General features: G+C 67.5%; 45 protein-coding genes and 1 pseudogene (1 of these 46 running past the window's edge). 27 read left to right on the top strand and 19 right to left on the bottom strand.

The window, feature by feature from the left end:
- The 7 genes from ACV22W_RS27215 to ACV22W_RS27245 form a co-directional block, all read left to right on the top strand.
- Nucleotides 1-2,192 (top strand): YadA family autotransporter adhesin (locus tag ACV22W_RS27215; RefSeq protein ID WP_448022610.1); only part of this gene is annotated, 2,192 nt, incomplete at its 5' end.
- A 123-nt stretch (nucleotides 2,193-2,315) separates the two neighbouring features.
- The gene (locus ACV22W_RS27220) at nucleotides 2,316-2,990 is read left to right on the top strand and encodes an OmpA family protein (RefSeq protein ID WP_448022611.1); all 675 of its coding nucleotides are present in this window, start codon (nucleotides 2,316-2,318) and stop codon (nucleotides 2,988-2,990) included.
- Between the two features lie 398 nt (nucleotides 2,991-3,388).
- Nucleotides 3,389-4,534, top strand: a complete 1,146-nt coding sequence (locus tag ACV22W_RS27225; protein WP_448022612.1) for a DUF2827 domain-containing protein — start codon at nucleotides 3,389-3,391, stop codon at nucleotides 4,532-4,534.
- Between the two features lie 14 nt (nucleotides 4,535-4,548).
- Nucleotides 4,549-5,703 carry a DUF2827 domain-containing protein gene (locus ACV22W_RS27230; RefSeq protein ID WP_448022613.1) on the top strand — a complete coding sequence of 385 codons (1,155 nt, stop codon included), beginning with the start codon at nucleotides 4,549-4,551 and terminating at the stop codon, nucleotides 5,701-5,703.
- Nucleotides 5,704-5,728: 25 nt separating this feature from the next.
- Entirely contained in the window at nucleotides 5,729-6,196 is a 468-nt protein-coding gene (locus ACV22W_RS27235) for a DUF4019 domain-containing protein (protein ID WP_448022614.1), read from the top strand.
- Between the two features lie 28 nt (nucleotides 6,197-6,224).
- Nucleotides 6,225-7,361, top strand: a complete 1,137-nt coding sequence (locus ACV22W_RS27240) for a DUF2827 family protein (protein ID WP_448022615.1) — start codon at nucleotides 6,225-6,227, stop codon at nucleotides 7,359-7,361.
- 162 nt (nucleotides 7,362-7,523) lie between these two features.
- Nucleotides 7,524-7,910, top strand: a complete 387-nt coding sequence (locus ACV22W_RS27245) for a hypothetical protein (protein ID WP_448022616.1) — start codon at nucleotides 7,524-7,526, stop codon at nucleotides 7,908-7,910.
- Nucleotides 7,911-7,952: 42 nt separating this feature from the next.
- Here the strand turns inward: ACV22W_RS27245 and ACV22W_RS27250 are convergent, their stop codons facing one another.
- The 8 genes from ACV22W_RS27250 to ACV22W_RS27285 form a co-directional block, all read right to left on the bottom strand.
- Entirely contained in the window at nucleotides 7,953-8,393 is a 441-nt protein-coding gene (locus ACV22W_RS27250; RefSeq protein ID WP_448022617.1) for a hypothetical protein, read from the bottom strand.
- A 62-nt stretch (nucleotides 8,394-8,455) separates the two neighbouring features.
- The gene (locus tag ACV22W_RS27255; RefSeq protein WP_448022618.1) at nucleotides 8,456-9,259 is read right to left on the bottom strand and encodes an EAL domain-containing protein; all 804 of its coding nucleotides are present in this window, start codon (nucleotides 9,257-9,259) and stop codon (nucleotides 8,456-8,458) included.
- A 751-nt stretch (nucleotides 9,260-10,010) separates the two neighbouring features.
- The gene (locus ACV22W_RS27260) at nucleotides 10,011-11,153 is read right to left on the bottom strand and encodes a DUF2827 domain-containing protein (RefSeq protein WP_448022619.1); all 1,143 of its coding nucleotides are present in this window, start codon (nucleotides 11,151-11,153) and stop codon (nucleotides 10,011-10,013) included.
- Nucleotides 11,154-11,303: 150 nt separating this feature from the next.
- The gene (locus tag ACV22W_RS27265) at nucleotides 11,304-12,428 is read right to left on the bottom strand and encodes an ISAs1 family transposase (protein WP_448022620.1); all 1,125 of its coding nucleotides are present in this window, start codon (nucleotides 12,426-12,428) and stop codon (nucleotides 11,304-11,306) included.
- A 232-nt stretch (nucleotides 12,429-12,660) separates the two neighbouring features.
- A complete protein-coding gene (locus ACV22W_RS27270; protein WP_448022621.1) occupies nucleotides 12,661-14,661 on the bottom strand; it encodes an acetyl/propionyl/methylcrotonyl-CoA carboxylase subunit alpha in 2,001 nt (666 codons plus the stop codon).
- 36 nt (nucleotides 14,662-14,697) lie between these two features.
- Entirely contained in the window at nucleotides 14,698-15,483 is a 786-nt protein-coding gene (locus tag ACV22W_RS27275; protein WP_448022622.1) for an enoyl-CoA hydratase/isomerase family protein, read from the bottom strand.
- Nucleotides 15,484-15,502: 19 nt separating this feature from the next.
- A complete protein-coding gene (locus tag ACV22W_RS27280) occupies nucleotides 15,503-17,110 on the bottom strand; it encodes a carboxyl transferase domain-containing protein (RefSeq protein WP_059532490.1) in 1,608 nt (535 codons plus the stop codon).
- A gap of 31 nt (nucleotides 17,111-17,141) precedes the next feature.
- On the bottom strand, nucleotides 17,142-18,323 hold the full coding sequence (locus tag ACV22W_RS27285) for an isovaleryl-CoA dehydrogenase (RefSeq protein WP_448022623.1): 1,182 nt from the start codon (nucleotides 18,321-18,323) through the stop codon (nucleotides 17,142-17,144).
- Between the two features lie 171 nt (nucleotides 18,324-18,494).
- Between ACV22W_RS27285 and ACV22W_RS27290 the strand changes: the two genes are divergently transcribed.
- On the top strand, nucleotides 18,495-19,241 hold the full coding sequence (locus tag ACV22W_RS27290) for a TetR/AcrR family transcriptional regulator (protein ID WP_448022624.1): 747 nt from the start codon (nucleotides 18,495-18,497) through the stop codon (nucleotides 19,239-19,241).
- Nucleotides 19,242-19,308: 67 nt separating this feature from the next.
- Here the strand turns inward: ACV22W_RS27290 and ACV22W_RS27295 are convergent, their stop codons facing one another.
- Nucleotides 19,309-19,797: a MarR family winged helix-turn-helix transcriptional regulator gene (locus ACV22W_RS27295; RefSeq protein ID WP_448022625.1), complete on the bottom strand. Its 489-nt coding sequence runs from the start codon at nucleotides 19,795-19,797 to the stop codon at nucleotides 19,309-19,311.
- Between the two features lie 198 nt (nucleotides 19,798-19,995).
- Here ACV22W_RS27295 and ACV22W_RS27300 point away from each other — a divergent pair, with 198 nt between their 5' ends.
- The 3 genes and pseudogenes from ACV22W_RS27300 to ACV22W_RS27310 all read left to right on the top strand — a co-directional run.
- A complete protein-coding gene (locus ACV22W_RS27300; protein ID WP_448022626.1) occupies nucleotides 19,996-21,075 on the top strand; it encodes a Rieske 2Fe-2S domain-containing protein in 1,080 nt (359 codons plus the stop codon).
- Nucleotides 21,072-22,037: a PDR/VanB family oxidoreductase gene (locus ACV22W_RS27305; protein ID WP_448022627.1), complete on the top strand. Its 966-nt coding sequence runs from the start codon at nucleotides 21,072-21,074 to the stop codon at nucleotides 22,035-22,037. Before ACV22W_RS27300 ends, ACV22W_RS27305 begins: the two co-directional genes overlap by 4 nt.
- Before the next feature lie 8 nt (nucleotides 22,038-22,045).
- Nucleotides 22,046-22,381: pseudogene (locus ACV22W_RS27310) on the top strand (porin); the annotation flags it as partial.
- Nucleotides 22,382-22,407: 26 nt separating this feature from the next.
- Here the strand turns inward: ACV22W_RS27310 and ACV22W_RS27315 are convergent.
- Complete coding sequence (locus ACV22W_RS27315) at nucleotides 22,408-22,854, bottom strand: hypothetical protein (RefSeq protein WP_448022628.1); 447 nt, start codon at nucleotides 22,852-22,854, stop codon at nucleotides 22,408-22,410.
- A gap of 422 nt (nucleotides 22,855-23,276) precedes the next feature.
- Between ACV22W_RS27315 and ACV22W_RS27320 the strand changes: the two genes are divergently transcribed.
- The 5 genes from ACV22W_RS27320 (at nucleotide 23,277) to ACV22W_RS27340 (ending at nucleotide 29,218) form a co-directional block, all read left to right on the top strand.
- A complete protein-coding gene (locus ACV22W_RS27320) occupies nucleotides 23,277-25,463 on the top strand; it encodes a TonB-dependent siderophore receptor (RefSeq protein WP_448022629.1) in 2,187 nt (728 codons plus the stop codon).
- Nucleotides 25,464-25,684: 221 nt separating this feature from the next.
- Nucleotides 25,685-26,476, top strand: a complete 792-nt coding sequence (gene tetH / locus ACV22W_RS27325) for a thiosulfate dehydrogenase (protein ID WP_448022630.1) — start codon at nucleotides 25,685-25,687, stop codon at nucleotides 26,474-26,476.
- A gap of 8 nt (nucleotides 26,477-26,484) precedes the next feature.
- A complete protein-coding gene (locus ACV22W_RS27330) occupies nucleotides 26,485-27,537 on the top strand; it encodes a molybdate ABC transporter substrate-binding protein (protein WP_448022631.1) in 1,053 nt (350 codons plus the stop codon).
- A 56-nt stretch (nucleotides 27,538-27,593) separates the two neighbouring features.
- On the top strand, nucleotides 27,594-28,280 hold the full coding sequence (locus tag ACV22W_RS27335) for a c-type cytochrome (RefSeq protein ID WP_448022632.1): 687 nt from the start codon (nucleotides 27,594-27,596) through the stop codon (nucleotides 28,278-28,280).
- Entirely contained in the window at nucleotides 28,277-29,218 is a 942-nt protein-coding gene (locus tag ACV22W_RS27340) for a c-type cytochrome (RefSeq protein WP_448022633.1), read from the top strand. The genes ACV22W_RS27335 and ACV22W_RS27340 overlap by 4 nt, the downstream gene beginning before the upstream one ends.
- A 34-nt stretch (nucleotides 29,219-29,252) precedes the next feature.
- Here ACV22W_RS27340 and ACV22W_RS27345 read toward each other — a convergent pair whose 3' ends face one another.
- Nucleotides 29,253-31,175: an SMP-30/gluconolactonase/LRE family protein gene (locus ACV22W_RS27345; protein WP_448022634.1), complete on the bottom strand. Its 1,923-nt coding sequence runs from the start codon at nucleotides 31,173-31,175 to the stop codon at nucleotides 29,253-29,255.
- 571 nt (nucleotides 31,176-31,746) lie between these two features.
- The gene (locus ACV22W_RS27350; RefSeq protein WP_059691620.1) at nucleotides 31,747-32,940 is read right to left on the bottom strand and encodes a porin; all 1,194 of its coding nucleotides are present in this window, start codon (nucleotides 32,938-32,940) and stop codon (nucleotides 31,747-31,749) included.
- A 314-nt stretch (nucleotides 32,941-33,254) separates the two neighbouring features.
- Between ACV22W_RS27350 and ACV22W_RS27355 the strand changes: the two genes are divergently transcribed.
- The 4 genes from ACV22W_RS27355 (at nucleotide 33,255) to ACV22W_RS27370 (ending at nucleotide 35,963) form a co-directional block, all read left to right on the top strand.
- Nucleotides 33,255-33,887 carry a LysE family translocator gene (locus ACV22W_RS27355; protein ID WP_448022635.1) on the top strand — a complete coding sequence of 211 codons (633 nt, stop codon included), beginning with the start codon at nucleotides 33,255-33,257 and terminating at the stop codon, nucleotides 33,885-33,887.
- Nucleotides 33,888-33,929: 42 nt separating this feature from the next.
- Complete coding sequence (locus tag ACV22W_RS27360) at nucleotides 33,930-34,466, top strand: GNAT family N-acetyltransferase (protein WP_448022636.1); 537 nt, start codon at nucleotides 33,930-33,932, stop codon at nucleotides 34,464-34,466.
- A 97-nt stretch (nucleotides 34,467-34,563) separates the two neighbouring features.
- Nucleotides 34,564-35,298, top strand: a complete 735-nt coding sequence (locus ACV22W_RS27365) for a metallophosphoesterase family protein (protein WP_448022637.1) — start codon at nucleotides 34,564-34,566, stop codon at nucleotides 35,296-35,298.
- A 53-nt stretch (nucleotides 35,299-35,351) separates the two neighbouring features.
- The gene (locus ACV22W_RS27370) at nucleotides 35,352-35,963 is read left to right on the top strand and encodes an alpha/beta fold hydrolase (RefSeq protein ID WP_448022638.1); all 612 of its coding nucleotides are present in this window, start codon (nucleotides 35,352-35,354) and stop codon (nucleotides 35,961-35,963) included.
- 60 nt (nucleotides 35,964-36,023) lie between these two features.
- On the opposite strand, the gene ACV22W_RS27375 is transcribed toward ACV22W_RS27370, so the two are convergent.
- A complete protein-coding gene (locus ACV22W_RS27375) occupies nucleotides 36,024-37,346 on the bottom strand; it encodes an ATP-binding protein (RefSeq protein ID WP_448022639.1) in 1,323 nt (440 codons plus the stop codon).
- Entirely contained in the window at nucleotides 37,343-38,083 is a 741-nt protein-coding gene (locus ACV22W_RS27380; RefSeq protein WP_448022640.1) for a response regulator, read from the bottom strand. Before ACV22W_RS27380 ends, ACV22W_RS27375 begins: the two co-directional genes overlap by 4 nt.
- A 228-nt stretch (nucleotides 38,084-38,311) precedes the next feature.
- Between ACV22W_RS27380 and ACV22W_RS27385 the strand changes: the two genes are divergently transcribed.
- Nucleotides 38,312-38,893 carry a thioredoxin family protein gene (locus tag ACV22W_RS27385; RefSeq protein ID WP_448022641.1) on the top strand — a complete coding sequence of 194 codons (582 nt, stop codon included), beginning with the start codon at nucleotides 38,312-38,314 and terminating at the stop codon, nucleotides 38,891-38,893.
- Nucleotides 38,894-38,942: 49 nt separating this feature from the next.
- On the opposite strand, the gene ACV22W_RS27390 is transcribed toward ACV22W_RS27385, so the two are convergent.
- The gene (locus ACV22W_RS27390; protein WP_448022642.1) at nucleotides 38,943-39,581 is read right to left on the bottom strand and encodes an FMN-binding negative transcriptional regulator; all 639 of its coding nucleotides are present in this window, start codon (nucleotides 39,579-39,581) and stop codon (nucleotides 38,943-38,945) included.
- Between the two features lie 125 nt (nucleotides 39,582-39,706).
- Here ACV22W_RS27390 and pdxR point away from each other — a divergent pair, with 125 nt between their 5' ends.
- Both pdxR and ACV22W_RS27400 read left to right on the top strand, forming a co-directional pair.
- Nucleotides 39,707-41,260, top strand: a complete 1,554-nt coding sequence (gene pdxR, locus ACV22W_RS27395; RefSeq protein ID WP_448022643.1) for a MocR-like pyridoxine biosynthesis transcription factor PdxR — start codon at nucleotides 39,707-39,709, stop codon at nucleotides 41,258-41,260.
- A 97-nt stretch (nucleotides 41,261-41,357) separates the two neighbouring features.
- Entirely contained in the window at nucleotides 41,358-43,556 is a 2,199-nt protein-coding gene (locus ACV22W_RS27400; RefSeq protein WP_448022644.1) for a penicillin-binding protein 1A, read from the top strand.
- A 265-nt stretch (nucleotides 43,557-43,821) separates the two neighbouring features.
- On the opposite strand, the gene ACV22W_RS27405 is transcribed toward ACV22W_RS27400, so the two are convergent.
- Both ACV22W_RS27405 and ACV22W_RS27410 read right to left on the bottom strand, forming a co-directional pair.
- Nucleotides 43,822-45,048: a hypothetical protein gene (locus ACV22W_RS27405; RefSeq protein ID WP_448022645.1), complete on the bottom strand. Its 1,227-nt coding sequence runs from the start codon at nucleotides 45,046-45,048 to the stop codon at nucleotides 43,822-43,824.
- 327 nt (nucleotides 45,049-45,375) lie between these two features.
- Entirely contained in the window at nucleotides 45,376-46,791 is a 1,416-nt protein-coding gene (locus ACV22W_RS27410; RefSeq protein ID WP_448022646.1) for an MFS transporter, read from the bottom strand.
- 420 nt (nucleotides 46,792-47,211) lie between these two features.
- On the opposite strand from ACV22W_RS27410, the gene ACV22W_RS27415 reads away from it, so the two are divergent.
- Nucleotides 47,212-49,671: a DUF3772 domain-containing protein gene (locus ACV22W_RS27415; RefSeq protein ID WP_448022647.1), complete on the top strand. Its 2,460-nt coding sequence runs from the start codon at nucleotides 47,212-47,214 to the stop codon at nucleotides 49,669-49,671.
- A 131-nt stretch (nucleotides 49,672-49,802) separates the two neighbouring features.
- Here the strand turns inward: ACV22W_RS27415 and amaB are convergent, their stop codons facing one another.
- A complete protein-coding gene (gene amaB / locus ACV22W_RS27420; RefSeq protein WP_448022648.1) occupies nucleotides 49,803-51,314 on the bottom strand; it encodes an L-piperidine-6-carboxylate dehydrogenase in 1,512 nt (503 codons plus the stop codon).
- 650 nt (nucleotides 51,315-51,964) lie between these two features.
- Here amaB and ACV22W_RS27425 point away from each other — a divergent pair.
- The 3 genes from ACV22W_RS27425 to ACV22W_RS27435 all read left to right on the top strand — a co-directional run bounded on the left by ACV22W_RS27425 (nucleotide 51,965) and on the right by ACV22W_RS27435 (nucleotide 55,739).
- Nucleotides 51,965-53,545, top strand: a complete 1,581-nt coding sequence (locus ACV22W_RS27425; protein WP_448022649.1) for an amino acid permease — start codon at nucleotides 51,965-51,967, stop codon at nucleotides 53,543-53,545.
- Between the two features lie 135 nt (nucleotides 53,546-53,680).
- A complete protein-coding gene (locus tag ACV22W_RS27430; protein ID WP_448022650.1) occupies nucleotides 53,681-54,949 on the top strand; it encodes an NAD(P)/FAD-dependent oxidoreductase in 1,269 nt (422 codons plus the stop codon).
- 115 nt (nucleotides 54,950-55,064) lie between these two features.
- On the top strand, nucleotides 55,065-55,739 hold the full coding sequence (locus ACV22W_RS27435) for a TetR family transcriptional regulator (RefSeq protein WP_059464545.1): 675 nt from the start codon (nucleotides 55,065-55,067) through the stop codon (nucleotides 55,737-55,739).
- Nucleotides 55,740-55,862: 123 nt separating this feature from the next.
- Here ACV22W_RS27435 and ACV22W_RS27440 read toward each other — a convergent pair whose 3' ends face one another.
- Nucleotides 55,863-57,671, bottom strand: partial view of a phospholipase D-like domain-containing protein gene (locus ACV22W_RS27440; RefSeq protein WP_448022651.1) — the 3' portion only. 18 nt of this gene lie beyond the right edge of the window; only the last 1,809 of its 1,827 coding nucleotides appear in the window; the start codon falls outside the window, past its right edge — the gene reads right to left on this strand; its stop codon occupies nucleotides 55,863-55,865.

Below are 57,671 nucleotides of genomic sequence, written 5' to 3' on the forward strand. Positions count from 1 at the left end.
CCACGTCGACGGGCCTCTCGTCGGCAACCAGCTCGATCGGCTCGTTGTCCACGTCGACCTCGACGGGCATCAATTCGCTGTCCACGGGCCTCAGCTCAACCGACAGCACGGTCGCTTCGCTCTCGACCTCCACGTCGACCGGCCTCTCGTCGGCAACCAGCTCGATCAGCTCGCTCTCGACGTCGACCTCGACCGGCATCAACTCGCTGTCCACGGGCCTCAGCTCGACCAACAGCACAATCTCGTCGCTGTCCACGTCGACCTCGACCGGCATCAGCTCGCTGTCCACCGGCCTCAGCTCGACCAACAGCACGATCACGTCGCTGTCCACGTCGACTTCGACCGGCATCAGCTCGCTGTCCACGGGCCTCAGCTCGACAGACAGCACGGTCACGTCACTGTCGACGTCGACCTCGACCGGCCTCAGCTCGCTGTCGACCAGCCTGAGCTCGACCGACAGCACGGTGCTGTCGCTGTCGACCTCGACGTCGACCGGCCTCAGCTCGGCAACCAGCTCGATCACGTCGCTGTCGACCTCGACGTCGACCGCGATCGAAGCCGCGAAGACGCACTACTACAGCGTCAACGACAACGGCACGCAGCAAGGCAACTACGCCAACGATGGCGCGACGGGCGTCAACTCGCTCGCAGCCGGCGTGAACGCCAGCGCGGCAGGCGCCAGCAGCGTGGCAGTCGGCGACGGCTCGAACGCACAGTCGACCGGCGCGGTCGCCATCGGCCAGAACGCATCGGCCACGGGCGGCAAGGCAGTGTCGATCGGCTCCGGCAACACGGCAAGCGGCGACGGCGCGGTCGCGATCGGCGACCCGAGCATCGCAACGGGCACCGGCGCGGTGGCGATGGGCGCGAACGACACGGCGACCGGCACCGGCGCGGTGGCGCTCGGCAACGCGAACACGGCAACCGGCAACAGCGCGCTCGCCCTCGGCAGCTCGAACCAGGCCACCGCTGACAACACGATCGCGCTCGGCAACAAGGCTGTCGCGAGCGCGACCGGCGCCCAGGCCTACGGCTCGGGTGCGTCGGCCACGGCCGCGGATGCACTCGCCTTCGGCACGAACGCCCAGGCCAACGTCGCCAACTCGATCGCAATGGGCGCCAACTCGACTACGGGCAACGCTGTCGGCGTGTCCAGCGTCACGATCGGCGGTGTGACGTACCCGTTCTACGGTACCTCGCCGGTGGGCGTCTTCAGCGTCGGCGCACCCGGTGCGGAACGCCAGATCACGAACGTCGCGGCAGGCCAGGTATCGGCCACCAGCACGGACGCGATCAACGGCAGCCAGCTCAACGCGACGAACCAGGCGGTCAACAGCCTGTCGACGTCGACCGCGTCGAACATCTCGTCGCTGTCGACCGGCATCGGTTCGCTGTCCACGGGCCTGAGCTCGACCAACAGCAACCTCACGTCGCTGTCCACGTCGACCTCGACTGCGATCAACTCGCTGTCGACGGGCCTCAGCTCGACGAACAGCAACCTCACGTCGCTGTCCACGTCGACGTCGACCGGCATCGGCTCTCTGTCGACCGGCCTGAGCACGACGAACAGCACGGTGGCGTCGCTGTCGACCGGCGTGACGAATCTCGGCGATCAGGTGTACCAGTTGTCGACCACGATCAACAACAACACGACGCGCTCGGCGAACAGCACCGCCGTCGCGGCCGACATGAACGGCACCGGCTCCGACCGCCCCACGGTCACCGCCGGCTCGAATTCGGTGGCGATCGGCGCAAATTCGAACGACGGCGGCCGTTCGAACGTGGTGTCGGTCGGTAGCGACACGCAGCAGCGCCAGATCACGAACGTCGCGCCGGGTACGCAAGGCACCGACGCGGTGAACGTGAACCAGCTGACGCAGGTTCAGACGACACTGTCGACGGCACTGTCGGGCCAGCAGGCGCAGATCAACTCGCTGGGTTCGCAACTGCAGCAGACCGACCAGATGGCGAAGCAGGGTATCGCGGCCGTCGGCGCGATGGCGTCGATCCCGCAGCTCGACCGCGACGCCAACTTCGGGATGGGTGTCGGCACCGCGTCGTTCCTGGGTCAGAAGGCGATGGCGGTCAACATGCAGGCGCGCATCACGGAGAACCTGAAGGCGTCGATCAACGGCGGCTTCAGTGGCGGTCAGAAGGTGATCGGCGCCGGCATGCTGTACCAGTGGAAGTAACGCGTCGCGCCGCCACGCCGCCGGCTCACGAGCCGGACGGCGGCGGGCGGCCCCGACGGCAGGACGAGCCCGCCGCGCAACGCGTGGCGGGCTTCAGTCAACCCAAGCATTGAGGACGTAATCGTGAACAAACTCGCTCTTGCGCTCGCACTTTCCGCAACGGCCCTCGCCGCGTGCTCGACCGCATCCGGCCCGACCTTCAGCGCATCCGAACTGCAGCCGCGCGACGGCGTGCGTACCTTCCAGGTGGATTGCCACGGCCTGCTGTCGGGCCCGCAGACCTGCATGAAGGCCGCCCGCAAGATCTGCGGCGACCAGCCGGTGCGCACCGTCGACGCGGCCCGCGCGCTGCGCGACGGCTCGGATCCCGCGACGCTCGTATTCCAGTGCGGTGCCGCGCCGGCCGCGGCAGCGTCGGCCGCCGAGCCGGCGCCGGCCCCCGCACCCGCGGCGGTCGAACATGTGAACCTCGCGGGCGACGCGCTGTTCGCGACGGGCCTGGCCACGCTCCCGCCGGCCGCGCGCGCATCGCTCGACAAGCTGCTGAGCGAACGCGAAGACCGCACGTACACGCAGGTGACGGTCACCGGCCATACGGATTCGGTCGGCAGCAACGCCGCCAATCTCGCGCTGTCGAAGCGCCGCGCGGAAACCGTCGCAAGCTACCTGAAGGCGCACGGGCTGAAAGCGCAGTCCGTGTCGGTCACGGGCCGCGGCAGCGCCGATCCGGTCGCGTCCAACGCGACGGCCGAAGGCCGCGCGAGCAACCGCCGCGTCGAGATCTCGCTGCAGCGCTGAGCAGCCGGCCGTCGCGGCCCGGGCGCCCTCGCGCCTGCGCACGACGGCCCTCACCGGCAGGGCGTTGTTGCCCCGCGGCACCCTGCTGCCCCCGTCGACCCCGCTTCGCCGGGGCCCCGGCTCCCGTGCCGGCGGCTATGTCAAAGTTCGTCAGGCCCCTCCACAAAACGGCGCCTTCCGTGCCACAATCGCCGCAGACAGCTGCCGGAGCGTTCCGACCGCGTCGCGCGCCGTGCCAGACCCGCCCGACGACACCCCGGAATCCTGCGGCCGCCTCGCGATCCGCGCCGCTCGACGCACATTCCAGTGCGCGCCGGCGCGAACGCGACCACGACAATCCGCGGCGCGCCGTTTCGCGGCCACGGCCGAACGCACGACGCCGCAGAGGAAACCAACCGGTGACGGACATCAATCAAGCCGCCTCGGGCGGCACCCGCAAGCAACGGCCGGCCGTCGGCATCTCACTGTTTGCGCGGGACGGCCAGGCGATCTGGGAAAACGGGATTCACCAGAACATCGCGTACCTCGCGATGATGCTCAAGCGCTCCGATCGCGTCGGCCCCGTCTATTTCCTGAACGGCGGCGACGCCAACGCACTGCCGACCGGCCTCGAACTCGACGGCCTCGACGTGCCGCTCGTGAAGCCTTCCGACGTCACGCACGAACTCGACGTCGTGATCGAAATGGGCGCGCAGTTGCCGGCCGAATGGATGCGGCACGTAAAGGCGCTCGGCACGAAGCTCGTCGCGTGCTACGTCGGCCATACCTACAGCGGTCTCGCCGAAACGCCGATCTTCGGCAAACCGTCGGGACACATCTTCAATGGCACGCAGTTCGACGAAGTGTGGGTGCTCGAGAAGTCGCAGAAGATCGACGTGCCGCTGTTGCGCACGCTCACGCGCGCGCCGGTCTTCACGATTCCGCATCTGTGGTCGCCGTACTTCCTCGATCGCCGCATCGCCGCGCTGGCGAGCGAGGGCCTGACGTTCGGCTATCGGCCGGGCCGGCGTCCCTGGAATCTCGCCACGCTCGAGCCGAACATCTCGGTCGTGAAGTCCTGCCACTATCCGATGCTCGCGTGCGACGAGTTCTACCGCGCACAACCGGACGCGGTGCGGCATCTGTTCGTCGTCAACTCGATGCAGATGAAGGCGCATCCGACGTTCGTGCACTTCGCGAACAGCCTCGACCTCGTGCGCCAGCAAAAGGCGACGTTCGAGCCGCGCATCGACCTGCCGGGCTTCATGGCGCGCCACGCGGACGCCGTCGTGTCCCACCACTGGGAAAACGCGCAGAACTATCTGTACTACGACGTGCTGTACGGCGGCTATCCGCTGATCCACAACTCGACGCTGCTCGGCGACGCCGGCTACTACTACCCGGATTTCGATTCCGCCGGCGGTGGTCAGGCGCTGCGCGATGCATGGCTGCATCACGACGAGCGGCTCGACGACTATCGTGCGAAAGCCGGCCGGCTGCTGCAGTCGGTCTCGATCGACAACCCCGCGAACCTGGACGCGTTCGTCGCGCGCCTGGTCGCCTGAACCGGAGCATACGCATGTCGGACTCCAAAGCCCGTCAAGCGCCCGGCGAGGGCAAGCGTCTCGTCGTCGGCGTGTCGCTGTTCGTGCGCGGCGCCGGCCAGTCGCTGTGGGAAAACGGCATCTTCCAGAACTGCCTGCTGCTGATCCTGCTGCTGCGCCAGTCGCCGCTCGTCGCCGAAGCCGTGATGGTGAACGGCGGCGAACAGGTCGCCGATCCGCAGATGATGCTCGGCGAATGGGACGTGCCGCTCCTGTCCATGGATGAAGCGCTGGAGCGCTGCGACGTGCTGATCGAAATGAGCGCGCAGTTCGGCGCCGACTACCTGCGCGCGTTCCGCGACCGCGGCGGAAAGGTCGTCACGATGCGGGTCGGCAACGACTACGTGATCGACATCGAGCGCGCGATGTTCGACAAGCCGTCGGGCTTCCTGTTCTCGGGCGCGCCGTACGACGCGGTGTGGACGATTCCGGAATTCGAGCGCTCGTGCCTGCACTATTACCAGACGGGCCTGCGCGCGCCGGTGACGATCGTCCCGCACATCTGGCATCCGATGCTGTTCGACAAGGCGCGTGCAACGCTCGGCGCCGGTTTGTCGTTCGGCTATCAGCCCGGCAAGCCGCGCTGGCGCGTGACGATGTTCGAGCCGAACATCTGCATGGTGAAGACGAGCATCATCCCGATGCTGGTCACGGAAGAGGCGTACCGCGCGAATCCGAAGTTCCTCGAGTTCGTACGCGTGTGCAATACGCTGCACCTGAAGGAACATGCGACCTTCGTTCACTTCGCGAAGAGCCTGGACATCGTCAACCACGGGATCACGACGTTCGAAAGCCGCTATGCGGTGTACGAATTCATGGCCGCCTACGGCGACGCGGTGGTGTCGCACACGTGGGAAAACGCGCAGAACTACCTGTACTACGAACTGCTGTACGGCGACTATCCGCTGATCCACAACTCGCCGTTCCTCGGCAAGGCCGGGTATTTCTATCCGGACTTCGATTGCCAGGCCGGCGGACGTGCGCTGCTGCAGGCGTTCGCCGGGCACGATGCGAACCTCGACGCGTACCGCGAGCAATCGAAGCACGTGCTCGATTCGGTCAGCATCTACAACCCCGACAACGTCGCCGCATATTCCGACGCGATTGCGTCGCTCTATCGCGACGCATGACGCGCCGCCTCCTCCGCACGCCGGCATGAACACACACCCGCCCCTCTCCCGCACGAAATGGCTGATCGGCTGCGCCATCGCGTCGATCGCGATCGGTGCGCACGCGCAACCCGGCGGCGAATCGGCCGACGCGCTACTGCGCGATGCCGATGCGGTCTTCAAACAGCTCGACGCAGGCCAGTACGGCGCGGTGTGGAACGACTCCGCCGCGTTCGTGAAGGCCCGCCTCAAGCAGGACCAGTTCGCCCAGGACATGCAGCGCGCGCGCCAGTCGGTCGGCATGGTCAGTCATCGCGGCTGGGCGCAGATCACGCGAATTCGCTACACGAATTCATCGTCGACGCCCGACGGGCTTTATGCGAATGTCGACTATGCGACGACACTCACGACCGGAACGACCGTGTACGAAAAGCTGAGCTTTCGCCTCGACGACGACGGCCGCTGGCACCTGACCGGCTACGTGCCGCGTCAGTCTCAGAACTACACGCCTTGAACTGCGCACCGTCCACCCGGAGCCGCCGATGAAAATCAATGTCGCGATTACGATGAACGTGCAGCGCGACGCGGCGCAGTCGATCTGGTACAACGGCGCGAACCAGCATTGCGTGTACCTGTACATGCTGCTGAAACGCTCGCCGCTGATCGGCGAAGTGTGGCTCGCGCACGACGACGGCATCACCGATTACCCGCAGGCGCTGATGATGGACGCGTTCGGCGACGCGCTGCGGCCGCTGTCGGAGATCGTCCACCAGACCGACCTGCTGATCGAGATGAACGCGTTCATCGATCCGTCGCACACGGACGCGGTGCGCCAGTGCGGCGGCAAGTGCGTGTCGTACCGCTTCGGCAACGACTACGTGATCGCGGTCGAGACGATCAACTTCGAGAAGAACAACTGGCGGCCGAACCCGAACCGCGTGCAGTTCGACGAGATCTGGACCAACCCGCAACACATGCACACGTGCGCGGCCTACTTCCAGGCCGTGTATCGCGCGCCGGTGATCGAGCTGCCGCACATCTGGTCGCCGTACTTCATCGAACGCAGCCTCGACACCGATCCCGAACTGAAGGCGCGCTTCGGCTATCGCAATCACGGCCCGGCCAAGCGCATCGCATTCTTCGAACCGAACCTGAACGTCGTGAAGAGTTCGATCGTGCCGATGCTGGCCGCGAATGCGTGCTACGTCGAGCGCCCGGAGCTGATCGAGCACGTGTACATGACCAACACGTTCGACAAGAAGGAAAACGTCGCCTTCAAGCATCTCGCGCTCGGGCTCGAGATGGTGCGCGACGGCAAGGCGACGGCCGACGTGCGCGCGCCGTTCGTCGCGTGGGCCGCGCATCACGCCGACATCGTCGTGTCGCACCACTGGGAAAACGGGCTGAACTACCTGCTGTACGACGCGCTGTACGGCAACTACCCGCTCGTGCACAACTCGCCGTTCCTGCGCGACGTCGGCTATTACTACCCGGACTTCGAGATCTTCGACGCGGCGCGCGCGATCGCGACCGCCGCGCAAACGCACGACGCGCGGCTCGACGATTACGCCGCGGCGGCCCGCCGCTGTCTGCAGCAGGTCGACACGCTCGCCGACCACAACGTTCGCGCGTATTCCGAGCAGATCCAGCGCCTGTTCGCCGGGCGCGCGCTCGGCTGAGCGCATCCGTCCGCCATCCGTTCATGAGGCAGGCCGTCCGCAACTTCGTCGTGGTCGATTCGATCCACGGCCCGTTCGTCATCGACCGGCACAGCACGCGGCAGGCCGACGCGCTGATCAAGACCCGACGCGCTGCGCGGTCGTATCGAACTCGCGCGCTCGGTGCTGCTGCGTGCGGGCCGGCGCGACGAAGCCGCGCGCGCGACCCTCGCCAGCGAGAACGTGCTGACCGCCGCGCAGTCCGAGCCGTCGGATCTGCCGGTCACGTTCCCGCATCACGCGATCGGCGATTTCAGCGATCTGGCCGCGCTGATGCTCGCGATGGATGCCGTGGTCACCACCTGCACCGCGCACATCCATCTGGCCGGAGCGTTGGGCGTGCCGGCGGTCCTGCTGCTGAGCCCGAAAGCCGATGCGCGCTGGGAAACCAGCTCGCGTACCGCGCTGTATCCGGGCATCCGGATCGTGCGGGCCGCGCATCCGGGCCAATGGGACGATGCGGTCGATCGCGCGCTGGCGCTCGTGCTCGGGGGATTCGGGAAAGACTGACGGAGCGCTTGCCAGGCGCCGCACGCCCGCGATCGGCGCACGTCAGGCGCGACGCGCGAGCGAGCGCCAGGGCGGCACGCGATCGCCGCCGTGCGTCGCGAACAGGCGGCCATGCCGGCGTCCGATCCGCGCAAGCCCCGCGAAACAGCGGAGCGCGGCACGGCTGACCTGGCCTGCGTGCCGCGCGAGGCTGCCGGATACGCCGCGCGCAATCGCCGAATCGTCGCCGCAGGCGCCCGCAAACACGCCGGCATAGTAGTGCCGCGCCGCGAGTTCGCGGCCGTCGGCGTCGAGCGGCTTCATCCGGCGAATACGGTGCGCAACGGCCTTGAGGCCATCGAGATACGGTGCGACGTCGAGTGGCGCATCGATCGATTCGGCGCCGAGCTGCCACAGCATGTCGGCCAGTTCGGCGATCGCGACGAGTTCGCGCGCATCGACCGCCTGCGTGCCCGTTCCGTGCCCGGCCTTCTTCGTCGCCATACCCACGCCCCTTTGCAATCCTTCGTTGCCCGATGCCGGCGCGCCGCGCCCGCACCGCGGCGTCATGCGGCGGCCGGTGACCGCCATGTAAAGCGGATGCCCTGCGCCCAGGCGACGCCGGAATCCAGGATGATCTGCCGGTCGATCTCGTTCTCCACGCCTTCGACGACGACGTGCCTCGCGCTTTCGTGCGCAAACGCGATCAGCCGGCGAAACTGGTAACGCCCGATCGCGTTGCGCTTGATCAGCGACAGGACGGACCTGTCGAGCTTCACGATATCGGGGTTGCCGACCACCAGATTGTTCAGCGCGCTGAAGCCGACGCCGAAGTCGTCGATCGCGACGCGGCACCCGGCCTGGCGAAACCGGTTCACGAACGACCGGCCCGCGACGGGATTCAGCGGCCCGGTCTCGGTAATCTCGACGACCAGCCGCGCCGCGACCGACGGCTCGCGCTCGAGCCGCCTGAAAATGGCCAGCCACGCGTCGTCCACCACCGCACTCATCGCCGCGACGTTGCAGCCATACACGGCCTTCGGATCGGCGCGCAGCGCGTCGATCGTCCGGCCCACCACGAGCCGGTCGAACCAGCGCATCAGCCCGAGCGATTCGAGGCGCGGCAGGAACGCGAGCGGCGGCAATGCATCGCGCGATCCCCAGCGCAGCCGCGCGAGGCATTCGTGATACAGCACGCCGCCCGACAGGTCGGCGCGGCAGACCGGCTCGCGCGCGAATCCGAGCCGGCTTTCGACGAAACTGCGTACCGACGCGAGGTCGGGGTGATCGTCATGCGCGGCGAATACGAGATCGATCTCGTCCTGATTCGCTACGCTGTTCGCCTCCAGGCGAGGTTCGACCGCATTCATCCGGCGCTCCGGCAAATGTCGGACCGCCGATGACGGCCCGCGCTCTCGATACATATGGCGCGAGCCGACTACGACACGCGCCACCGCCTACCCGGCCCATCCTCTTGTTTCGATCTTTTCCGGGAGCGTACTTTTTATTTAGTCGCGCCGTCAAACCAGATATTGTCAACGATATTCAAACACGGAAAATACACCACGCATGCACGTCGGCCACAGTGCGGCAGATTACACAAAATCATCCGCGGAGCATCGCTCGATATCGTTTATTTTTATCCACCGACCATTTCCCGAAAAATGCGATTTACCGCAAGGCTCCGTTTAATTATCGGATTTCCTGTGTTTGGTATGATGAATGGCCTATTGACGAAATCCTGTCCGAACGCGCCGCCCGAATGCGCCACAACGAACGGGATCGCATCGACATTGGCGTATCGCAGCACATTCGATCTCCGCGGAGTTCAATTCTGCCGTTTCAAACGACATTGATAATGCCTGAATATTAATTAGACAAGTCAAACGCAACAATATCGAGGCGAATTACAAAACGATCACGGATTGAAAGATCTTTAACAATCCTTTCGGCTTGTTAACCTCTAAAATAATTTCTGACGGACTTCCCTCGGAGCCGTCAGATTCGTGCCTTCAAAACCGTCGAATCTTCCCCGGTTCGACGGTTTCTTTTTTAATGGGCACTATTTCTTCAGACATTAACCGGAGACGATCCGGACGACGGCTTGCGGCACGCGCAACCTCACGCCGCCGTCGCGCCGATCAGGTTCGCGAGCAGCACGTCGTATTCGGCGACGAGCGCGGGGTTCGCCGACGTATAGCGGCCAAGGATCTCGCGCTGGCGCCGCGTGTACCCTTCCCAGTCGTCGTCGTGCGTGTGCAGCGCGTGCAGCAGCGCCTCCGCGCCCTTCTGCACGTCATTGTCCGGGTAGTAGTAGCCGAGGTCGGGCGCGAGGCTCGCGTTGTGCACGAGCGGATAGCCCTGCCAGCACACGTCGAAATAGAAGTAGTTGAGCGGGTTCGACCATTGATGCGACACCACGATGTCGGTCAGGTCGGCCAGGAACAGCGGCGTGTCGAAGCGACCGACGAAGCTCGCCTTGCCGGCGCGCACGATGTCCAGGTAGTTCATCAGCATCACGAACTCCGGGCTGTCGTGCGCGAGACGATCGGCGTTCGTCACGTGCGCGAAGCAGATCGCATCGGGGTCGCGGCGATACGCTTCGTCGATGATCAGCATCGGGTACACGCAGAACTTCACGACGTTGTGGTTCGGCTCCATCACCGTGAGCCGCTTGCCCGGCTCGCTGCGCGGGCGGTACTCGCCGTGCTCGGGCAGCGATGCGGCACGCGCGTCGAGGAACATCGGATCCCACACGAACGGCACGACGCGCCCCGGGCAGCGGCGCAGCGACTGCAGGAACGGCAGCGACGACGGCGCGATCTGCGGAATCGCCCACACTTCGTCGTAGCCGCGGTTGATGAACAGGGAATCCCACAGCCGGCGGCCGAACAGCATCGATTCCATCGCGTTGATGTACTCGACGCCGCAGCAGTAGCTGACGATCTTCGCGCCGCGCGCTTTCAGATAAGCCGTCTGCGCGGCGTCGATCTGGCCGCCGAGTTCGATCACCACGTCGAGCGCATCCTTCATGTCCGCGAACGCACGCGTGTCGTACACGGTGCGATCCCACGGCAGCGCGTCGGTGAGCGGCACGTCGGTCGTGTTGACCAGCGTCACGCGGTAGCCGTGCGGCGACGCCATCAGCAGCTTCGCGAGAAACAGCGCGTTCTGCTTGATGCCGTTGATCCACAGGCTTTCGTCGGGGGTGCGCAGACCGATCGTGATACCGATGCGCAGGCCGTTCAGGACAGGAGACGTCATCGTCGGCGGGATGGGAGGTTGAATGGTCGCAGTGTAGCGCGCGGCACGCGGCCGCGCGAACAATCCTCCAGTCTAGCGGAGTACCGGCCGCCAGACTGTCATGCATGGTCATACGCGGTGCCAAAAGCCAGGGCAATCGCATGAAGGGGCTTACCAGCCAAGGAGTTGAGCGCGATAGTTGTCGCTGGTGGCGGCCTTGAGCCGGCGGATTTTGAGACCCGCCTTGGTTTGCGTGTCCTTGCGCAGCAGGTTCATCGTGATGCGGCGCAGAATTGCAAAGTTCTGCGCCGCATGTTCGACCCGCACCCTGCATTGATCTTCGCCGAACGCCACGTCGAGCACCCAGTGCATCGAGTTCTCGATCCGCCAGTGCGAGCGTACGGCGTGTGCAATGCGCGTTGCATCGGCGGGCAGGCTGCTCACGTAATATCGGCGCTCGACCGACACCGTCTCGCCGATCTCGCGCGTGGCCTCGACCATAGCGATCGAGCGCATGCCCGGCCAGAGCGCGGCCGCGCGCCATGTGTTCATCACATCACTGACCAGGCAACGACGTGTTTCGATCCGGCCGTGGTCCTTCTCGACCTCCCGATATTCACTCGAACAGTCCCATCGATCTTCGGACCGGAGTCGGTCGATGGCTTCGAGCGTCGAGCGAATTTCCACCAGCAGCGTCGGTTGGTTCTCCTTGACCGCCAACACATAATCGGCACCGCTCGTGACGAGCTGCCGGGCAATCGCTTGCTGGCAGCCCATCGCGTCGATCGTCACGATTGCGCCCTTGAGCACTAGTGCATCGAGCAGTTCCGGAATCGCCGTGATCTCGTTACTCTTGTCGGCCGTGCGCACCTGCCCCAGTACAACGCCCAGGCCGCTTCCAAAGGCCGAAACAAGGTGGATGGCACGCTCCCCATTGCGATGCGAGCCACGGACCGTCTTGCCGTCGATCGCGATGACCTCGCCGGACAAGGTTGGAAACGCACCGCTCATCCAGCGCGTGAAGCACGCCTCGAACTGACGTGGGTTCAGGGCCGCGAACACCCGTCCAAACGTGTCGTGGGACGGGATGCCGTTGCGCAGCGGCACGTAGCCGCGTAGCCACTCCAGTTTCTCTTCACCCCAGATCTGAATGGCTACCCACCTATCCGCTCCCGAGAGAATCGCGCACAGCGCCACCACCAGCATCTCTGACAGGTCGTGCGCAGGCGTTCGGCTGCGCGGATCGCGTAACTCGCCGAACGCGTCTTCGATGCTCAAGGCTTGCGTTTCCTCCATCCGATGCCTCCGCAAAAGATAGTAGTAAACGCTTGATTCGCCTCGGTTTACAACCCCGCGCGTAACTCCTTGATTGTTAACGCCCCTTCATGCGATTGCCCTGCGCCAACGGTGCCGGTTGGCGACCGGGCGCACCGCAAGGCATGCCATGCACACCGCCGGCGCCAGATGCGACAAGGCCGGCGTCGCGCCGCGAGGCGCCACGCCGGCCCGTGCGCGACGCACGCCCCGGTCAGCCTTCCGCCATCATCAGCAGCTGCGCGCCATCCGCGACCTGGTCGCCGACGCCGTACAGCACTTCGGCGACGACGCCCGCGCCCGGCGCGCCGATCGTGTGCTCCATCTTCATCGCTTCCATCACGATCAGCGGCGTGCCGGCCTCGACCTTCTGGCCCGGCTCGACCAGCACCGCGATCACCTTGCCGGGCATCGGCGCGGTCAGGCGGCCGCCGCCATGCTCGGCATCGCCGGCGTGCGCGAGCACGTTGCGCCATTCGAACGTCTCGGCGACACCCTGCGTGAACACGTGGAAACTGTCGCCGTCCGCATACACGCGGCCGCTGCTGCGCACGCCGTCGAGCGTTACGTCGAAGTCGAGCGGCGTGACGCCGCGTGCCCATGCGAACGGCTGCGCGGCCGCGTCGCCGGTGGCGATGCGCGTGCTGCCGCCGTCGTCCAGGTAGGTGACCGTCACGTCCGCTTCGCGTTCGGGCGCGTGCCATTCGAGCGTGCGGCGATAGCCGCCGTTCAGCCGCCAGTCCGGCAGCGCGCGCCACGGCGACGCGCCGTCCCGTGCGGCCGCATCGTGCTCGCGCGCGAGCAGCGCCGCGCAGGCCAGCGCGAGCGTCGCGCGCGGCGGCCGTTGCGGCGCGAACAGCGCAGCGTGGTTGCGCTCGATCAGGCCCGTGTCGAGATCGGCGATCGCGAACGGCGCGCAGGTGACGATCCGCTGCAGGAACGCGGCGTTCGTGTGCAGGCCGACCACCTCGCATGCCCGCAGCGCGCGCAGCATCCGGCCAAGCGCTTCCGCGCGGTCCGCGCCGTGCACGATCAGCTTCGCGATCATCGGATCGTAGAACGGCGTGATCGCATCGCCTTCGCGCACGCCGCTGTCGACGCGCACCGGCGCGCCGATCGCGAACTCGACGCCGTCCGGCAGCCGCAGGTGCTTCAGCGTGCCGGTGGACGGCAGGAAGCCGCGCGCGGGATTCTCCGCATAGAGACGCGCCTCGATCGCGTGGCCCTGCACGCGCAGTTCCTCCTGCCGCAGCGGCAGCGGTTCACCCGCTGCGACGCGCAGTTGCCACTCGACGAGATCGAGCCCCGTGACCATCTCGGTGACCGGATGCTCGACCTGCAGGCGCGTGTTCATTTCCATGAAGTAGAACGCTTCGCCCGTCATGATGAATTCGACGGTGCCCGCGCCGACGTAATTCACCGCACGCGCGGCCGCGACAGCCGCTTCGCCCATCGCCTCGCGCACGTCTTCGTGCAGCCCCGGCGCCGGCGCTTCCTCGAGCACCTTCTGGTGACGGCGCTGCACCGAGCAGTCGCGGTCGAACAGGTAGACGGTGTTGCCGTGCGAGTCGCCGAACACCTGCACTTCGACGTGACGCGGGCGCGTCAGGTATTTCTCGATCAGCACGCGATCGTTGCCGAAGCTGCTCGCGGCCTCGCGCTGGCACGACGCGAGCGCGGCGGGGAAATCATCGGAACGCTCGACCACGCGCATGCCCTTGCCGCCGCCGCCCGCGCTCGCCTTCAGTAGCACCGGGTAGCCGATTTCGTCGGCTTCGCGATGCAGGTGGGCCGCGTCCTGGTCGTCGCCGTGATAGCCGGGGACGAGCGGCACCGCGGCCGCGTGCATCAGCGCCTTCGCGGCGGCCTTCGAGCCCATCGCCGCGATCGCGTCGACCGGCGGCCCGATGAACGCGATGCCGGCCGCTTCGCACGCGTGCGCGAAATCCTCGTTCTCGGACAGGAAACCGTAGCCCGGATGGATGGCCTGCGCGCCGGTCGCGCGCGCGGCCTCGATGATGCGCTCGATGCGCAGGTAGCTGTCCGCGGCCGCGGAGCCGCCGATGTGCACGGCCTCGTCGCATGCGGCGACGTGCTTCGCGTTCGCGTCCGCGTCGGAATAGACGGCGACGCTCGCGATCCCGAGACGTTTGCACGTCGCGGCGACGCGGCAGGCGATCTCGCCGCGGTTGGCGATCAGAATCTTGTCGAACATGGCTTCGGTGTCGTCCGGAAAGTTAGGGGCACGCCGTCATTCACGCCACGAAGGCGTGCGTTTCTCGAGGAAGGACGCGATCCCTTCACGCGCTTCCGCGCCGGCGCGGGTCCGCGCGATCCACTCGGCGGTCTGCTCGATCAGCGTTGCGTCGAGCGGCCGGCCGGCCACGTCGGCGACGAGCCGCTTGCATGCCCGCACCGCGTCGGGGCCGTTCGCGACGAGCGTCGCGGCCAGCTTCGCGACCGTTTCGTCGAGCGCCTCGGCCGGCACGGCATCGTGAATGAAGCCGAGGGACGCGGCGCGCGCGCTGTCGAACACTTCGGCCGTCGTGAAGTAGCGACGCGCCGCGCGCTCGCCCATCGCACGCACGACGTACGGTGCGATCGTTGCCGGAATCAGCCCGAGCCGCGCTTCGGACAGGCAGAACTTCGCGCCGTCGGCGGCGATCGCGATGTCGGCCGCCGCGACGAGGCCCACGCCGCCCGCATACGCATCGCCGTGCACGCGCGCGATCACCGGCTTGCCGCAGCGATGGATCGCCTCGAGCATCCGCGCGAGCTTGCGCGCGTCGGCGCGGTTCTCGTCGTCCGAGTAACCGGCCATCTTCTTCATCCAGTTCAGGTCCGCGCCCGCGCAGAACGCGGCGCCTTCCGCCGCGAGCACGACCGCGCGCACGCCGGCGTGCGCATCGAGCCACTCGAACGCGGTGGTGAGCTCGGCGATCGTCGTCTCGTTGAACGCGTTGCGCACGTCGGGCCGCGCGAGCGTGACGGTCGCCACGCGGCCGGCCTCGCTTACCTTGATCGTTTCGTATCGCATCGGTCAGTCCTCCCGGCCGTTACATGCGGAACACGCCGAAGCGCGTGTCGTCGATCGGCGCGTTCATCGACGCGGCGAGGCCGAGACCCAGCACGTCGCGCGTCTGCGCGGGGTCGATCACGCCGTCGTCCCACAGCCGCGCGCTCGCGTAATACGGATGCCCCTGGCGCTCGTATTGGTCGCGGATCGGCTGCTTGAAGGCATCCTCGTCCTCGGCCGACCACGTGCCGCCCTTCGCCTCGATGCCGTCGCGGCGCACGGTCGCGAGCACCGATGCGGCCTGCTCGCCGCCCATCACCGAGATCCGCGCATTCGGCCACATCCACAGAAAGCGCGGGCCGAACGCGCGGCCGCACATCCCGTAGTTGCCCGCGCCGAACGAGCCGCCGATGATCACCGTGAACTTCGGCACCTTCGCGTTCGACACGGCCGTCACCATCTTCGCGCCATGGCGCGCGATGCCTTCGTTCTCGTACTTGCGGCCGACCATGAAGCCCGTGATGTTCTGCAGGAACACGAGCGGAATCTTGCGCTGGCAGCACAGCTCGATGAAATGCGCGCCCTTCACAGCCGATTCGGAGAACAGGATGCCGTTGTTCGCGACGATCCCGACCGGATGGCCCCAGATGTGCGCGAAGCCCGTGACGAGCGTCGTGCCGAAGCGTGCCTTGAATTCATCGAACTCCGAATCGTCGACGATGCGCGCGATCACTTCGCGCACGTCGAACGGCTTGCGCGTGTCGACCGGAATTACGCCGTACAGGCTCTTCGCGTCGTAGCGCGGCGGCTTCGGCTCGCGCACCGCCACCGGTGACGCGATCTTCGGCGCGAGATGACCGACGATGCTGCGCGCAATCGACAGCGCATGTGCGTCGTTCTGCGCGAGATGGTCGGCCACGCCCGACAGTCGCGTGTGCACGTCGCCGCCGCCGAGATCCTCCGCGCTCACTTCCTCGCCGGTCGCGGCCTTCACGAGCGGCGGGCCGCCGAGGAAAATCGTGCCCTGGTTCTTCACGATGATCGACTCGTCGCTCATCGCCGGCACATACGCGCCGCCCGCCGTGCACGAGCCCATCACGACCGCGATCTGCGCGATACCCGCGGCGGACATCGTTGCCTGGTTGAAAAAGATGCGGCCGAAGTGGTCGCGATCGGGAAACACGTCGTCCTGGTTCGGCAGGTTCGCGCCGCCCGAATCGACGAGGTACACGCACGGCAGCCGGTTTTCGGCGGCGATTTCCTGCGCGCGCACGTGCTTCTTCACGGTCATCGGGTAGTAGGTGCCGCCCTTGACCGTCGCGTCGTTGCATACGATCACGCACTCGCGGCCAGCGATCCGGCCGATCCCGGTGATCACGCCCGCGCCTGGCGCGTCGTCGTTGTACATGCCGTTCGCCGCGAGCTGCGACAGCTCGAGGAACGGCGCACCCGGATCGAGCAGCTGCGCGATGCGGTCGCGCGGCAGCAGCTTGCCGCGCGACAGGTGCTTGTCGCGCGCGGCCTGGCCGCCGCCTTGCGCGAGCTGTTCGATCTTCGCGCGCAGGTCGGCGACGACCGCCTCCAGCGCCGCGGCGTTGGCGCGGAAATCTTCCGAACGCGGATTCAGTTTCGATTCGATGATCGGCATCGCCGGGGCTCCGTTCGCGTGACGTGGGGCGTTACATCGTTTCCGCGAACAGCTCGCGGCCGATCAGCATGCGGCGGATCTCGCTCGTGCCGGCGCCGATCTCATACAGCTTCGCATCGCGCCACAGACGGCCGACCGGGTATTCATTGATGTAGCCGTTGCCGCCGAGGATCTGGATCGCCTCGCCCGCCATCCACGTCGCCTTCTCGGCCGTATAGAGGATCACGCCCGCGCAGTCCTTGCGCACCTGGCGAATGTGGTCGCTGCCGGCCGAATCGAGGTGGCGGCCGACCGCGTACAAATACGCGCGGCATGCCTGGAACGTGGTGTACATGTCGGCGACCTTGCCCTGGATCAGCTGGAATTCGCCGATCGACTGGCCGAACTGCTTGCGGTCGTGGATATACGGCACCACCGCGTCGAGACACGCGGCCATGATGCCCGTCGGGCCGCCCGACAGCACCGCGCGTTCGTAGTCGAGGCCGCTCATCAGCACCTTCACGCCGCCGTTGAGCTGGCCGAGGATGTTCTCTTCCGGCACCTCGACGTCCTGGAACACGAGTTCGCCCGTGTGCGATCCCCGCATGCCGAGCTTGTCGAGCTTCTGCGCGACCGAGAAGCCCTTCATCCCCTTCTCGACGATGAACGCAGTGATGCCGCGCGGGCCGGCGTCGATGTCCGTCTTCGCGTAGACGACGAGCGTGTCGCAGTCGGGGCCGTTGGTGATCCACATCTTCGTGCCGTTGAGCACGTAGCGGTCGCCGCGCTTGTCCGCGCGCAGCTTCATGCTGACGACGTCGGAGCCGGCGTTCGGCTCGCTCATCGCGAGCGCGCCGATGTGTTCGCCCGACACGAGCTTCGGCAGATATTTCTGCTTCTGCGCGTCGGTGCCGTTGCGGTGGATCTGGTTCACGCACAGGTTCGAGTGCGCGCCGTACGACAGGCCGATCGACGCCGATGCGCGCGAGATCTCTTCCATCGCAACCATGTGCGCGGTGTAGCCCATGTTCGCGCCGCCGTATTCCTCGGACACCGTCATGCCGAGCACGCCGAGATCGCCGAACTTCTTCCACAGATCCATCGGAAACTGGTCGGTGCGGTCGACTTCCGCCGCCCGCGGCGTGATTTCCTTGGCCGCGAACGTCGCGACGGCGTCGCGCAGCATCTCGATGTCTTCACCGAGCATGAATTGCACACCGGGCAGGTTGATCATGTCTCCTCCGTCTCCAGAAAATGGGTCGCACGCGCCGATTTCTGAGTTTCGCTCAAATCGGATCAATGCGTCGATTCATTAAGCCAATGCAGCGTAAATTTCGCACAGTTTCGCGCCTCGCCCGGCTTGTCGTCAATAGTTTTTTGAGTGACACTCAGATATCATTGCGGCATGACAGCCGCCACCGCCGACACCATGACCGCCACCGCCAAAGCAGACCGCCCCGAGCCGTCGCGCGCACCCGCCGGGCGCAAGTCCCAGCAGCGCGTGCAGGACATCCTGCGCGCCGGTCGTGAAGTGTTCGCCGAAAAGGGTTACGAGCATGCGACGGCCGCCGAGATCGCGCAGCGCGTCGGCGTATCGGAGGCGACGGTGTTCAGCTACTTCCGCGGCAAGCGTGAGCTGTGCGCGCGCGTGATTGCCGACTGGTATGACGAAATCATTGCCGCGTTCGAACTCGGGATGCCGCAGGAAGCGTCCGTGCAGCAGCAGTTCGCATTCATCGTGCGCACGCACCTGCGGCTGATGCTGGTGAACGGCACGGGGCTGTGCGCGCTGGTGCTGTCGGAGGGGCGAGCGAAGCAGCATGCGTTGAGCGACGAGCTCACCGCGCTGCAGCGCCGCTACACGGCGCCGCTGATGGACGTGCTCGCGCGCGGCCAGGCGGCCGGGCAGGTGCGCAACGACATGCCGTTGAGCCTGCTGCGCTCGATGGTGTTCGGGCCGATCGAGCACGTGCTGTGGGATGCGATCCTGGGGCACCGCAAGCTCGATACGGAAACGACGGCCACGCAGCTCATCGACATGCTGTGGGCGGCCGTGCAGCCGCCCGCACCGGAGCAGGCGGCACTGGTGCGCTTCAGGAACGAAGTCGCGGAAGCGGTCCGGCGGCTGGAAGGGGAAGCGTCACGCCCGTGACGCCTGCGGGTGGCACGGCGCCTCTGCCGCGTTGCCGCCTCCCCCGCCAACGCGGGGCATTCAATTGCTACGACTCCTCGCCGACCCGCAGCGGCGCACGGCTCTGCTCGTTGTTCAAGTGAACGAACTTGCGCAACAGGCGCATCAGTTCCCGCGAATCGTCCTCCCCCATGCCGTCGAACAGGCCGGCGCGCAGCTCCTTCACCGACGGAATCAGGTGCGTGAGCAGTTCGACGCCCGCCGGCGTCAGCAGCAAGCGCCGCTGACGCCGCGGCAACACTTCGCGGACGATCAATCCTTTCGCTTCGAGCCGGACCGCGAGGTCCGCGGTCGTCGAAGTGTCGAGCGCCACTCGCTGCGCGAGCGTCACCTGATCGAGCCCCGGGCACTCGTAGAGCATCCGCAGGACCGCGTACTGCACCGGCGTCACGTCCCGGCCCAGCTTCTCGTAGAACATCGCAACCGCAATCTGGTGCGCGCGCCGGATCAGATGCCCGGGTTCGTCGTACAGGTCGAACGGGAAAGCCGGCGCGTCGGCGGGATTCGTTTTTTCCATGAATGAGTCGATGACATAGGCAGCGCACGCCGTTGCGTGCGCCGACGGCATGGCGCTGCGTCGCGCCATTTCCCGGGAAAACCAGTATACCGCTCGCCTTGCCCTGGCCAATCTCGATAAGTACACTGAATCTCATTCAGTACACGGAATCAAGAATTGCCGCGCACCGGCGGCACCGCCCTGTAGGAGACGAAGAACGTGTTTCTCAAGAACGCTTGGTATGTCGCGTGCACGCCCGATGAAATCGACGGCAAGCCGCTCGGCCGCAAGATTTGCAACGAGTCGATGGTGTTCTACCGCGCGGCGGACGGCCGCGTCGCCGCGCTCGAGGACTTCTGCCCGCACCGCGGCGCGCCGCTGTCGCTGGGATTCGTGCGCGACGGCGTGCTCGTGTGCGGCTATCACGGGCTGGAAATGGGCTGCAACGGCAAGACGGCAGGCATGCCGGGCCAGCGCGTCGGCGGCTTTCCGCCGATCCGCAGCTTTCCGGCGGTCGAGCGGTATGGATTCGTCTGGGTGTGGCCCGGCGATGCGTCCGCAGCCGATCCCGACAAGTTGCCCGCGCTCCAGTGGGCCGAAGATCCGGCCTGGGCACACGGCGGCGGCCTGTATCACATCCGTTGCGACTACCGGCTGATGATCGACAACCTGATGGACCTCACGCACGAGACCTACGTGCATGCGACGAGTATCGGCCAGAAGGAAATCGACGAAGCGCCGCCCAAGACGACCGCCAACGGCGATGAAGTCGTCACGAGCCGCTTCATGGAGAACGTGATGCCGCCGCCGTTCTGGCGGATGGCGCTGCGCGGCAACGGGCTGGCCGACGACGTGCCGGTCGACCGCTGGCAGATCTGCCGCTTCACGCCGCCGAGCCACGTGATGATCGAAGTGGGCGTCGCGCATGCGGGCCACGGCGGCTACGACGCGCCGGCCGAGTTGAAGGCGTCGTCAATCGTGGTCGACTTCATCACGCCGGAGACGGACACCTCGATCTGGTATTTCTGGGGGATGGCGCGCAACTTCCGGCCCGACGATCACGCGTTGACCGCCGAGATCCGCGACGGCCAGGGCAAGATCTTCGCCGAGGATCTCGACATGCTCGAGCGCCAGCAACTCAACCTCGAGCAGTGGCCGGACCGCAAGCTGCTCAAGCTCAACATCGACGCCGGCGGCGTGCTGTCGCGCAAGGTGATCGAGCGGCTGCTCGCCGACGAAAACGCGTCGAGCCCGCAGCAGCCAGTGATTCCGGTCGCGCAGATCAGGGAGGCGTCATGAGCGCCTCGACGCTGACGGTCCGGGTGGCCCGCAAGTGGCAGGAAGCGCGCGACATTTGCGGCTTCGAATTCGTCAGCGATGACGGGTCGCCCTTGCCGCGCTTCGACGCCGGCGCGCATATCGACGTGTATTTGCCGGGCGGGCTCGTGCGCCAGTACTCGCTGTGCAACCACCCCGAACACGGCGATCGCTACCAGATCGCGGTGCTGCGCGATGCCGAGGGCCGCGGCGGGTCGCGCGCGATTCACGACGAAGTCCGGCAAGGCGATACCGTACGGATCGGCATGCCGCGCAATCAATTTCCGCTCGCGCCCGGCGCCCCGCACCACCTGTTGCTCGCGGGCGGGATCGGCGTCACGCCGATTCTCTGCATGGCGGAACGGCTGTTCTCGTCCGGCGCGACCTTCGACATGCACTACTGCGCGCGTTCGGCCGATCGCATCGCCTTCGTCGAGCGGATCGACGCAGCCGGGTTCCGCGAGCGCGCCCGCTTCCACGTCGACGACGGCGACCCCGCGCAACGCCTCGACCTGCCCGCCGTGCTCGCCGCGGCGCCTGACGGCACCCACCTCTACGTATGCGGCCCGCGCGGCTTCATGGACGCGGTGCTGAACGCCGCGCGCGAGCGCAACTGGGCCGACGAGCGGCTGCATTACGAGTTCTTCGGCGGCGCGGTTGCGTCGTCCGGAGCGGATCGCGCGTTCCAGGTCCGCATCGCGAGCAGCGGCAAGGTGATCGACGTGCCGGCCGAATGCACGGTCGTCGCCGCGCTGGCGGCCAACGGCATCGACGTGCTTACGTCGTGCGAGCAAGGCGTCTGCGGCACCTGCGTGACGCGCGTGCTCGAAGGCGAGCCCGATCATCGCGATTCGTATCTGACGGAAGCGGAACAGGCGGCCGGCGACCAGTTCATGCCGTGCTGCTCGCGATCGCGAAGCGATCTGCTGGTACTCGATCTGTAGAGTAGAGCTGGATCCGTCGCAAGCTCGCGGCGGCCACACACCTGCAGGCCGACATCGTGTTCGCCGGCGACACGTACTACGCGACACCCGACCTCGCACTCGACCTGCAGGGCGTGCGCTACCTGCAACGCCGCGAAAACGGTGAAGGCGGCACGAACGCCACGCTCTTCGTCGGACGAGCGAACTATTTCCTGTCGAAGCGGACGACCGTCCATACGTCGGCGGGCTACATGTTCAACAGCACGCTGGCCGCGAACGCGGTCGCCGCGGGCGGAGCGGTCGGAGCGGTCGGCACCGCAATGAATCAGCTCGGCGTGATGGCCGGCATCCGGCAGAAGTTCTGAACGCCGGACCTCGCACGTCGATCAAGTCAATCGGCGAGCCGGCAATGCGAGAGCTTCAGCCCGGGCAGCACCGGCGCGTCGATATAGCCTTCGTTCTCGCAACTGAATCGGAAATTCGCGGACGCCGTGAACGGCGTGATCTCGCCGCCGGGAAATTTCGGTTTCAACGCGGCCTGATCGGCCACGTCGAAATGCGTATCGAACTGCTCGCCATCGGTCGTCAACGCGCCGAAGTATGTGCCGCCCGGATCGGTGCCCATCCGGATGACCGCGCCGACGAACGCGAGACGCTTACCGTCGTATGTCGTCTTCGCGGCGGCCGTGTTCTGCGTATAGGCCTCGATCACGGTGCCATAGTGCACGTCGATCGCGGGCTCGGCGGCCGGTGCGGCGCAGGCGCCTTGGTACACGCCCGCCAGCAGCGCGCATGCTGCGAGCGCGGCCGCCGCGAACGGTGCGGAAATCTTCTTCATGGGTGGTCTCCCGTCAAGCGTGGTGGTTGAGGTCGTGGATCGCGGGGCCGGTTGCCCGGCGTCACGCGAGACGATCGTGCAGCCGTTGCTTTATTCGTTCGAATCGTGGAACACGGCTGCGATCACTTCACCACCCGCATGGTCGGCTGCGGTGCACGACGTCGCACTGCACGCGACGCGACGCGACAGGAAGATGGCATGGTGCGGCCCCCGGCTCTCTCATTGAATTTCACTGCGTCTGAATTTGGCCGCTACGGTAGCAGACGGCCGAAGGCCCGGCAATCACGATGCACGGTCCATATCCGCCCCACCACAATTGCAAACGATTCTCATTACGTATATCATGCGCATCCTGCCGCGGCGAATCAGTGAAGCGCCGCGGCCCGCGCGTTCATCCTTAGCAGCCGTCCATTCATCGATTCATGCCATCCCGTCGACCGCCCCGACGCGCACGGACCTTGCGTCCCTGGCGCGCGAGCCTGCCTGCCCTGATCACACTTTGCGTCGCAAGCGGCGCGCATGCGGATGCCGAACCCGCCGCCACGGCTTCGGCGGCCACGTCCTCGCCGTCGCCGACGCCCGCGCCGCCCGAACGCGAACTGCCGACGATCAGCGTCAGCGCATCGGCGACCGCCGATCCGACCGTCGGCTACCAGCCGCGCACCAGCAGCGTCGCCGGCGGCGACGATCGTCCGCTCAAGGAAATTCCGCAATCGGTCGCCGTGGTCAGCAGCAGCGTGATGCAGGATCAGCAGGCGCGCTCGCTCGACGACGTGCTCGGCAACATCAGCGGCGTGACGCAAACCAACACGCTCGGCGGCACGCGCGACGCGTTCATCAAGCGCGGCTTCGGCTCGAACAACGACGGCTCCGTGCTCGTCGACGGCGTGCGCACACCGGTGCTGCACAGCTATCTCGCGACGATCGACCGCGTCGAAGTGCTGAAGGGCCCCGCTTCGCTGCTGTACGGGATGCAAGACCCGGGCGGCGTCATCAACCTCGTCACGCGCAAGCCGGAAGAAACGTTCGGCGGCTCGATCTCGGCCTCGCGCACGAGCCACGGCGGCAGCAGCGCACAGTTCGACCTGACCGGTCCGCTCGGCAAGCCGGGCCAGGTCGCGGGCGGCACGCTCGCGTTCCGGCTCACCGGCGAATACGACACGAGCCGCTACTGGCGCAGCTTCGGCCGCGAACGCAACGCGCTGATTGCGCCCGCGCTTTCATGGCACGACGCGCGTACGTCGATCGACGTCAGCTACCAGTACGTTGACTACACGATGCCGTTCGATCGCGGCACCGTGCTCGTGAACGGCCGCCCCGACGATGCGCTGCGCTATCGCCGCTACGAGGAAGCGTGGGCGCAAAGCGGCGGGATCCAGGAAACGCTGCGCGCGCGCATCGAGCACCGCCTCTCCGACGCATGGCGCGTGCGCGCGACCTACGGCTGGGGCCGCGACCGCTACGATCAATACATCACCCGTGCGACCGCCTTCAACAGCACGACCGGCGCGCTGTCGCGCACGTCCGACGCGAACCTCGGGCGCAACGACTCCGACCAGATCGCGACGCTCGGCCTGCTCGGCAACCTGACGCTCGCGGGGATGAACCACGCGCTTTACATCGGCGGCGAATACGAGCGCCAGCGCAGCTTCCGCGGCGACACGATCCGCGGCGCCGCGACCAAGGGCTTCAATCTCTACGATCCCGTCTACGGCCTGCTCGCGCCCGGCGGCACGGTCAGCACGAAGCAGAGCGATTCGCTTTCGAAGGTGCACACGTACTCGATGATCGTGCAGGACTCCATAAAGATCACCGACCGGCTCACCGCGGTCGGCGGGCTGCGCTGGGAGGACTGGCAGCAGGAATCGGGGATGGGGCGGCCGTTCGTGTTCGCCGACCGCTCGCACGGCAACGTGTGGCTGCCGCAGTTCGGGCTCGCCTATGCGCTCACGCCGTCGCTGACCGCCTATGCGAACGTGAGCCGCTCGTTCAAGCCGAACGTCGCGTCGAACGTGACTGCGCCGCTCGCGCCGGAATTCGGCCGCGTGCTGGAAGCCGGCCTGAAGTTCAGCCTGAAACCCGGCATCACCGGCACGCTCGCGGCCTACCAGATCGACAAGCGCAACGTCGCGGTCACGGTCGGCGACATCACGTCGACAATTGGCACCGCGCGCTCGCGCGGGATCGAACTCGACGTCGCGGGGCAGCTCACGCGCCACCTGAGCCTGATCGGCAGCTACGCTTACACGAACGCGAACGACCGCGACAGCAACACGCCGCTCGTCAACGTCGCGCGCCACACCGGCAGCCTGTTCGCGGTGTACGACACGGCGATCGCGAACCTGCCCGGACGCTGGCGCTTCGGCGGCGGCGCGCGCCTCGTCGGCGCACGGCCCGGCGACACCGCGAACAGCTTCACGCTGCCCGGCTACGTGACCGTCGACGCATTCGCGGCCTATGAAACGACGATCGGCAAGTTCCCGACACGCTTCCAGCTCAACGTGAAGAACCTGCTCGACAAGACCTACTATCCGTCGAGCAACAGCAATCTTATCGTCGCCGTCGGCGAGCCGCGGCTCGTCACGCTGACGACGACGGTGTCGTTCTGACGCACCTTCGCAGCAGGCGGCCGAAGGCCGCGCGATGCCGCACGCGGCGGCGCCGCGCGGCGTTGTCGTTTCCGCCAATCATCGGACCCTCGAATATCTCCCATCCGATATCGCGATTTCCGCTGTCGAACGCGCGCCTCTAGACTGGCTACGCGATGGCGATGCATCGCCGCGACACGGCGATGCGCCACGCCCCCACAAAAACGATATGGGAGAGTTCGATGTCCGACCGGGATGCGCGCCGCGGCGCGCTCAAGACACTCGGCCTCGCGGCCGGCACCGCGTTGCTCGGCGCCTCGCGCGTCGCACAGGCGGCGACACCCGAATCCGGCGCGCTGCTGGCCGGCGGCGCGACGCGCCTCGCCGACCTCACCCGCCGTCTCGCGGCCATACCGAGACGACGCGACTTCAAGACGGTGCCGATGATCGTCGAGCGCCCCGATCAATGGGATCATGCGGCGCTCATGGAAGTGATCGGCTATCGCGGCGGCCCGAAGCAGGTGTGGGACAACACCGAGCTCGGCGGCCCATGGCTGAACCTGATGCGCAACGCGCTGAACGCGCAGATCTGGGCGTTCGGTCATCCGGACTTCCTCGTCGTATCGGCCACGCATGGCGCCGCGCATCTCGCGCTGTTCGACCAGACCGCGTGGGACAAATACGGCCTCGCGAAATTCGCTGGTGCCGCGTTCGCGACCAACACGCTGCTTGCCGCGAAGCCCGCGCAATCGAAAGACGCCACCGACCATGAACTGGCCGACGGCGCATTCTCGTCGCACGACAACAGCATCGCCGCGCTGCAGCAGCGCGGCGTCGTGTTCCTGTCATGCCACAACGCGATCTGGGAACTCGCGGAACGGCTCGACGGCGCGAACGCGAATCCCGACAAACTGCCGCTCGACGCCCTCGCCGCCGATCTCACCAACCACGTGATTCCGTCGGCGATCGTCACGCCGGGCGCGGTCGGCACGCTGCCCGAACTGCAGCACGCCGGTTTCACTTACGCGAAGTGAGGCGCCCGATGACATCGCTCCGCACGCGTTCCCCGTTGCGACGCCGGTGGCACCCGGCGCTGCATGCCGCGCTGGCCGCGCTTTGTTGCACATCGATGCTCTCGCTCGCCGCACCGGCCGACACGTCGCGCAGCGTCTTTCCGCCGTGGCAGGACGGCCGCAACAACGACGCGACGAACCGCGGCCTCGAATTCACGGTGCCGCAGGTCGATGTGCTCGCCGATTTCCACGGCGACCTCACCGCGCCGAAGCTGGTGCTGTACGTCGGCGGCAACTACTTCTTCGCGATGGCACCGCTCGTCGCGAAGTTCGAGACCGACCATCCCGAATACCGCGGCCGCATCTACTGGGAAACCATCCCGCCCGGTCTGCTCGTGAAGCAGATTCACGCGGGCGGCACGATCACCGTCGGCAACATGACGTGGACGGTCAAGCCCGATGCGTATTTCGCGGGGCTCGGCAAGATCCGCGAGCTGATCGCGAACGGCACGCTCGAAGGCCCGGCCGTGCCCTACGTGACGAACCAGCTGACGATCATGGTGCGCGCCGGCAACCCGAAGCGCATTACGTCGCTGAACGATCTTGCGCGGCCCGACGTGACGCTCGCGATGCCGAACCCGGCATTCGAAGGCGTCGCGCGGCAGATCCGCGCATCGCTCGTGAAGGCCGGCGGCGACGCGCTCGCGCGCACCGTCTACGACGACAAGGTGCGCACCGGCACGACCGAGCTCACGCATATCCATCATCGGGAAACCGCGCTGTTCCTGATGCAGGGGCGTGCCGACGCCGGCGTGCTGTGGCAATCGGAAGCGGCGTTTCAGGAGCAGGTCGGGCATCCGCTGATGCACATCGACATTCCGGCCGCGCACAATACGACGGCGATCTATGCGGGCGCGATGGTGAAGCACGCACCGCATCCGGAAGCCGCGCGCGCGTGGCTCGCGTTCATCCGGTCGCCGGAAGCGTTCCGGATATTCGCGCGCTACGGCTTCGGGCAATACGACGCGACGGCACCGACGCCGAATCTCGCGCCACGGCAAGACGGGCCCGACGCCGGCTGACCGCGCGGGTGTGCACGCCGGGCCACGCCATAAGACAGACATCAAGGAGGGGACACGTGAACGATTCGGTCGACATACCGCAGCGCCGGTCCGCGCGGCTGCTGCTCGCCGCGGCGGCACTGCTCGCCGGCAACGCCCACGCGGACGACATCGCACTCGGCAAGACCATCGCCACCCAGGGCACGACGACGGGCGCGGCCGCATGCATCGGCTGCCACGGCGCGCAGGGCGAAGGCAACGCGGCCGCCGGCTTTCCGCGTCTCGCGGGCACGAACGCCGCCTATCTTTCCGCGCAACTCGCCGCGTTCGCGGACGGCAGCCGCCAGAACCCGGTCATGCAGCCGCTCGCGAAACTGCTGTCGGCGCACGATCGCGAGGCGGTCTCCGCGTACTTTGCGAGCCTGCCCGCGCCGCCCGCGATTGCCGCTTCCGACGCCACGTCGATCGACCCGGCGAACACCGGCGCATGGCTCGCGACGCGCGGACGCTGGTCGCAGGGTCTGCCCGCGTGCGCGCAATGCCACGGCGCGGGCGGCCTCGGCGTCGGCGCCGCGTTTCCGCCGCTCGCCGGCCAGCCGGCCGCATACATCGCGGGCCAGTTGAATGGCTGGAAGCACGGCACGCGAGCGCCCGGCCCGATGGCGCTGATGCCGACGATCGCCGGCAAGCTGTCCGACGCCGATGTCGACGCGGTGGCTGCGTACTATGCGCGCGGCGGTGCCGCGAACGGAGAAAAACAATGATCGACCGCACGACGTTGATCCGCGCCGCGCGCGCCGCGCTGCTCGGCGCGGCCTGGATGTCCGCGCTCGCTTGCGCGGCCGCGCCGCAGGACGCACCGGCCACCGCTTCCGCTCCTGCGGCGGCCGCTCTCCCCGCCGCGACGACGGCGAAGCCGTTCACGCCACCGCCCGAATCCGCGATCCCCGCCGACGACTTCGGCAAGACCGTGAAGCTCGGCGAGCAGATCTTCCTGCACACGCCCGAATACGCGGGCAAGTACGTCGGCAACAAGCTGACCTGCGCGAGCTGCCACCTCGACGCGGGCCGCCGTCCGGATTCGAGCCCGATGTGGGCCGCCTACCTGCTGTACCCGGCCTACCGGATCAAGAACGGCCATGTGAACACGTTCGCCGAACGCCTGCAGGGATGCTTTCGCTACAGCATGAACGGCAAGGCGCCGCCCGCCGGCGACCCGATCCTCGTTGCGCTCGAAACCTATTCGTACTGGCTCGCGAAGGGTGCGCCGGTCGGCGCGAAGCTGCCGGGGCAAGGCTTTCCGAAACTGCCTCCGCCCGCGCGGAAAGCCGACTACGCGCGTGGCGCCGCCGTCTACACGCAGCACTGCGCGCTGTGTCACGGCGCGGACGGCCAGGGGCAATCGAGCGGCGGCAAGCCGGTCTTTCCGGCGCTCTGGGGCGCGCGCTCGTTCAACTGGGGCGCGGGGATGGGCGACATCCGCAACGCGGCCGGCTTCGTGAAGACCAACATGCCGCTCGGGCTCGGCGGCACGCTGACCGATCAGGAAGCGTGGGACGTCGCGACCTTCATGGACAGTCACGAGCGCCCTCAGGACCCGCGTTTCACCGGCTCGGTCCAGGACACCCGCGCGAAATTCCACGATACGCCCGACTCGATGTACGGGCGCGAGGTGAACGGCCGCGTGCTTGGCGCGCCGTGAGACCTGGCTGGTCCGAACGGCGCGGCGTGCGCGATCACGGATGCCAGCGATACACGACGAGGCTCGACCCGTTGTAGTTGTCCTTCGTGATCACGTATTCGCCGGTCGAGCGCAAGTACGCACGGATGCCGTACATCGAGTCGACGTCGTTGCCGACGTCCATCGCCGACGTGTTCGAGTTCGTCAGCGTGGTCACGAGGCTGCCGGTGTTGAGGTCGAATACGTCGACGTTCGGCACCGTGTGCACGTAGCCGACGAACAGGTAGTGGCCGGCCGCCGCCATCGATTTCGGATTCGCGCTCGTCAGGTTGATCGCGACGTTCGGCGTGCTCGTGTTTCCGGCCTTCCAGCCGCGATAGACCTCGATGTGCCCGTTCATCGCGGTCCAGTCCCAGCTGCCCGAGATGCCCTGCGCGAGGATCATCGTGTCGCTGTCGGCCTGGTAGATGATTCGCGTGAGCGGCAGCACGGTGCGCGGAATCGGGATCTGCACAGGCTTGCCCCATGTCGGTTTTCCGGTCGCGTCGAAGCCCGTCATCGGATAGTGCGAAATGTTGTTGGTGCGATCGAGCCCGGCCCACACGTCTCCGTTGTCGTCGAGCGCGAAACCGGCCGTGACCTGCAGGGACGTGTTGAACGGCTTGCCGGGAATCGAGCCGTCTGGAATCGCGATATACCCGTTCGCGCCGTTGAAGTGATAGATGTTGTAGTTGCCCGGGTTCTGCCCGGTCGCGACGAGCATTCGGGTGCCGTTCACCAGCGCGAGCTGGCCGAAATGCTGGCCGCGCTGGTAGTCGTTCATGTCGAGGCGCGGGTCCTTCGGATAGCTGAACGGATCGATCGTGTTCGCGACGAACGTGCCGCCCGCGGTGCCGGTATACACGTTGTTGCCGCTATAGAAAAACGCGCCGTCGGTCGCCGGATCGGGCGCAGCGGCGCCCTCGAAGTTCAGCGCCTGCAGTTTCCATTGCAGCGCGCCCGTCGGGCCGTACGAATGAAGGTCGGTGCTGCCGTTGCGCCCGAGATCCCAGCCGCCGCCCCACGCGTTGTTCAGCACGTACAGGTTGCCGGCCGCATCCTTGCCGATGCCGGCGACGCGCGTGAAGCGCTTGTCGCCGACCTGCCCCTTGATGCCCGAGGTCGTGTCGAGATACCCGCCCTGCACGCCGAACGTGCCGAGCTGCACCGGCTGGCCCGCGAGCGCGTAGATCTTGATGTTCATGTCGGGGCCTTCGTCCCCGACCAGCAATTGCCCGCGTGGCGCATCGAAATACAGCGACGCCGGCCGCGCGCGGGCCGCCATCTGGAGCGTGTTCATCGCCGTGCCCGTCGGGCTGAACTGCGCGACGACGCCCGCGCTCTTGCGCGCGACCCACAGGTTGCCGGCCGCATCGAGCGCCAGCGCGCCTGGGCCCGATACGCCGATGTCGCGCTGCCACACGCCGTCTGTCGTATAGACGCGCACGCGATTGCCGTAGAAGTCGCTCACGTAAAGCAGGTTGCCGGTCGTCGCGAGGCCGGTGATCACGTCCGCGTACTGGATGCCCGTCCACGTGCTGACGGGAATGCGCAGGTCGCGCTGGTTCGTGCTGCGGTTGTAGCGGCCGACCGAGCCGCTGCCGAACGTGCGGTTGTAGCCGAGCGCGACGAACAGCGAGTTCGCGTTGCCGGTGATCGCGCCGCCCTGGAATTCGTCGTGGATGCCGATCGTGCCGAGCGTCTGCCCGTTCTGGTAGATCGCGACGCCGCCCGCGTTCTCGTCCCAGCGTGACGCCGTATAGATCATGCCCTCGGGCGCGACCCACAGCGAGCGCGCACCGTTGCCGACGTGCGCGGCAAGCGTGCCGAACGTGTTCGCGAGCCAGTCCGTCGTGTATTGCGCTTGTGCGTGACCGACCGGCGCCAGCATTGCCATGCACAGGCCAAGCAATGCCGCGCGAATTTGTTTCGATAACATGAATGATGCTCCCGGACGATCGTTTTTCGACACTCTAAATCGCTGCGTATGAAATATTGGTGATTTTTTCAAAAACCGGTTCAATTGCGCCGCGAATGATTCATTGCGTTCCTTGACCGCCGCACACCGATTGACCGACGACGCACCGCATCGGGCGTCGTAGCGCATCCCTGCCCGACAGCGCGCGCTCGCGATTCGTGTTTTCCGGCACTTAATTCCGAATCGCCCGACAAGAACGCGTCATTTTTTCTGATTTACATGCATTGAATTCCCATTGCCGGCAAAGGAATCCAATGATTACAAATCGAAATTAAGATGAAAGAGAAAAAATATTATCCGGCGCGCGCCGCATTACTCGACTGGATGCGCAGTCCGCGTACCGCATCGCCTTGAAAATCGCGAAGAAGTGAAATAGGACGATGAGCGGCGCAATGCCGTTGCCGACGCACACGGCATGGAAGATGTGCCGCGAATGCGGCGGACGAAGAGACGACTCCGGTAACTGGGAAGGCCGCACGCCACGCGACCGGCGGCCCGCATCGAACGCGAGCCGCCGGTCATGCGCGTGACGTCAGAACTTCTGGCGCAGGCCGAGGCTGACGATCGCCTGCGACCGCGAGTCGGACGAGTGGCCGTTCGCCTTGTCCGACACCGAAGCGGTCGCGGCCACCGGCCGGCCGAGCGCGTCGAGCGTCGTGCCGGACGCATGCTGGTAGGCGCCGAGCAGGTACACGCTGGTGCGCTTCGACAGGTCGTAGACCGCGCCGAGCGTGACGTTGTGATACTGCGCACGGTTGTCGATGCCGTCGACGTCGCTGCCGCGCGTGTAGCTGTAGCCCGCGAACAGTTGCGTCTGCGGCTGCACGTTCCAGCGCGTGAACACGCCCGCGACGTTGAAGGTCGCGTGGCCGTTGAACAGCGACTGAGCACCGCTGCGGTACTGCACGTTGCTGTAGTTCACGCCGACCACGGCCGGCCCGAAGTCGTACGTCGCGCCGGTCGCGATGATCTGCTGCGACTGCGCGCTCGCATAGCCTTCGTTGATCGACGAGTTGAACAGGCCGTCGTCGGTGCTTCGCCACTTGCCGGCCGTCGGGTCGGTCGCGCCCGTCTTGCTGTTGTCCGAACGCTCGTAGCCGACGCCCACGCGCAGCGGCCCCGCCGCGTATGCCGCGCCGACGCTCCACGTGTTGCGCTGCTTCATGCTGCCCGGCTGGCTGCCGAAGCCGTACAGCGCGCCGAACGTGAAGCCCGAGTAGTTCGCGCTCGTGTACTTGATCGAACTGTCGACGCGCGCGGTCTGGTCGAGATCGTCGATGTCGCCCGGGTGCGCGCCGAAGCCGCCGATGAACGACGACGGGCCGACCGGGCTCACGAAGTCGTCGAGCGACGTGTACTGGCGGCCGAGCGTGACCGTGCCGTAACGGGTGCTGCCGACGCCGACGAACGCCTGCCGGCCGAACTGGCGACCGCCCTGGCCCGACGTGCCGTTGGTGATGTCGAAGCCGTTCTCGAGCACGAACAGCGCGCGCATCCCGCCGCCGAGATCCTCGGAACCCTTGATGCCCCAGCGGCTGCCGGACAGGTTGCCGGTGGTCAGGCCGACGTTCGAATGTCCGGTATAGGCGCCCGGCGAGCCGACCCGGTCGTTGCTGCGATAGGTGACGCCCGCGTCGACGATGCCGTACAGCGTGACGGAGCTTTGCGCGGATGCGATGCCCGCGAGCGAGAGCAGCAGCGGGGCTGCGATCAGTTGCTTGTTCATGGTTGTTAGCGTCTCCGGGCGGTGAACCCGTTGTTCTATGCGAGTAGCGTGTGCGGCAGGGAGATCCGCCGGCATGCGAGGCCGGCCGCGGCCGCATACGGGAACGCGCGCGTGCGATACGCGCGCGCGACGTCGCGGCGAGCATGCCCGCCACGGCCGCCATGGTAGTTGGAACCGGTTCCCGTCGACAGCGCAATGATGAAAACAATTTCTTGCGAGAATCGAGATAATCGGTCGAGCATCGAACGCCGCTGTACAGCGCGACGACGCGCGCCCGATAATCGAGCACCCGCCTTCCACAGGGAGCCTTCGGCATGCATCAGACGACCCTGCTGATCTTCACCGCCGTTGCGTTCGTCGGAATCGCGACGCCCGGCCCGACCGTGCTGCTCGCACTGACCAACGGCTCGCGCTACGGCGTGCGCCGAGCGGCCTACGGTTTCGCCGGCGCGATGCTGTCCGACTTCGCGCTGATCGTCGCGGTCGCGCTCGGCCTCGGCGCGCTGCTGATGGCGTCGGCATTCTGGTTCTCGGTGGTGAAATGGCTGGGCGCCGCCTATCTCGCGTATGTCGGCATCCGGCTGCTCACGTCGAAGGGCTCGCTCGACGTCGCCGTCGCGCATGGCGGCGCGGCGCACGGCCGCAACGCGTCGATCTTCGCGAAGAGCTTCCTGACCGCGGTGACCAATCCCAAGGGCTATCTGTTCTTCTCCGCATTCCTGCCGCAGTTCCTCGATCCGTCCGCGCCGCTCGCGCCGCAATACGTCGCGCTCGCGGTCACGTTCGCGCTGCTCGACGGGGCGGTGATGTTCGGCTACGCGCTGCTCGGCGCTCGCGCGGTGCGGCTGCTGAAGCGCTCGGGCGCGCTGTGGCTCGAACGCACGTGCGGCGCGATGCTGCTCGCCCTGGCCGGTTCGCTCGCGCTGTACCGGCGTCATGCCGCGTAGGCGCGTCGGCATGCGCGCCGTATCGTGCGTGGCGGGTGCGCGGTGAGGATCGTCGCGCCGCCCCGCTCCGATTTCCCCGACCTGTCGCTCCGGCAGCTCGACCGCGCGGATCTCGACGCGTGGTATGCGTACCTGTCGAATCACGACGTCGTCCGCCACACGAGCTGGAACCTGCATGCGCGCGACGATCTGCTGCCGCTGTTCGACGGCATCGAGTCGACTCATCCGGATTCGATCCGCCGTCTCGCGATCGTCGACGACGCGTCGGGCGCGCTCATCGGGACGATCGGACTGCATACGGTGTCCACCGCGAACCGCTCGGCCGAGATCGCGTATGACCTCGCGCCGTCGCACTGGGGGCGCGGCATCGCGAGCGCGCTGTGCGCGAGCGTCACCGCGTGGGCGTTCGCCGAAGGTGGCTTCATGCGCATCCAGGGCGTCGTGCTGACCAGCAACGCCGGCTCCGCGCGCGTCCTGCAGAAATGTGGCTACCGCTACGAAGGGTTGTTGCGCGCGTTCCGGATGGTGCGTGGCGTGCCGGGCGATTTCGCGATGTACGCGCGCATCGCGACCGACTGACACTCGCCGCGCGTCGCGCGTGTCCCGCCATCGATGCGATTGGACGATCCGCGCCGAATTCGCGACAATCGCCGTTCCTCGCCTCGACTTGCTCAACATGAAAATCGCCGCGCTGTCCGACATCCACGGCAACCTCGCCGCGCTCGACGCGGTGCTCGACGACGTGCGCCGCCGTGGCGCCGACGTGATCGTCAACCTCGGCGACATCGTGTCGGGCGCACTCCATCCGGCCGACACGGCCGACCGCCTGATCGCGCTCGACCTGCCGACCATCAAGGGCAATCACGAACGGCAACTGCTGACCGGCGATCGCGACGCGATGCGGCTGTCCGATCGCTGGGCGCACGACACGCTGCGCGACGACCATCGCACGTGGCTCGCCGCACTGCCCGAGCGCCTGACGCTCGATGACGACGTGCTGATGGTTCACGGTACGCCCGCCAGCGACCTGGTCTATTTCCTCGAAACGGTGACGCCCGACGGCTGCCGCGCGGCGACGCCCGATGAAGTCGCGCAGCGCGCGGGCGACACGCCGGCGTCGCTGATCCTGTGCGGCCATACGCATGTGCCGCGCATCGCGAAGCTCGACGACGGCCGTGTGATCGTCAACCCGGGCAGCGTCGGGCTGCAGGCTTACATGGACGATCTTCCGCATCCGCACCGGATCGAAACCGGTTCGCCACATGCGCGCTATGCGATGGTGTCGCGCACGCCGGCCGGCTGGCACGCCGAGTTCCATGCGGTCGAATACGACTGGCATGCGGCCGCCGCCACCGCGGCATCGCACGGCCGCGACAACTGGACCGTCGCGCTGCGCACCGGCCGGTGCTGATGCAGCGTCACGCCTCGTTCAACCCGCTTCACCCCCCGGAAAATCAACCCGTCATGCCCGTTCCATCGCAACTGCTTTTCCTGCCCGGTGCGTCGGGCAGCACCGCGTTCTGGCAACCGCTCGCGAGCCGCCTCGCGCATCCGGCCGCGCGACGGATCGTCGGCTATCCGGGCTTCGGCGACACGCCGCGCGATCCGGCCGTCGACGACTTCGACGGCCTCGTGCGCCATGTGCTGACCGCGATCGACCGGCCGACCGCCGTGATCGCGCAATCGATGGGCGGTGTGATCGCGATGCGCGCGGCGCTCGAACGTGCGGCGCTCGTCACGCATCTGGTGCTGACGGTCACGTCCGGCGGCCTCGACATGCAGGGGCTCGGCGCGCAGGACTGGCGCGACGGCTTCGCGGAAGCGAACCCGCAGTTGCCCGACTGGTTCCTCACGTTTCGCGCCGACCTGTCGCACGACCTCGACCGTGTCGCGCAGCCGACGCTCCTGCTGTGGGGTGACGACGATCCGATCAGTCCGGTCGCCGCCGGGCGGCGCCTGCTCGAACGGCTGCCCGATGCGCAGCTGCATGTGGTGCCGGGCGGCCGCCACGATCTCGCGGCGGTGCATGCGGATACGCTTGCACCGCTTGTCGACGCGCATTTGCAGCGCGCGTGACGCGGGGCGCTTCGACTCGACGCCCGCAATGCCCTTGACGCCGCCTCAAGCGGCGTCCGGTCACGCAGCGTTCGCCAGCGTCAACCGCGCTTCAAGCCCGCCGCCGTCCGGCCGGTTGCGCAACGTCAGCGTGCCGCCCATCGCGAGCGCGAGCTGACGCGCGATCGCGAGGCCGAGCCCCGTGCCGCCGGTCTCGCGGTTGCGCGACGTCTCCACGCGCCGGAACGGTTCGAATACCGCGTCGAGCTGATCGTCCGGAATGCCGGGCCCGCGATCGAGCACCGCGATGACCGCGCCGCCGCCCGGCGCCGCCTGCACGGCGATCTCGGCCGCGCCCGCGAACTTCAGCGCGTTGTCGACGAGGTTGCCGACGATCCGGCGCAGCGCCTTCGGCCGCGTGACGAGCGCGAGCGCCCCGCCGCTGTGCAGCGCGACGTCCTGCCCCGCATCCGTGTAGTCGCACACGATGCTGTCGAGCAGTGCGTCGAGATCGATGCGGCGCGCGGCCTCTTCCGTGCCGTGCAGCGTGCGCGCATACGCGACGCCTTCCTTCACCAGATGCTCCATCTCGAGCAGATCCTGGCGCAGCTTCGCGCCCTGCGCATCGTCGTCCATCACGTCGACGCGCAGCCGCATCCGCGTGATCGGCGTCTGTAAATCGTGCGAGATCGACGCGAGGATCTGCATGCGCTCGGCCATGTACTGCGCGATGCGGTCCTGCATCGCGTTGAACGCGCGGGCCGCGCGTGCGACCTCGGACGGGCCGTCCTCGTTCAGGCGTTCGCCCTTCAGGTCGGGGCCGAGCGCGTCGGCCGCCTGCGCGAGCTGCTTCAGCGGCCGCGTCGCGAGCCGCACCGCGAGCCAGCAGCATGCGGCGAGCACCGCGAGCTGCAGCGCGAGCACGACCGGCAGCCAGCCCGACAGCGGCACCGTCGACATCGGATGGATGTCGATCGTCAGCGGCGAGCCGTCGGTCAGGCGCAGATGCACTTGCAGATGCTCGCGATCGCCTGGGAGCGCGTTCGCGGTCAGCGGGTAATCGCCGCCGATGCCGTCCGAGATCGAACGCTCGACGCGCGCCGAGAGCCGCGCCTCCGGCGGCGTGCCCGTCTCGCCCGGCCCGAGGATGAACGCGTAGCTGCGCCGCGCGAGACGCGGCAGCCATGCGGCGCGCTGGTCGGGCGGCAGGTGGTCGAGCAGCGCGACCGAGCTCGCGACCTCGCGCTCGATGTAGCCCATCATCAGGTTGGTGGTCGCCTGGTCGCGCTCGGTCACGGTGAGCCAGAACGACAGCGTCTGCGCGAGCGCGAGGCCCACGCACAGGATCAGCGCGAGCCGCGCGAACAGCGAGCGCGGCCAGTGCCACGGAGTGCGCGTGTTCATGCGTCGCCTTCGACCGCGGTCACCGCCGACGAGAACACGTAGCCCTCGTTGCGCAGCGTCTTGATGTAGCGCGGCTCGCGCGCGCCGTCGCGCAGGCGCTGCCGCAGCCGGCTCACGAGCAGGTCGATCGACCGGTCGAACGGATCGGACTGGCGGCCCTGCGTGAGGTTGAGCAACTGGTCGCGCGTCAGCACGCGCTGCGGATTGTCGAGGAACACGCGCAGCAGCCGGTACTCGGCGCCGCTCAACGCGACCAGCATGCCTTCTGTGTCGAGCAGGTGACGCCCCGTCGTGTCGAGCCGCCACTCGCCGAACGCGAGCATCGCGGCCGTCTCCGTCACCTGCATGCCGGGCGGCAGCATGCGCGCGCGGCGCAGCACCGAGCGGATCCGCGCGAGCAGTTCGCGCACCGCGAACGGCTTCGCCAGATAGTCGTCGGCGCCCATCTCGAGGCCGATGATGCGGTCGGTTTCCTCGCCGCGCGCGGTCAGCATCAGCACCGGCACCGTCCGGAACTTGCCCGCGCGCAGGTCGCGGCACAGCGTGAGGCCGTCCTCGCCGGGCATCATCAGATCGAGCACGATCAGGTCCGGCGCGCCGTCGTCGAGCGCGTTGCGCATCTCGCGGCCGTTCGCGGCGAGCGACACGCGCATGCCGTTCTTCTCCAGATAGTCCGCGATCAGTTCGCGGATCGCGCGATCGTCGTCGACGATCAGTACGTGGTCGATCTTGTCCATGAGTCGATGTCGTTGGCGTGATGTTCCGGCTGATGATGTCCGCTTTTATACCGCACCGCGGGCGCGCGTTTGTATCCCAATGTATCGCGCCGCCGTGACGACACACAACATTGCACACGCGCGGCTTGCCGGACACACCGCGGATACGTCGGCGCGGCCCAATGACGGCTGTCGAAACCTGTCCGGCCCGCGCACTCGCGCGGCGGCCGGCCGAACCGGAGAACCGCCATGCTGCCCAGATTCAAGACCGCCGCCCTCGTGATCGCCCTCGCCGCCACGGCCGGGCTCGCCGCGTTCGCCGGCACCCGCGACGACACGGGCATGACCGCCTCGCTGGCGGGCACGCCGGCGCCCGACTTCACCGGCATCGAGCGCTGGCACAACAGCGCGCCGCTCAAGCTCGACCAGTTGCGCGGCAAGGTCGTGCTGGTCGATTTCTGGACGTACTCGTGCATCAACTGCATCCATACGATTCCGTACGTGAACGACTGGTACCGGAAGTATCGCGACCAGGGGCTCGTCGTGGTCGGCGTGCATACGCCCGAGTATCCGTTCGAACGCGACGCGAAGAACGTCGCCGATGCGGTCAAGCGCTTCGGCATCCAGTATCCGGTCGCGCAGGACAACCGCTACGACACGTGGCGTGCGTACGGGAACCAGTACTGGCCCGCGCTGTACCTGATCGACGCGAACGGGAAGGTCGTCTATACGCGGTACGGCGAGGGCGGGTATGACAAGACGGAAGCGGCGATTCGGGGCGCGCTGGCGCAGGCGGGGGAAGCGGCGAAGGGCGCGACGCGTACGCAGTAGCGTGCGCCGGCCGGGGCGCGGCATGCGCCCCCGTGCGATTCACCGCGACTTACTTCCGCTTCGCATCCGCCTCCGCCAGCATCGCCTCCCCGATCGCGAGATTCCCGTCCGCGATCAGCGCGTCGCCCGCGCCGCGGATATCGTCGACCGCCTTGTTCTGCCCGAGCTTGCGCTTGCCGACGAGCCGCGTGATCTCGATCTGCAGCCCGACGATCGACTGCAGCATCGTGTCGAGATAGTCCTTCGGCGCGTCGGTCATCTTCCACGGCGCCGGCTGCGACGCCTCGTGCGTGCGCGTCAGCCGCGCGACCACGCCGCGCACGAACTTCTCGTCGTCGCGCACCGTGATGCGGCCGTATGCATGCACGACCACGTAGTTCCACGTCGGCACCTGCCGATGCGCCGCGTGCTTGCTCGGGTACCAGTTCGGCGAGATGTACGCGTCGCCGGCGCGGAAGATCACGAGCACCTCGTCGCCGTTCGCGACCTCCTGCCAGACCGGATTCGCCCGCGCGACGTGCGCATGCAGCTCGCCGAGACCGCCGTCGCCCGCCAGCCACTCGAACGGGAGGTGGTTCGCGTCGAGCCCACCCTTCCCGTGCGTGACCAGGCTGCCGAACGGATGATCGACGATCAGTTCGCGCAGCGCGTCGGGGCGGGATTCGGCGAAATCGGCAGGGACATACATGGCGGCTCCACGGTCGAAAAGGGTTCGGACGGAACAGGCGCAACCGGCCCCTCATGCGCAGATTGTGATCGCTAACTGGTTTATTCTGTAGAGCCGGTTTCGAACAATTTCAGCAGACCAGAATCATGGCCAGAACCGCCCGGATCGTCGAAATCCCGTCGCTCGGTGTGCTCGACCGCGCGGCCGGCGACCTGAGCCGCCAGCTCGCGCAGGCGTTGCGGGACGCAGTGCGGTGTGGCGACATGCGGCCCGGCGACACGCTGCCGTCCACGCGGCTGCTCGCGACGTCGCTCCAGGTCGCGCGCGGCACCGTCGTCGACGCGTATGCGCAGCTCGTCGCCGAAGGCTTCCTGGAGTCGCGCGGCGGCGCCGGCACGCGGGTCGCGAACGCCCTGGCCGAGCCCGCTCCGCCGGCCGGTGAACCGCCCGCCGCCCGGCGGCGTGCCGCACACGCCGGGCTGCCCGAACCGGCCGCGACGTTCGCGCGGGTCGCCCGCGAATTCCGTCCGTTGCCGGCCGTGCCGTTCGCGATCTCGGTGCCGGCCGGGCTCACCGCGCCCGACGACATCTGGCGCCGGCTCGGCAACCGCCTGCGCGCCCGCGGCGCCGGTGCGCCGTCCGGTTACGCGGATCCGCAAGGCGCGCTGCCGCTGCGCGAAGCGATCGCCGATTACGTGCGCCGCTCGCGCTCGGTGCGCTGCAGCGCCGATCAAGTCGTGATCACGAGCGGCACGCAACAGGGGCTGCACCTCGCGAGCCAGGTCCTGCTCGGCCCGAACGATCGCGCGTGGGTCGAGAATCCCGCCTATCGCGGCATCACCGCGCTGCTCGAGAGCACCGGCCGGAGCGACGCGATGGTCCGCGTGCCGGTCGACGCGGACGGCATCGACGTCGAGGCCGGCATCCGTCTCGCGCCGAACGCACGCGCGGCGTTCGTCACGCCGTCGCATCAGTACCCGCTCGGGATGCCGATGAGCATGGCGCGACGCAACGCACTGCTCGGCTGGGCGCGCGCACATCGCGCGTGGGTGGTCGAGGACGACTACGACAGCGAGCTGCGCTACGAAGGCTATCCGTTTCCGTCGCTGCAAGGCCTGGATCCGGAACACGTGGTCTATCTCGGCACGTTCAGCAAGATCCTGTTCCCGTCGCTGCGGCTCGGCTACGTGATCGCGCCCGACGACCTCGTGCCCGCGTTCTGCGGCGCGCGCGCGCTGATGGATCGGCACACGCCGACCGCCGATCAGCACGTGCTCGCCGCCTTCATCGCGGAAGGGCATCTCGACCGCCACATTCGCCGGGTGCGCGGCGTCTACGCGGAACAGCGGGCGCTGCTGATCGACACGCTCGGCGCGCGGCTGCCGCGCGAGCGCGCGTGGGTGCAGCCGGGCGATCAGGGGATGCACGTCGTGCTGTGGCTCGCGCAAGGGATCGACGATCTCGACGTGGTGGCGCGCGCCGCGCAGGCGGGCGTCGCGGTGCGCGCGGTGTCGCCGATGTTCGCGCCGGGCACCGCGCGTCCGGGCCTCGTGCTCGGCTTCGGCGGGTTCGATCGCGCGCGGATGGAAGTGGCCGCGCAGCGGCTCGCGGATGTGGTCGGCGAAGCGGCCGGCACCGTTTCATCGGAAGAATCGCGGCGGCGCACACGACCAAAGGTTGTCCGCGGGAAACAAACGTAATCGTCTGTAAATCCTGCAAGCAAACGGGCTGTTTGGCCGCCGGCGACGGTGCGCGGTTTGCTAGGATCGCGCCTTTTCCGCTCACGCTCCTGCCGCCGTGAATCGCTTCGTGCCGTTTCTTCGTGACCTGTGGCTTCGCTGCCGCACCGGCGCCCGCGTGCTGGGCACCGGCGCTTGGCATCGCCTGCGCCATCCGACGCGCCGCGGTGTCGCGCTGACGCTCGCCGCGATACCGGTGCTCGGCTTGCTGGTCCTGCTCGCGTTCGTGCCGTTCACGCCGAGCATCGGCGACATCCGCAAGGCGCGCATCGACCGCCCCGCGCGCGTGCTGTCGGCCGACGGTCAGCTGATCGCCGAATTCCGACCCGTCAATCGCGAATGGGTGCCGCTCAAGCAGATCTCGCCGCACATGGTCGACGCGCTGATCGCGACCGAGGACCACCGCTTCTACGCGCATCACGGCATCGACTGGCGCCGCACGCTCGCGGCCGGGCTGCACACGTTCTCGGGCAGCCGCCAGGGCGGCTCGACGATCACGCAGCAGCTCGCGCGCAACCTGTATCCGGACGAAGTCGGCCGCGCGCCGACGCTCACGCGCAAGGTGAAGGAGCTGATCACCGCGTTCAAGATCGAGACGGTGTACAGCAAGGACGAGATTCTCGAGACCTACCTGAACACGGTGCCGTTCCTGTACAACGCGTATGGCGTCGAGATGGCCGCGCGCACCTATTTCGGCAAGTCGGCGGACCAGCTCGACATCGTCGAAAGCGCGACGCTCGTCGGGATGCTCAAGGGCAACAGCTATTACAACCCGGTGCTGAACCCCGAGCGCGCGGAACAGCGCCGCAACATCGTGCTCGCCCGGATGGCGGCGATGGGCATGCTGTCGCCACGGCAGCTCGCGCAGTTGCAGCGCCGGCCGCTGCGCGTCGACTTCGAGCCGCAGACCGCGCAGCCTGGCCCGGCCCCGCACTTCGCGGTGCAGCTGCGCAAGTGGCTGATCGCATGGGCCGACCGCAACAACTACGATCTTTACGCCGACGGCCTCGTCGTGCGCACGACGCTCGATGCGCAACTGCAGGACATGGCGACGCAAGCGCTGACGCAGCAGACCGATCGCCTGCAGGCGATCGCCGATAGCGCGTGGCACAACCCGTCCGGCTGCGGGCTGCGCAACGACCTGTTCCGCGGCTTTATCCGGCAGACGCCCGACTATCGCGCCGCGCGCGACGCGGGGCTCGCCGATGCGGCGGCGCTGAAGCAGCTCGGCGCGAATCGCGCGTTCATCCGGGCGTTGTGCGAGCGCAAGACGCAGGTGCAGGCGGGCTTCGTCGCGATCGATCCGCGTAACGGCGCGATTCGCGCATGGGTCGGCAGCCCCGATTTCGGCAGCGAGCCATTCGATCACGTCGTGCAGGCGCGACGCCAGCCGGGCTCGACGTTCAAACCGTTCGTCTATGGCGCCGCGTTCGCGGACGGCATGCGGCCGGACGATACGTTCGTCGATCGCCCCGTCGCGATCCCGATCGGCGCGCACGCGGTGTGGCACCCGACCGATGCCGAGCCGCCGACGGACGCGCCGATGACGTTGCGCGACGCGCTTGCGCTGTCGCGCAATCGCATCACCGCGCAGGTGATGCAGCGCGAAGGCGCGGCCAGGGTTGCGCAGCTCGCGCGCGCGATGGGCGTGCGCGACAGCGCGCTCGACGCGGTGCCGTCGCTCGCGCTCGGCACGAGCCCCGTCACGCTGAAGGAAATGGTGTCCGCGTACGGGACGATCGCGAACCGCGGCATGTACGTCGCGCCGCAGATGATCACGCGCATCGAGGACCGCGACGGCAAGGTGCTCGCCGCGTTCGGCAGCGCGCCGCCCGAACGCGCGCTGCCGGTGGCCGCGGCACAGACGCTGGTCGACGTGATGCGCGGCGTCGTCGATTACGGCACCGGCGCCGACATCCGCTCGCGCTACGGGATTCGCGTCGACGTCGCGGGCAAGACCGGTACGACGCAGGACAACACGGACGGCTGGTTCATCCTGATGCATCCGCAACTGGTGGCCGGTGCATGGGTCGGCTTCGACGACGGTAGCGTGACGCTGCGCAGCGATTACTGGGGCGCGGGCGCGCACAGCGCGCTGCCGATCGTCGGCTCGTTCTATGATGCGGCGCTGCGTGCGCGCGCGATCGATCCGCACGTGCAGTTCTCGCCCGACTTCCGGCCGCGCAGTGCGCCAGCGCCGGTGCCGAAGCGGCGCCCGCACCCCGGCCTGTTCGACTGGCTGAAGATCTTCCGCTGAGCACTGCTCGACAATGACGCTTCGTCCTCCTGGACGAAGCGATCCCGGCACGCGCCGCGCATCATCGACGCGTGCGAGCGCGTGGAAGGCGCGTAGCGAATTCGCGTTCCGCGGGCGACCTGCGCCAGCACCCGAACGATGCGCCGGCCGGTTGACGCGCCGGCCGGCGGATGCGGCCGACAACGCGCTCAGGCCCCCGCGAGCGTCGCGGCCAATACATCGAACTGGCGCACCCGCCGTACCGCCCTCGTCGGACGGGCTGTCGTCAGTCTGCCGTGTCGCCGTTCTTCGGCAGCTTCGACCATGCGTTGCGCCCCGGCGCCGGCGACCATGCCGGACGCGTCTTGCGCGCGCTGTCGATCACGGCCAGGTAGCGGCCGGCGATCGGCGTGATGTCGCGATCGCGGCGCAACACCCATAATGACTTGCCGGCCTCGACGCGCGCCTGATAGTCGTCGTCGAGGATGCCGTGCGTGTCGAGGAACGTGTTCAGCGATGCAGGAATCCGCACGCAGCCTTTCGAATGCCGGATGCCGAGCAGCGGTTCGAGGCGATCGGGGTCGGTCGCGTGCATCTGAAAGCGCATCGGCGACTTGCCGCCCTTGCCCCAGCCCCGCTCGCCGTCCACCCAGCCGAAGTCGTAGATGCGCATGTCGCGCTTGCCGTAGCCGCGAATGCCGTTGTCGTTCGTCGTGCCTTCCGCGCGGAAGTCCATGTTGTCGGGTGAGTGGTGGAACACGCCGAGCGGCGTCAGGAAGTGATCGTATTTGCCGGGCCAGCCGGTGCCGACCGGCGACGCACCGATCATCAGCCACGCGTTGGACGGCGTCGCGCGAAAGTAGATGAACAGCGCCTGCACGTTCGGCGCACGGTCGACGAGCGCAACATATTCACCGGCCAGGTCGCCGAGATCCGCATCGGCGAGCGCGTTCTGAAGGCGATCGCCATACGCGCGCTGCTCGCCAGCGGGCACGTTCAGGCGTCGCGTGACTTCCTGCGTGAAGCGCTTGCGCATGTCGATCGCACGCGCGGTTGCGTTCCTCGCCTCCTCGGCCGACAGCGGCGGGTGCCGGCGCGGCGGCGTCGGCGCGGGCGCTTCGGCTTCACTTGCCGGCGTGCCTGATGCTGCCGATGCCGCGGAGGCCGGAGAGGCTGCGGACGCTCCCGATGCCCCGCTGGCGGGTGACGCATGATGCACGGCGGACGCCGCGGAAACCGGTGCTGCCTCCGACGACCCATGCGCCGGCGAAGCCGGATGCGCGGCCGAAGCAGTTGATGAGGAAAACGTAGCAGTGGCCGACGGCACGTCGGCCGCGGCAACCGCTGGCTGCGCAACGAGAACGGAAATCGGGACAGCAGCCGCGAGCCACACATACGTGGCGGCCGCGAGGGTACGGCAACGCGACTTGGACAGCCGCCGCGTCAGGTCGGAGAGCATCATGCGATCGAAGCCATCGGCCGATCCGGCCGCCGCACGTTGCGAACGGCGCATCTCCCGCGCAAGCCATCGACACGCCGGCGGCACGCATGTGCCCGGCGCCGACGCCTCTTCTCGGTGGAGTCGTTCGCAGTACAACGCGTTCGGTCCAATGGCGGCTAATGAGTCGTCAGGTCTTCCATTCTACCCGCGCAGACACGAATCGGCAGGGCCGAACCGCCGGTTTCGCGGCGGTTTTGCGCTTCGTCACGCTTTGTTTCAACTCGTTGCCGCTTGCTAGACCGCTGCATGGCAGGTCGCTTCATTTGGCCATTCCGGCAACACGACATGCCGGACATTCACCCGCGTGCCGCACGCGACACGCGAGTGCGCAACCGGCGTCTACTTCGAAATGGTTTCGAGCGCGATGCCTTTGGTACGCGGCCCCATGAACCCGATCGCGACCATCACGATCACCATCGCACCGGCGATGAACGCGAACACGCCCAACGTGCCGAAGCCCTTCAGCACGGCCGCGATCACGAACGACGAGAAGATCGCCGAGAAGCGGCTCCACGAATAGACGAAGCCCACCGCGCGCGCGCGGATCGACGTCGGGAACAGCTCGGCCTGATACGCGTGGAAGCTGTACGACATGATGTTGCTCGCGAGCGTGAGGCCGATGCCGAGCACGATCAGGAATGCGCCCGCCGTCGTCTGGCTGAACAGCAGCCCGCAGACGACGATCGCCGCCGCCATCGCGACGATCACCGACTTGCGCTCGAAGCGGTCGGCGATCACGAGGCCGATCAGCGGGCCGAGCGGCGCCGCAAGCGCGATCACGCTCGAATACATGAGACTCGACGTGATCGTGATGCCCTGCTTGATCAGCAGCGTCGGCACCCAGTTCGCGAAGCCGTAGAAGCCGACCGTCTGGAACACGTTGAAGATCGTCATCATGATCGTGCGGCTGCGATACGGCGGCACCCACATGTCGCGGAAGCTGCCGCGCGGCGGCACCGGCTCGGCCGGCGCGGGCGGCGGCAGCCGGCCGTATTCGGCTTCGACCTTCGCCTCGAGCGCGCGCATGATGCGATCGGCCTCGTCGACGCGACCCTGCTGCGCGAGCCAGCGCGGGCTCTCGGGCAACTCGCGACGAATCCACCACACGAACAGCGCGCCGTGCGCGCCGATCAGCACGACCCAGCGCCAGCCGTCGAGGCCGAGCGGTGCGTGCGGCACGAGCAGATACGCGAGGAACGCGACCACCGGCACCGCGACGAAGCCGACCGCCTGCTCGCACGCGAACGCGCGGCCGCGGATCTGCTTCGGCACGAGTTCGGAGATGTACGTGCCGATCGTCACCATCTCGACACCGAGGCCGAGACCGACGACGAAGCGCCAGAAGTTCAATCCGCCCGCCGTGTCCTGGAACGCCATCACGACGTTGGCGGCGGTGTACCACAACAGCGACCACGTGAAGATCGCGCGGCGGCCGAAGCGGTCCGCGAGAAAGCCGCATGCGATCGTGCCGATGAAAAGGCCGGAAAACAACGCGGCGATGAAGCTCGCGACGCCCGTGGTGCCGAACAGGCCGTGCGTCGTCGCGGACAGGATCCCGCTTTTCACGAGGCCCGGCGCGACGTAGCCGCTGTACAGCAGATCGTAGAGTTCGAAGAAGAAGCCGAGGCTCAGCAGCACGACGAGTTTCCAGACGCTGCGGGTCGGCGGCAGGCGATCGAGGCGGGCTGAAATCGAGCCGGCGTCGATGGAAGAGGACGAGGCGGCTGCCTGTGGAAAGCTGTCCGTTGAGACCATCTTGGTCGTGTCTCCTGATCGTGTCGTGTGTTTTGTTGTCCGGCGGCCAGCGGGCCGCCGTCGGGCGATTCGCTGCATTGTACCGGCACGCCGCGCGGGCCGCGCGGCGTGGCGAACCGGTTCGGACACCCCACTTTCGCGCCGGGTATTGTGTAAATTGCGTAACCGTCTGTCGGATCTGTAAGGTTCGCCGGCGTCGCGACGTTTCGCTGCCGGACTGCGAACGCAACCCGTCACGGCCCCGCCGGCAAGGGCTCGCGGGGCCATCGCATGCCCGCGCGGGCATCACGGTACGCGCCAGGCAAGATGCACGATCGGCAGCGCCGCGGCCGCCATGCCCCGGTAACATGCTACCGGGCCAACTCCCGGCTTCCGGGCGCCTTGCGGCACCCGCCATTGTCGGCAAAACGTAAGCATTCCATGTCCATACAACGACTATCCACGTACGCACGCCGGATCGCGCTGTTCGCACTGCTGCAGTTCGCGGCGATCGCGACCGCGTCGGCATTTCCGGCAGCCGCGTCCGCACCGGGCGCGAGCGGCGTCGGCGTCCCCGTGCCGACGATTTCGCTCGGCGACGCCGTTGCGCAACTCAAGCAGATGCAGGTGCAGCAGGACCGCATCAAGCAGCAGACGTCGAACGCGACCAACAGCAAGGAGCTCGACGAACTCGGCGACGCGACCCAGGAACTGAGCGCCGACGTCGACAAGCTGCAAAGCCAGCTCGCGCCGCAGCGCACGCAGGTCCAGGCGCAGCTCGACGTGCTCGGCCCGCCGCCGGCGCCGGGCGCATCGCCCGAAACACCCGCCGTCGCACAGCAGCGGGCGACGCTGAACGCGCGCAAGGCACAGATCGACGCGGCGCTGAAGCAGGCCGCCGACCAGAAGACCAACCTCGCGAACCTGAACGACCAGTTCTCGAAGCTGCACCGCAGCTTGCTGAAGAACCAGCTTGCGTTCCGTTCCGGCAGCATCTTCGGCGCGCAGTTCTGGCTGCCGCTGTTCCATCTGTCGCCGGACGACGTCCAGCGGCTCGACGATTTCAACGACGAACTGCGCGACATGCTGCGCTCGTCCTGGACACCCGGCCAGCGCGCGCTCACCACGCTGCTCACGATCGCCGCGCTCGCGGCCTGGCTCGGCGGCCGCCGCATCGTCGAACGCGGGCTCGCGTGGTTCTGCCTGAACCGCCTGCCGCCCACGCGGCTGCGCCGCAGTGCGCTGGCGCTGGCGACGGCGTTCTCGACGCTGCTCGCGACCGCGGTCGCCGTCCAGATCCTCTATCTCGCGCTCGCCCGCCACGCCGAGCTCACGTCGTCGATGACCGACCTGTGGGGCCAGTTCGCGAAGCTCGCCGTGACCTGCGCGTTGATCGCCGGCCTCGGCCGTGCGCTGCTCTGCACGAAGCATCCGTCGTGGCGGCTGCCCGCGCTCGCCGATCCCGTCGCGCTCGCGATGAGGCCGTTCCCCGGTGTGCTGGCCGCGCTGCTGCTGATGTCGGGCACGCTCGAATCGATCAACCGGATCGTCGATACCAGCCTGTCCGTCACGCTGTTCGGCCGCGGCATCGTCTCGCTCGTCGTCGCGCTGACCGTCGGCGCGTCGATCCTGCGCGCGAATCGCGTCCGCAGCGCGCTTGCGGCATCCGGCGAGGCGCCCGAGGATCGCTCGACGCTCGCGGGGCTGATCCATGCGGGCGTCACGCTGGCGATCGTCGTGTCGCTCGGCGCGCTGCTGATCGGCTACATCACCGTCGCACGCTTCATCACCTACGAGCTCGTATGGTTCGAGATCGTGCTGTGCAGCGTCTACATCATGACCCAGCTGACGCGCGACGCGAGCGAAAGCCTGTTCTCCGCGAACCTGTCGACCGGCAAGCAGATCAAGCACCTGTTCGCGCTCGACGACCGGCATCTCGACCAGGCCCACACCGTCGTGTCCGGTCTCGGCACGAGCCTGCTGATGCTGGTCGCGGCAATCGCGTTGCTGACGGGCGGTTTCGGCACGACGCCGAGCGACCTGCTCGACAGCGCGGTCGCGATGATCGGCGGCCAGCGGCTGCAGAGCCTGAACATCATGCCTGATCGGATCATGAACGCGGTGATCGGGTTCGCGATCGGCTTCTATCTGCTGCGCTCGGTGCGGCGCTGGCTCGACAGCGAGTTCATGCCGGCACTCGGCATGGATGCGGGAATGCGCGTGTCACTGATCACGTTGTTCACCAACGTCGGCTATGTGCTGCTCGTGCTGATGACGCTGGGACTGCTCGGCGTCAGATGGAGCAACCTTGCGTGGATCGTCAGCGCGCTGTCGGTCGGTATCGGTTTCGGCCTGCAGGAGATCGTGAAGAACTTCGTGTCGGGACTGATCCTGCTGACCGAGCGGCCGGTGAAGGTCGGCGACATGGTCAGCATCGCGGGCGTCGAAGGCGACATCCGCCGCATCAACGTGCGCGCGACCGAGATCCAGCTCAGCGACCGCTCGACCGTGATCGTGCCGAACTCGCAGCTGATCTCGCAGAACGTGCGCAACGTGACGATGGGCAACAGCACGCAGGGTGTCGCGACGCTGATGCTGACGTTCCCGCTGAACACCGACCCCGAGCAGGTGCGCGACCTGCTGCTCGACGCATATCGCGAGCATCCGGCGATTCTCGACAAGCCGGCGCCGTCGGTCACGTTCAGCCAGCTGGCGCCGGACGGGATCACGCTGAGCGTCACGGGCTACGTGGCGAGCCCGCGGATCGCGAGCGCGACGAAGAGCGACCTGCTGTTCGAGATCCTGAAGCAGTTGCGGGCGTCGCAGATCACGCTGTCGACGCCGCAGATGCTGGTCGTGCAGAACATGCCGGCAGTCGACGGATCCACCCGGCACGAATGAATACGTGATCGGGCGGGTGCGATCGGGCATCGCCGCGCACGCATCGCCAAAAACGACAAGGGCCGGTTACCGCTTTCGCGGCAACCGGCCCTTGTCATTCGAACGTCAACGCGCTCTGACGAGCCGCTCCGTTACACGTCGAACTTCACGCCCTGCGCCAACGGCAGCTGACGGCTGTAATTGATCGTGTTCGTCGCACGGCGCATGTACGCCTTCCACGCATCCGAACCCGACTCGCGGCCACCGCCCGTTTCCTTCTCGCCGCCGAACGCGCCGCCGATCTCCGCGCCGCTCGTGCCGATGTTCACGTTGACGATCCCGCAATCGCTGCCCGCCGCCGACATGAACTGCTCGGCCTCGCGCATGTCGTTCGTGAAGATCGCCGACGACAGGCCCTGCGGCACCGCGTTGTGCACGTCGATCGCGTCTTCGAAGTCGTCGTAGACCATCACATAGAGAATCGGCGCGAACGTCTCGCGCTCGACCACCGCCGATTGCTTCGGCATCCGGACGATGGCCGGACGCACATAGTACGCATCCGCGTGACCGACGTCGATGCGCTCGCCGCCCTTCACTTCACCACCCTGCTCGCGTGCGTCGGCCAGCGCCTTCTGCATCGCGTCGAACGACGCACGGTCGACCAGCGGGCCGACGAGCGTGCCTTCCTCGAGCGGATTGCCGACCTTCACCGACGCATAGGCCTTCTCGATGCGCGGCAGCAGCTGGTCGACGACGCTGCGATGCACGATCAGGCGGCGCAGCGTCGTGCAACGCTGGCCGGCCGTGCCGACCGCCGCGAACGTAACGGCGCGCACCACGAGGTCGAGGTCGGCGCTCGGCGCCACGATCATCCCGTTGTTGCCGCCAAGTTCGAGGATGCCGCGCGCGAGACGCTGGCTCAGCACCTTCGCGACTTCCGTGCCCATCCGCACGCTGCCGGTCGCGCTGATGACCGGTACCTTCCTCGACGACGTCAGCACCTCGCCGACGTCGCGCATGCCGAGCACGAGCTGGCTCAGGCCTTCCGGCGCGACGCCCGGATGCGTCTTGTCGAATTCGCGCAGCGCCTTGGCGAGCAGCTGGTGACATGCGATCGCGGTGAGCGGGGTCTTTTCCGACGGCTTCCACACGACCGGATCGCCGCACACGAACGCGAGCGCGGCATTCCACGCCCACACCGCGACCGGGAAGTTGAACGCCGAGATCACGCCGCACACGCCAATCGGGTGCCACGTCTCCATCATCCGGTGACCGGGGCGCTCGGACGCGATGGTCAGGCCGTAAAGCTGACGCGACAGGCCGACCGCGAAATCGCAGATGTCGATCATTTCCTGCACTTCGCCGAGCCCTTCCGACGTGATCTTGCCGGCTTCGAGCGTGACGAGGCGGCCGAGCTCGGCCTTGTGCTCGCGCAGCACGTTGCCGAACACGCGCACGAGCTCGCCGCGCACCGGCGCCGGCACCGTGCGCCACTTGAGGAATGCGTCGTGCGCGGCGTCGATCTTGCGCTCGGCGTCGTCGGGCGAGTCAACCGCCAGCGTCGCGAGCGTCGCGCCGTCGAGCGGCGAACGCGCGGTCAGCGCATTGCCTTTCCACTGGGCGAGATCGATGTCGAGCGCAGCAAGAATGTCGTTGAATTGCATCACTTCCTCTTCAGGGACAGATTGATCGGTGCGGCGGCGACGCCGCCCGCGTGATTCGATTGGAGCGCGTTCGCGCGCCCTGTGCAAGCGGATGCGCAGCTCGGCAGGCACGGTGCGCCGCCTGGCGCATCGCGCGCCGCCGCCGCCGGAAGCCCGGCCTGACGGCACACCCCGGCCTCGCGAGGCACGATCCATGAGACACATTGTCGATGGCCACAAGCCGGGCCGCTATTGATATTAACTCACGACTTCATTCCCAAAACGCAACACCCAGGCAGGACTAGCCTACTTGTTTCGGCACGAGCACCGGACCTGTCCGGGGCCGATGGCCGGGTCACCCGGCCGATTTCGATGCGCCGCGAGTTGATGACAAAGCCGCATCAACCTGTGCGGAAATATCGTTTGCCGCGCATGCGGCCCGCACACACAATCGGAGCGGCGTCGGGGTGCACCGCACCCGGCGCGCCGACGGTCGCCCAGCGGCGGCCGGACGACAGACGAAGGCGACAAGCATCGCGCACCGCTGCACCGGTGGATCCGGTGGCTCCGGATCAAGCCCGCGAAGCAGTGTCGCTGACCGCCGGCCGGCCGCCGACGCGTCGCCCTTCGTCACCAAAAAACAATCCCGGAGACAGCGCCCAGCACCCGCCATGCATTCAGATGCCCGCCCCGACTCGCCCCGTCCGTCCGGCTCGCCGCCCGCGAAGCCGTCCCTCCACCGCGCGCTGCAAGCGCGCCATCTGCGGATGATTGCCATCGGCGGCTCGATCGGCACGGGCCTGTTCGTGGCATCCGGCGCGTCGATTTCGCAGGCCGGCCCCGGCGGCGCGATGCTCGCGTACATGCTGATCGGCCTGATGGTCTACTTCCTGATGACGAGCCTCGGCGAAATGGCCGCGTTCATGCCGGTATCGGGCTCGTTCGCGACCTACGGCGCGAAATTCGTCGACGAGGGCTTCGGTTTCGCGCTCGGCTGGAACTACTGGTACAGCTGGGCCGTGACGCTCGCGGTCGAACTCGTCGCCGCGCAGCTCGTGATGCACTACTGGTTTCCGCACGTGCCGGGCGTCTGGTGGAGCGCGATCTTTCTCACGTTGATCTTCGCGCTCAACGCGCTGTCGGTACGCGGTTTCGGCGAAGCAGAATACTGGTTCGCGCTGATCAAGGTGCTGACGGTGGTCGCGTTCGTCGGCATCGGCCTGCTGATGATCTTCGGGATCATGCAAGGCGGCCCGAGCGCGGGCTGGGGCAACTTCACGATCGGCGACGCGCCGTTCGCGGGCGGTTGGGCGACGATGCTCGGCGTCGCGATGATCGCGGGCTTCTCGTTCCAGGGCACCGAAATGATCGGCGTCGCGGCCGGCGAATCGGAGAACCCGCGCACGACGATCCCGCGCGCGGTCAGCCAGATCTTCTGGCGCATCCTGCTGTTCTATGTGTTCGCGATCTTCGTGATCGGCGTGCTGATTCCATACACGGACCCGAGCCTGCTGAAGAGCGACGTGACCGACGTCGGCGTGAGCCCGTTCACGCTCGTGTTCCGCCATGCGGGCCTCGCGTTCGCGGCCGGCGTGATGAACGCGGTGATCCTGACGGCCGTGCTGTCGGCCGGCAACTCGGGCATGTACGCGTCGACGCGGATGCTCTACAACCTCGCGGTCGAAGGCCGCGCGCCGAAACTGTTCGCGAAGCTGTCGCCGGGCGGCGTGCCGCGCAACGCGCTGTACGCGACGACCGCCGTCGGCGCGCTATGCTTCCTCACGTCGCTGTACGGCGACAAGACCGTCTATCTCTGGCTGCTGAACACGTCGGGCATGGCCGGTTTCATCACGTGGCTCGGCATCGCGGTCAGCCATTACCGGTTCCGCAAGGGCTTCCTGAAGCAGGGCTATCGGCTCGACCAGCTGCCATACCGGTCGAAGTGGTTTCCGTTCGGCCCGCTGTTCGCATTCGCGTTGTGCGCCGTCGTCGCGCTCGGCCAGGACTACCAGGCGTTCCTCGCCGACAGAATCGACTGGGCCGGCATCGCCGCGACCTACATCGGCCTGCCGTTCTTCCTCGCGATCTGGCTCGGCTACGCGCTGGTGCGCAAATGCCGCCTCGTCCGCTACGAGGACATGGAGATCGCGCCGTGGATCGAGCGCAACGCGACGCCAGAGGCGACGGTAAAGGCCGATGCCGGCTATCCGGCCTACGTCGCCGCCCCGGCCAACCCGACGCCGGGCGCCTGACGCCCGGTCGCGCAACGGCCGCCGCCCGATCGCCGCGGCCGTCGCACTGAAAACCTCATTCGACGCGGCGCGCGCGTTCAGGCAAGATCGACGCGCGCCGTCCGTTTTTCCGCCGTTACGAATCACCGAAAACGCATGCAGAACTTCTACGAAGCCACCGTTACCCGCCAGCCCTACCCGCAGCTGACCGGCACGATCGACACGCAGGTCTGCATCGTCGGCGGCGGCCTCGCCGGCCTGTGCACGGCGCTCGGCCTCGTCGAGCGCGGCGTGCGGGACGTCGTCGTGCTCGACGGCGAGCGGGTCGGCTTCGGCGCATCGGGCCGCAACGGCGGCTTCGTGTTCGGCGGCTACAGCCTCGACAACGCGGACCTGCTGCGCACGCTCGGCCGCGACGAAGGCCGCCGCCTGTACCGGCTCACCGTCGATGCGGTCGACCTGATACGCGCGCGGATCGCCCGCTACGGAATCGACTGCGACATCGTCGACGAGGGCGTGATGCTCGCGAACTGGTTCGACGATCCATCGCGGCTCGACGGCGTGCGCACGCTCATGAAGCAGGAATTCAACGTCGACTGGGAACCGGTCGCGACCGACGCGCTGCGCGCACGGCTGAAGACGCAGCGCTATTACGGCGGCCTGTTCGAGCCGAACGCGTTCCACTTCCATCCGCTCAAGTACGTGCTCGGCGTCGCGGCGGCCGCATCGCGCGGCGGCGCGCGCGTGTACGAACGCTCGGCCGCGCTCGGCATCGCGCGCGAAGGCGCCGGCTACGTCGTGCGCACGGCGCAGGGCACGGTGCGCGCGAAGGACGTCGTGTTCGCCGGCGGCGGCTACGCGCGCGGCGTGTCGCCGCGCATCGAGCGCGCGGTGCTGCCGATCGCGACTTACGTGATCGCGACCGAACCGCTCGGCACGCGCCTGCCGGACGCGATCGACGCGCCGTACGCGATCTACGACACGCGTTTCGCGTTCGACTACTACCGCCCGCTGAAGGACACGCGCATTCTGTGGGGCGGCCGGATCTCCGTGCTCGACCGCGGCCCCGACGCGATCGCGCGGCTGCTGCGACGCGACCTGCTGCGCGTGTATCCGCAGCTCGAAGGCGTGAAGGTCGAATACGCCTGGGGCGGGCTGATGAGCTACGCGCGGCACAAGATGCCGCAGATCGGCCGCGACGCGGACGGCGTGTGGCACGCGATCGCATTCGGCGGTCACGGGATGGCGCCCACCACCGTCGCCGGCGAAGCGCTCGCCGCCGCGCTTGCCGGCGAGCGGCCCGTGCCGGAAGGCTTCGCCGCGTTCGGGCTCACGCGCACGTTCGGGCTCGCGGGCCTCGCCGCCGCGCAGCTCACGTACACCGCGTACCAGGCCCGCGACGCGCTCGCGTCGTGCCGGCGCTGAGCGGCGGCGGCAGCCGAAACCGCCCGGCCGATTAGAGCGAAAGGTCGGCCGGGCGGGCATTTCCTGCATGCTAGAATGGTTTCTTCATGCCGCCGCGAACCCACAACAAAGTCACATGAAAGCTGGAAGCAAGGCCGCCACGTCCGAAAGCCGCGCGCTTGCGACCGATGCGCGGCGCAAATACGATCCCGAGCAAACCAAGCGCAACATCCTCGACGTCGCCACGCAGGAGTTCTCCGCGATGGGCCTCGCCGGTGCGCGCGTCGACGCGATCGCCGAACGCACGAACACGACGAAGCGGATGCTCTACTACTACTTCGAAAGCAAGGAAGGCCTGTACGAGGCCGTGCTGGAGAAGGTGTACGGCGACATCCGCGCGCTCGAGCAGGAGCTGCACGTCGGCGACATGGAGCCGCGCGAAGGCATGCGCCGGCTCGTCGAATTCACGTTCGACTATCACGACAAGCATCGCGATTTCGTCCGCCTCGTGTCGATCGAGAACATCCACGGCGCGAAGTATCTCGAACAGCTGAAGTCGTTCAAGAACCGCAACGTCAGCATCATCAAGACGCTCGAGGAACTGCTCGAGCGCGGTGCGGCGAGCGGCGCCTTTCGCAAGGACATCGACGCGTTCGACCTGCATCTGCTAATCAGCTCGTTCTGCTTCCACCGCGTGTCGAACCGTTACACGTTCGGCGCCGCGTTCGGCCGCGATCCGTCGGCGCCGCGGCTGCGCGCGCGGCATCGCGAGACGATCACCGACTCCGTGCTGCGCTACGTCGCCGCGTAGGCGCACCGCGCGATTCCGCCCGAAGGCCGGCTGGCGAGCGCTCCACTCGCCGTCCGGCACATCTCCCGTACGTCGCCCCGCCGCGTGCAACCGGCATGAGCCGGACGCACGCGGCACGCTCCTTCAGGCCGCCTCACGCCGCGCGTGCGTCGCGAGCGAGTCCGTCGGCACGGTCGATGCCAGCGCGATCCGCGCCTTCTCTTCCGGGCTTCCCGTCACGTAATATTTCTCCGCCCAGCTCGAATCCGGCGCGAGCGCGAGTTGCCGATGCGCACCGGCGCCATGCCGTTTCGTCTCGATCGACAGCGCCCGCGCGCGGTAGTGCTCGTAGAGCCGCAGGAATTCCGCGAGATAGATCGCCGCGATCCGCGCGTCGCGAATTTCGAGCAGGTTCTCGTCGTTGTACTGCTCGGAGTTGCGGCTCATGTTCGCCGAGCCCGTATAGACGATCGGGTTCGCGCCTTCCGCATCGATCACGATGAACTTGTGGTGAATCACGACCGGCGGATACGCCGGCGCCGGCTCGCCCGGAAAGAGGCGCAGCTCCGGCTCGAAACCCTCCGGCACCGTCGCCGGCGAAAAATACGCGGCATCGATCACGTCGCGCCGATCACGCTGGCGATGATAAAGCTCGAGGTTCGCGAGCGTCGCCGCATCGAGCGACTGCCCGTCGTGCTGCGCGGCATCGGCCTTCGTCGCGCTGCCGACGTTGATGCGGTTCACCAGGCCGAACATCATCAGGCCGCGGTCGCCGGCTGCAAAGCATGCGTCGCGCAGCGCAGCGTCGGTCGGCATGAACAGGCAGAACGACACCGAATGCTTCGCGGCCGCGATCGCGGCGACGATCGTATCGATCTCGGTGCGCTGCCCCGCCGGCTCCGGCGAAAACGCGACGCGCACCTGCGCGCGGCCGATCGTCATCGGCGCCGACCAGCCCGCCGACAACTTCGCCGTCTCCGCGATCGGCGGATTCGCGGCCAGCGCCTGCGCACGCGCGTTGTACAGCGCCGCGAGCGCCGGCGAATCGAATGCGTGCAGCACGTTCGCCTGCTCCGTCAGCCCTTCGGTCGTGAAGTTCGCGGAACCTGTCAGCACGCGAGCAGGCGTCACCGCGGTTGCCGCATTTGCCGGTGCGTCGGTCACGATGAACTTGTCGTGCATGATGTGCGTCCGGTCGCGCGGCGCGAGCGTCGCGAGGCCCTGCAGCGCGTCGACGGCCGGCTGGTTCGGCGACGGCAGCGGCGGCTTGCCCTTGCGCACGGTCGTGTGCGCGTCGTAGACGATCGCGAGCGACGCTTCGCCGTGCCGCCGTCCGAACGCCTCGAAAGCGGGCAGCGCCCACAGCGTGTCCGTCAGGTGATAGACGGCCGACACCGCGCGCGACGCGGGGTCGAGCATCGCCGCGAACACCTGCTCCATGTCGTTCGCGAGCCACGCGCGCAGCTTCAGTGCCTGGTCCGCGCTCGGCGCCGCATCCGGCGCGAGACCCAGCGCCGCGACCTGCTTCGCGAACGCCTGCGAGCTGACGACCGCACGGTTGAACCACGTGCCGACACCGTCCACGACGTGCGCGGGCAGCACGACATCGCACACGCCGGCCTCCGCATCGAGCACCTGCAGGTGCTCCGGCGTGCCGACGACCGGATAGACGTCATAGCGGAACGACGCATCGCGGTCCTGCGGATCGATGCGCGCGTCCCACCACATGAATTTCTGGATCGGCGCCTGGTCGGTCGGTGCGTCGCCCTGCGTGTCGGCAGCCGGGCCGTCGAACGTGAGCCGGTTCGGCAGCCAGCTGTTCGGCGCCCGCGTCTTGCCGTCGGCCGACCAGAAGCCCGGCGTACGCCGGATCGCGAAGCCGAGGAAGTCCGTGCGCGACGCCGCATCGGGCCAGTCGAAGGCAAGCAGGACGAGGGTCGGGGAAAGATAACT

The sequence above is a fragment of the Burkholderia sp. AW49-1 genome (assembly GCF_053427845.1).

What these genes read in the sequence shown, in the direction of transcription:
- ACV22W_RS27365 (WP_448022637.1), top strand. Translation starts at nt 34,564, where the DNA reads ATGAAAATCGCCGCGCTGTCCGACATCCACGGCAACCTCGCCGCGCTC.
- amaB (WP_448022648.1), bottom strand. Translation starts at nt 51,314, where the DNA reads ATGCAATTCAACGACATTCTTGCTGCGCTCGACATCGATCTCGCCCAG.
- ACV22W_RS27250 (WP_448022617.1), bottom strand. Translation starts at nt 8,393, where the DNA reads ATGGCGACGAAGAAGGCCGGGCACGGAACGGGCACGCAGGCGGTCGAT.
- ACV22W_RS27350 (WP_059691620.1), bottom strand. Translation starts at nt 32,940, where the DNA reads ATGAACAAGCAACTGATCGCAGCCCCGCTGCTGCTCTCGCTCGCGGGC.
- ACV22W_RS27275 (WP_448022622.1), bottom strand. Translation starts at nt 15,483, where the DNA reads ATGCGATACGAAACGATCAAGGTAAGCGAGGCCGGCCGCGTGGCGACC.
- ACV22W_RS27435 (WP_059464545.1), top strand. Translation starts at nt 55,065, where the DNA reads ATGAAAGCTGGAAGCAAGGCCGCCACGTCCGAAAGCCGCGCGCTTGCG.
- ACV22W_RS27340 (WP_448022633.1), top strand. Translation starts at nt 28,277, where the DNA reads ATGATCGACCGCACGACGTTGATCCGCGCCGCGCGCGCCGCGCTGCTC.
- ACV22W_RS27370 (WP_448022638.1), top strand. Translation starts at nt 35,352, where the DNA reads ATGCCCGTTCCATCGCAACTGCTTTTCCTGCCCGGTGCGTCGGGCAGC.
- ACV22W_RS27405 (WP_448022645.1), bottom strand. Translation starts at nt 45,048, where the DNA reads ATGCGCCGTTCGCAACGTGCGGCGGCCGGATCGGCCGATGGCTTCGAT.
- ACV22W_RS27410 (WP_448022646.1), bottom strand. Translation starts at nt 46,791, where the DNA reads ATGGTCTCAACGGACAGCTTTCCACAGGCAGCCGCCTCGTCCTCTTCC.
- ACV22W_RS27255 (WP_448022618.1), bottom strand. Translation starts at nt 9,259, where the DNA reads ATGAATGCGGTCGAACCTCGCCTGGAGGCGAACAGCGTAGCGAATCAG.
- ACV22W_RS27285 (WP_448022623.1), bottom strand. Translation starts at nt 18,323, where the DNA reads ATGATCAACCTGCCCGGTGTGCAATTCATGCTCGGTGAAGACATCGAG.
- pdxR (WP_448022643.1), top strand. Translation starts at nt 39,707, where the DNA reads ATGGCCAGAACCGCCCGGATCGTCGAAATCCCGTCGCTCGGTGTGCTC.
- ACV22W_RS27425 (WP_448022649.1), top strand. Translation starts at nt 51,965, where the DNA reads ATGCATTCAGATGCCCGCCCCGACTCGCCCCGTCCGTCCGGCTCGCCG.
- ACV22W_RS27415 (WP_448022647.1), top strand. Translation starts at nt 47,212, where the DNA reads ATGTCCATACAACGACTATCCACGTACGCACGCCGGATCGCGCTGTTC.
- ACV22W_RS27375 (WP_448022639.1), bottom strand. Translation starts at nt 37,346, where the DNA reads ATGAACACGCGCACTCCGTGGCACTGGCCGCGCTCGCTGTTCGCGCGG.
- ACV22W_RS27385 (WP_448022641.1), top strand. Translation starts at nt 38,312, where the DNA reads ATGCTGCCCAGATTCAAGACCGCCGCCCTCGTGATCGCCCTCGCCGCC.
- ACV22W_RS27355 (WP_448022635.1), top strand. Translation starts at nt 33,255, where the DNA reads ATGCATCAGACGACCCTGCTGATCTTCACCGCCGTTGCGTTCGTCGGA.
- ACV22W_RS27280 (WP_059532490.1), bottom strand. Translation starts at nt 17,110, where the DNA reads ATGCCGATCATCGAATCGAAACTGAATCCGCGTTCGGAAGATTTCCGC.
- ACV22W_RS27270 (WP_448022621.1), bottom strand. Translation starts at nt 14,661, where the DNA reads ATGTTCGACAAGATTCTGATCGCCAACCGCGGCGAGATCGCCTGCCGC.
- ACV22W_RS27330 (WP_448022631.1), top strand. Translation starts at nt 26,485, where the DNA reads ATGACATCGCTCCGCACGCGTTCCCCGTTGCGACGCCGGTGGCACCCG.
- ACV22W_RS27345 (WP_448022634.1), bottom strand. Translation starts at nt 31,175, where the DNA reads ATGTTATCGAAACAAATTCGCGCGGCATTGCTTGGCCTGTGCATGGCA.
- tetH (WP_448022630.1), top strand. Translation starts at nt 25,685, where the DNA reads ATGTCCGACCGGGATGCGCGCCGCGGCGCGCTCAAGACACTCGGCCTC.
- ACV22W_RS27240 (WP_448022615.1), top strand. Translation starts at nt 6,225, where the DNA reads ATGAAAATCAATGTCGCGATTACGATGAACGTGCAGCGCGACGCGGCG.
- ACV22W_RS27320 (WP_448022629.1), top strand. Translation starts at nt 23,277, where the DNA reads ATGCCATCCCGTCGACCGCCCCGACGCGCACGGACCTTGCGTCCCTGG.
- ACV22W_RS27260 (WP_448022619.1), bottom strand. Translation starts at nt 11,153, where the DNA reads ATGACGTCTCCTGTCCTGAACGGCCTGCGCATCGGTATCACGATCGGT.
- ACV22W_RS27290 (WP_448022624.1), top strand. Translation starts at nt 18,495, where the DNA reads ATGACAGCCGCCACCGCCGACACCATGACCGCCACCGCCAAAGCAGAC.
- ACV22W_RS27315 (WP_448022628.1), bottom strand. Translation starts at nt 22,854, where the DNA reads ATGAAGAAGATTTCCGCACCGTTCGCGGCGGCCGCGCTCGCAGCATGC.
- ACV22W_RS27380 (WP_448022640.1), bottom strand. Translation starts at nt 38,083, where the DNA reads ATGGACAAGATCGACCACGTACTGATCGTCGACGACGATCGCGCGATC.
- ACV22W_RS27265 (WP_448022620.1), bottom strand. Translation starts at nt 12,428, where the DNA reads ATGGAGGAAACGCAAGCCTTGAGCATCGAAGACGCGTTCGGCGAGTTA.
- ACV22W_RS27390 (WP_448022642.1), bottom strand. Translation starts at nt 39,581, where the DNA reads ATGTATGTCCCTGCCGATTTCGCCGAATCCCGCCCCGACGCGCTGCGC.
- ACV22W_RS27295 (WP_448022625.1), bottom strand. Translation starts at nt 19,797, where the DNA reads ATGGAAAAAACGAATCCCGCCGACGCGCCGGCTTTCCCGTTCGACCTG.
- ACV22W_RS27430 (WP_448022650.1), top strand. Translation starts at nt 53,681, where the DNA reads ATGCAGAACTTCTACGAAGCCACCGTTACCCGCCAGCCCTACCCGCAG.
- ACV22W_RS27230 (WP_448022613.1), top strand. Translation starts at nt 4,549, where the DNA reads ATGTCGGACTCCAAAGCCCGTCAAGCGCCCGGCGAGGGCAAGCGTCTC.
- ACV22W_RS27305 (WP_448022627.1), top strand. Translation starts at nt 21,072, where the DNA reads ATGAGCGCCTCGACGCTGACGGTCCGGGTGGCCCGCAAGTGGCAGGAA.
- ACV22W_RS27235 (WP_448022614.1), top strand. Translation starts at nt 5,729, where the DNA reads ATGAACACACACCCGCCCCTCTCCCGCACGAAATGGCTGATCGGCTGC.